40 protein-coding genes, 1 tRNA gene, 1 other RNA gene and 2 pseudogenes are annotated in these 54,469 nt (G+C 38.7%); 29 read left to right on the top strand and 15 right to left on the bottom strand.

Features of this window, described 5'->3' with window-relative positions; translation table 11 throughout:
* Positions 1–2,187: 2,187 nt before the first annotated feature.
* Positions 2,188–2,757, bottom strand: a complete 570-nt coding sequence (locus GGR08_RS02560) for a hypothetical protein (RefSeq protein WP_183193839.1) — start codon at positions 2,755–2,757, stop codon at positions 2,188–2,190.
* 499 nt (positions 2,758–3,256) lie between these two features.
* Between GGR08_RS02560 and GGR08_RS02555 the strand changes: the two genes are divergently transcribed.
* Together GGR08_RS02555 and GGR08_RS02550 are read left to right on the top strand one after the other, a co-directional pair.
* Positions 3,257–3,412: a hypothetical protein gene (locus GGR08_RS02555; RefSeq protein ID WP_183193838.1), complete on the top strand. Its 156-nt coding sequence runs from the start codon at positions 3,257–3,259 to the stop codon at positions 3,410–3,412.
* A gap of 422 nt (positions 3,413–3,834) precedes the next feature.
* Positions 3,835–4,041, top strand: a complete 207-nt coding sequence (locus GGR08_RS02550; RefSeq protein WP_183193837.1) for a hypothetical protein — start codon at positions 3,835–3,837, stop codon at positions 4,039–4,041.
* Between the two features lie 259 nt (positions 4,042–4,300).
* On the opposite strand, the gene GGR08_RS02545 is transcribed toward GGR08_RS02550, so the two are convergent.
* Together GGR08_RS02545 and GGR08_RS02540 are read right to left on the bottom strand one after the other, a co-directional pair.
* Complete coding sequence (locus GGR08_RS02545; RefSeq protein WP_183193836.1) at positions 4,301–6,223, bottom strand: toprim domain-containing protein; 1,923 nt, start codon at positions 6,221–6,223, stop codon at positions 4,301–4,303.
* A gap of 440 nt (positions 6,224–6,663) precedes the next feature.
* On the bottom strand, positions 6,664–7,746 hold the full coding sequence (locus GGR08_RS02540; RefSeq protein WP_183193835.1) for a YdaU family protein: 1,083 nt from the start codon (positions 7,744–7,746) through the stop codon (positions 6,664–6,666).
* 416 nt (positions 7,747–8,162) lie between these two features.
* Between GGR08_RS02540 and GGR08_RS02535 the strand changes: the two genes are divergently transcribed.
* The 6 genes from GGR08_RS02535 to GGR08_RS02515 all read left to right on the top strand — a co-directional run bounded on the left by GGR08_RS02535 (position 8,163) and on the right by GGR08_RS02515 (position 11,697).
* Positions 8,163–8,480 (top strand): helix-turn-helix domain-containing protein, encoded by a 318-nt coding sequence (locus GGR08_RS02535; RefSeq protein WP_183193834.1) that lies wholly within the window; start codon positions 8,163–8,165, stop codon positions 8,478–8,480.
* A 313-nt stretch (positions 8,481–8,793) separates the two neighbouring features.
* A complete protein-coding gene (locus tag GGR08_RS02530; RefSeq protein WP_183193833.1) occupies positions 8,794–9,183 on the top strand; it encodes a hypothetical protein in 390 nt (129 codons plus the stop codon).
* A 2-nt stretch (positions 9,184–9,185) separates the two neighbouring features.
* The gene (locus GGR08_RS02525; RefSeq protein WP_183193832.1) at positions 9,186–9,383 is read left to right on the top strand and encodes a hypothetical protein; all 198 of its coding nucleotides are present in this window, start codon (positions 9,186–9,188) and stop codon (positions 9,381–9,383) included.
* Positions 9,380–9,511 carry a hypothetical protein gene (locus GGR08_RS08515; protein ID WP_281377799.1) on the top strand — a complete coding sequence of 44 codons (132 nt, stop codon included), beginning with the start codon at positions 9,380–9,382 and terminating at the stop codon, positions 9,509–9,511. The genes GGR08_RS02525 and GGR08_RS08515 overlap by 4 nt, the downstream gene beginning before the upstream one ends.
* Before the next feature lie 377 nt (positions 9,512–9,888).
* Complete coding sequence (locus GGR08_RS02520; RefSeq protein ID WP_183193831.1) at positions 9,889–10,638, top strand: lambda exonuclease family protein; 750 nt, start codon at positions 9,889–9,891, stop codon at positions 10,636–10,638.
* 894 nt (positions 10,639–11,532) lie between these two features.
* Positions 11,533–11,697 carry a hypothetical protein gene (locus GGR08_RS02515; RefSeq protein ID WP_183193830.1) on the top strand — a complete coding sequence of 55 codons (165 nt, stop codon included), beginning with the start codon at positions 11,533–11,535 and terminating at the stop codon, positions 11,695–11,697.
* A gap of 475 nt (positions 11,698–12,172) precedes the next feature.
* On the opposite strand, the gene GGR08_RS02510 is transcribed toward GGR08_RS02515, so the two are convergent.
* Positions 12,173–12,247: transfer RNA gene (locus tag GGR08_RS02510), tRNA-Thr, on the bottom strand.
* A 173-nt stretch (positions 12,248–12,420) separates the two neighbouring features.
* Between GGR08_RS02510 and GGR08_RS02505 the strand changes: the two genes are divergently transcribed.
* Together GGR08_RS02505 and murA are read left to right on the top strand one after the other, a co-directional pair.
* Positions 12,421–12,573, top strand: a complete 153-nt coding sequence (locus tag GGR08_RS02505; RefSeq protein ID WP_183193829.1) for a hypothetical protein — start codon at positions 12,421–12,423, stop codon at positions 12,571–12,573.
* 154 nt (positions 12,574–12,727) lie between these two features.
* Complete coding sequence (murA, locus tag GGR08_RS02500) at positions 12,728–14,023, top strand: UDP-N-acetylglucosamine 1-carboxyvinyltransferase (protein ID WP_183193828.1); 1,296 nt, start codon at positions 12,728–12,730, stop codon at positions 14,021–14,023.
* A gap of 1,535 nt (positions 14,024–15,558) precedes the next feature.
* Here the strand turns inward: murA and GGR08_RS02495 are convergent.
* The 9 genes from GGR08_RS02495 to GGR08_RS08140 all read right to left on the bottom strand — a co-directional run bounded on the left by GGR08_RS02495 (position 15,559) and on the right by GGR08_RS08140 (position 22,984).
* The gene (locus GGR08_RS02495) at positions 15,559–16,380 is read right to left on the bottom strand and encodes a TIGR00282 family metallophosphoesterase (RefSeq protein ID WP_183193827.1); all 822 of its coding nucleotides are present in this window, start codon (positions 16,378–16,380) and stop codon (positions 15,559–15,561) included.
* An 18-nt stretch (positions 16,381–16,398) separates the two neighbouring features.
* Positions 16,399–16,998 (bottom strand): 5-formyltetrahydrofolate cyclo-ligase, encoded by a 600-nt coding sequence (locus GGR08_RS02490; protein WP_183193826.1) that lies wholly within the window; start codon positions 16,996–16,998, stop codon positions 16,399–16,401.
* 152 nt (positions 16,999–17,150) lie between these two features.
* Positions 17,151–17,311: non-coding RNA, 6S RNA (ssrS, locus tag GGR08_RS02485), on the bottom strand.
* A gap of 799 nt (positions 17,312–18,110) precedes the next feature.
* Positions 18,111–18,848: a tetratricopeptide repeat protein gene (locus tag GGR08_RS02480; protein WP_210273935.1), complete on the bottom strand. Its 738-nt coding sequence runs from the start codon at positions 18,846–18,848 to the stop codon at positions 18,111–18,113.
* A 139-nt stretch (positions 18,849–18,987) separates the two neighbouring features.
* The gene (gene ykgO, locus GGR08_RS02475) at positions 18,988–19,113 is read right to left on the bottom strand and encodes a type B 50S ribosomal protein L36 (RefSeq protein WP_183193880.1); all 126 of its coding nucleotides are present in this window, start codon (positions 19,111–19,113) and stop codon (positions 18,988–18,990) included.
* 572 nt (positions 19,114–19,685) lie between these two features.
* Positions 19,686–19,856: a hypothetical protein gene (locus tag GGR08_RS02470; RefSeq protein WP_183193825.1), complete on the bottom strand. Its 171-nt coding sequence runs from the start codon at positions 19,854–19,856 to the stop codon at positions 19,686–19,688.
* A complete protein-coding gene (locus GGR08_RS02465; RefSeq protein ID WP_183193824.1) occupies positions 19,849–20,229 on the bottom strand; it encodes a hypothetical protein in 381 nt (126 codons plus the stop codon). The genes GGR08_RS02470 and GGR08_RS02465 overlap by 8 nt, the downstream gene beginning before the upstream one ends.
* A 2,010-nt stretch (positions 20,230–22,239) precedes the next feature.
* Positions 22,240–22,821 carry a disulfide bond formation protein B gene (locus GGR08_RS02460; protein ID WP_183193823.1) on the bottom strand — a complete coding sequence of 194 codons (582 nt, stop codon included), beginning with the start codon at positions 22,819–22,821 and terminating at the stop codon, positions 22,240–22,242.
* A gap of 10 nt (positions 22,822–22,831) precedes the next feature.
* A complete protein-coding gene (locus tag GGR08_RS08140; RefSeq protein WP_246350088.1) occupies positions 22,832–22,984 on the bottom strand; it encodes a DUF5993 family protein in 153 nt (50 codons plus the stop codon).
* A 760-nt stretch (positions 22,985–23,744) separates the two neighbouring features.
* Between GGR08_RS08140 and purE the strand changes: the two genes are divergently transcribed.
* From purE to yacG, 5 genes are all read left to right on the top strand, one after another.
* Positions 23,745–24,242, top strand: coding sequence for a 5-(carboxyamino)imidazole ribonucleotide mutase (gene purE / locus GGR08_RS02455; protein WP_183193822.1), 498 nt, complete (start codon positions 23,745–23,747; stop codon positions 24,240–24,242).
* Position 24,243: 1 nt separating this feature from the next.
* Complete coding sequence (locus tag GGR08_RS02450) at positions 24,244–25,380, top strand: 5-(carboxyamino)imidazole ribonucleotide synthase (protein ID WP_183193821.1); 1,137 nt, start codon at positions 24,244–24,246, stop codon at positions 25,378–25,380.
* 661 nt (positions 25,381–26,041) lie between these two features.
* Complete coding sequence (infA, locus tag GGR08_RS02445; RefSeq protein WP_013545481.1) at positions 26,042–26,260, top strand: translation initiation factor IF-1; 219 nt, start codon at positions 26,042–26,044, stop codon at positions 26,258–26,260.
* 204 nt (positions 26,261–26,464) lie between these two features.
* Positions 26,465–27,157: a Maf family nucleotide pyrophosphatase gene (locus GGR08_RS02440; protein WP_183193820.1), complete on the top strand. Its 693-nt coding sequence runs from the start codon at positions 26,465–26,467 to the stop codon at positions 27,155–27,157.
* 62 nt (positions 27,158–27,219) lie between these two features.
* Positions 27,220–27,471, top strand: coding sequence for a DNA gyrase inhibitor YacG (gene yacG / locus GGR08_RS02435; protein WP_246350086.1), 252 nt, complete (start codon positions 27,220–27,222; stop codon positions 27,469–27,471).
* A gap of 401 nt (positions 27,472–27,872) precedes the next feature.
* Here the strand turns inward: yacG and GGR08_RS08645 are convergent.
* Both GGR08_RS08645 and GGR08_RS02430 read right to left on the bottom strand, forming a co-directional pair.
* Positions 27,873–28,286, bottom strand: a pseudogene (locus GGR08_RS08645) (helix-turn-helix domain-containing protein).
* Positions 28,287–28,954: 668 nt separating this feature from the next.
* Positions 28,955–29,986, bottom strand: a complete 1,032-nt coding sequence (locus GGR08_RS02430; protein ID WP_183193819.1) for a DUF3472 domain-containing protein — start codon at positions 29,984–29,986, stop codon at positions 28,955–28,957.
* Positions 29,987–30,472: 486 nt separating this feature from the next.
* Here GGR08_RS02430 and clpB point away from each other — a divergent pair, with 486 nt between their 5' ends.
* From clpB to GGR08_RS02355, 14 genes and pseudogenes are all read left to right on the top strand, one after another.
* Positions 30,473–33,052: an ATP-dependent chaperone ClpB gene (gene clpB, locus GGR08_RS02425; RefSeq protein ID WP_183193818.1), complete on the top strand. Its 2,580-nt coding sequence runs from the start codon at positions 30,473–30,475 to the stop codon at positions 33,050–33,052.
* Between the two features lie 3,005 nt (positions 33,053–36,057).
* Positions 36,058–36,219 (top strand): hypothetical protein, encoded by a 162-nt coding sequence (locus GGR08_RS02420; protein WP_183193817.1) that lies wholly within the window; start codon positions 36,058–36,060, stop codon positions 36,217–36,219.
* Between the two features lie 136 nt (positions 36,220–36,355).
* Positions 36,356–36,685: a hypothetical protein gene (locus GGR08_RS02415; protein WP_183193878.1), complete on the top strand. Its 330-nt coding sequence runs from the start codon at positions 36,356–36,358 to the stop codon at positions 36,683–36,685.
* Between the two features lie 612 nt (positions 36,686–37,297).
* Complete coding sequence (locus tag GGR08_RS02410; protein WP_183193816.1) at positions 37,298–38,659, top strand: PBSX family phage terminase large subunit; 1,362 nt, start codon at positions 37,298–37,300, stop codon at positions 38,657–38,659.
* Positions 38,659–40,482 carry a portal protein gene (locus GGR08_RS02405; protein WP_183193815.1) on the top strand — a complete coding sequence of 608 codons (1,824 nt, stop codon included), beginning with the start codon at positions 38,659–38,661 and terminating at the stop codon, positions 40,480–40,482. Before GGR08_RS02410 ends, GGR08_RS02405 begins: the two co-directional genes overlap by 1 nt.
* 287 nt (positions 40,483–40,769) lie before the next feature.
* A complete protein-coding gene (locus GGR08_RS02400) occupies positions 40,770–41,543 on the top strand; it encodes a hypothetical protein (RefSeq protein ID WP_183193814.1) in 774 nt (257 codons plus the stop codon).
* A 282-nt stretch (positions 41,544–41,825) separates the two neighbouring features.
* The gene (locus GGR08_RS02395; RefSeq protein WP_183193813.1) at positions 41,826–42,944 is read left to right on the top strand and encodes a N4-gp56 family major capsid protein; all 1,119 of its coding nucleotides are present in this window, start codon (positions 41,826–41,828) and stop codon (positions 42,942–42,944) included.
* 94 nt (positions 42,945–43,038) lie between these two features.
* Positions 43,039–43,734, top strand: coding sequence for a hypothetical protein (locus GGR08_RS02390; protein WP_183193812.1), 696 nt, complete (start codon positions 43,039–43,041; stop codon positions 43,732–43,734).
* 251 nt (positions 43,735–43,985) lie between these two features.
* Entirely contained in the window at positions 43,986–45,449 is a 1,464-nt protein-coding gene (locus GGR08_RS02385; RefSeq protein WP_183193811.1) for a hypothetical protein, read from the top strand.
* A 260-nt stretch (positions 45,450–45,709) separates the two neighbouring features.
* Positions 45,710–46,159, top strand: a complete 450-nt coding sequence (locus GGR08_RS02380; RefSeq protein WP_183193810.1) for a hypothetical protein — start codon at positions 45,710–45,712, stop codon at positions 46,157–46,159.
* On the top strand, positions 46,156–47,280 hold the full coding sequence (locus GGR08_RS02375) for a tail fiber domain-containing protein (protein ID WP_183193809.1): 1,125 nt from the start codon (positions 46,156–46,158) through the stop codon (positions 47,278–47,280). Before GGR08_RS02380 ends, GGR08_RS02375 begins: the two co-directional genes overlap by 4 nt.
* A 2,124-nt stretch (positions 47,281–49,404) precedes the next feature.
* On the top strand, positions 49,405–49,605 hold the full coding sequence (locus tag GGR08_RS02365; RefSeq protein ID WP_183193808.1) for a hypothetical protein: 201 nt from the start codon (positions 49,405–49,407) through the stop codon (positions 49,603–49,605).
* Between the two features lie 2,499 nt (positions 49,606–52,104).
* Positions 52,105–52,548, top strand: a complete 444-nt coding sequence (locus GGR08_RS02360) for a hypothetical protein (RefSeq protein ID WP_183193807.1) — start codon at positions 52,105–52,107, stop codon at positions 52,546–52,548.
* Between the two features lie 1,379 nt (positions 52,549–53,927).
* Positions 53,928–54,371 (top strand): annotated as a pseudogene (locus GGR08_RS02355) (DUF4167 domain-containing protein); the annotation flags it as partial.
* Between the last annotated feature and the right edge of the window lie 98 nt (positions 54,372–54,469).

The raw sequence follows: 54,469 nt of genomic DNA, 5'->3' as shown, positions 1-54,469 counted from the left end.
GAAGACTCCGTGAGGGGAAGGATGCACTCTTTGAGGGCTGAGTGCATCCTCGAGATTGGAGTCTTCCTTTGAGGGTGGGAAGACTCCGTGAGGGGAAGGATGCACTCTTTGAGGGCTGAGTGCATCCTCGAGATTGGAGTCTTCCTTTGAGGGTGGGAAGACTCCGTGAGGGGAAGGATGCACTCTTTGAGGGCTGAGTGCATCCTCGAGATTGGAGTCTTCCTTTGAGGGTGGGAAGACTCCGTGAGGGGATGGATGCACTCTTTGAGAATTGAGTGCATCCATAGGAGGACATATTCTATAAAAATAGACAAGAAATTTGTTTGTTTATCTTATCCCGATTGATTGTTGTATTTGCTATAAATTTTCATTATATTCTATGATAATTAAGATATTTTTGTGCTTTTTTATTGTTTTTTTCTTGACTTTTTTCGTTCATAGAAGCTTTTCAAGGTATTTTCCGACAGCTTGTCTTTTTATTTAGCCAATTGCAATTGGCTAAAAACTTCATTTATTTTAACTGATTCACCTTCTTTCAAAGAATAGTACTTTATAATTACAATAAAATAATTCGTATAAACTTTTGGATTCTTGAGCGATATTAGTAAAGGGGAAATATTAGAAAGCGGGAATGCTAGAAGGGTTGTTGCATATATTTTGGTTTTATCTCTTAAAGCAGGAAGATTAATGTATTTGGAAAGACTATGAGATGAAGTGCTATGGATAAAGCTTCTCTCTATTTTTATTTGGTTTGGTGGTTCAAGCGTCATAGCTGCATGGAAATTACGCATTGTTTGATTTTTTAGAGATCTTATACTTTAGATTTTTCTAGGGGGGCTTTTGTTTTTTAATGGGATTATGCCCTTAATGTAAAATCGTATGTTTCAAACAAGAATAGAGTTGTGTTGTACAATTATCTGCTTATTTTAAAGAAACATAATGTTATTTTTTCTCACAATGAGATGGGTGTGTGGGAAGGTGGAGAAAGCTCTGGTGAAAGGGATAATTCCTTCGATAAAATTTAACTAAGAAAGAAGTTTGTACATTATATTATTTCGCTTTGCATGGAATGATAATCTTTGGACTTAAGTGTGTTCATAAGAGGTATTTTTCTTCTTTATCTTTGAAGTGTTTTATTCCATCCGTCTCTTCCACTATGTGCAAGGGAATGGTTTTTCCTGATTTAACATAAAATAGATTTGACATGAGAGAAGCCTATGATATTCATGTCACTTATTTTTAAGATGAATAACGGTCGATGATAATTATAAATCAACTTGTTGGTCTTATACGAGAAGAAAACCATCAAATATCAGAAAGTTCTGTTATACCGTAAAAAGACTATCATTTGAGGTTTGGGAATGTGAAGGAGCCTCCTTGATATGTTTTGGTATTTTTAAAAGTGTGGTATCTCGTTAGAGTAGGGCTTGCTTATTGTATCTTAAATTTAAGTGAAGCTCAGAAACGGAAGGCTAAGAGAGAATCATATCCGAGCTGTTTGTGGATTATTGCGTTAAGAATCTTCATCCTTTCTTTGGGGATGGGATGCAGATCAATTTTACAAAAGAAAGCTCTCCTATGCTACTTTGGGAAGGTATTCTGGGAAATCTTAGGGAAGAATAGAACAAAGTTAAAAAGGGATTGATTGGGGACAATATAATTATAAAAAAGCCCTTCGTTATATTCAGAGGACTTCAAAAATATGAGGATTCTCAATATTGATTTTAACAATATCAAAAAAATACCGCTTCGCGCGTAACAGAAAATTGAAAAGATAGCAATATAAAAATGCGTTCTACAAAAATTTTATGAGCAGTGGATTAAAACTTAATGAATGTTTCTTTTCAATTGAGGATTTATTCGAAGTTTGATAGCATTGCATATATATTTCAAGATGTTATGATGCATGTAACCATTTTGAATAAAATGGACTCTTTAATAAAAAATGAACATATTTATATGAGTCTCTCATGATTATAGACTGGGGTGGGTTAAGGGGCTTTGTTTTTAAGGGTGATATGCCTATTGATCGGGTTTAGTAAGGTCTTGTTCTTTAAGGGATGTGCTGTGGGGGCTTGAGTTATTTGACGGGGATGCTGTCATTAGATTGTTGAGCAGTGTAGGATTTAAGAATTTTTTTTCCTAAGGGTGGACAAAAGAGCATGCTGCCTTGAAGGGTGTAGGGAATTATTCAGAATGGTTATGGTTTGCATAGCCCCAATGAAATGCTAACAAGTCTAAACAATCTCGTAAATGATCGGCAAGGGAGTTTTGTTTGCGTTTTGATGAACTTAATTCTTTGATCGTTTGTCCATAGCCTATAACCTGCTCAAGCAGTGAATAGCCAAGAATTCCAAGTTGAACTTTGATTTTTTTTAAATGATTGGATGCTTCGATTTGGCGTTCAAGAGGGGGGGTATAACCTTGGCTACAGGCAATCTTTTCACGGGTGTAGTCAAGACTCATATAGAGATCGGCTTGACTTTGACGCCAGTAAAAATAAAACCGTTCTGCTGCTCTATATTGTGTTTTACTGATATGTCCTTTTGCATATAAAAGTGCAATGGGATGGCTTTGTGCATTGACAATGGCTTTTATGGTACGTGGATTGCTGGAACTTTCTGGATGATGGGGCTGAAAATAAGGATTACTCGTTTCAAAGGGAATTTCTTGCGTTTTTAAATGACCAATGTGCTTTCCTTTAGCTTGATCATTAAGAGGATAGGTTTGCGTGTTTTTTTTCTCTTGATGGGTCATGGTCATCTCCTTAAAAATTTTAAATTTGCTTCTTTATACAAAGAAATGGAATTGTCCTGTGGTATGTTTGGTGCGAAAAAAGTTTTTATGTCTGCTTTATTTATGTGAGGGAGCGTTTTTTTAAGGGTGAGAGGCGTCCTTTCTGGTGGCGTTGTCTTGGTTTATGTGGCCCACTGGGTGGGTACAGAGTGAGTTTCTTATGTGGATTTACTTTTTGAAAGATTGGCAGTTTGCTGCATGCTGGGCGTGTTCTTTAATTCCATTGCTGGGCAAGGGGCGTGATGCTGCATGACTTGGTTTTTATTGCTGTGAAAATGAGGTGTTGCGGGATTCCGAGGAAGGTATTTTTTTAAAATGTAGCATTTAGGATTTTTTTTGCTAGGGTCGCTACGTTTGTTTATGTGAAAGTTGAACATTTGGATTTGATTTAGTTGTGGTTTTCCTAGGTGGGGGTATTTAAGGTCCTTTGGAGTCTTGAGCATTGGGTTTACTTCTATAGGTGCAAGGCAGCTTGGGTTTAGGTTTTCATCCTTTGAAAAGAATTGGCAGTTTGCTGCATGCTGGGCGTTGTCTTTGGTCCTTACTTATGAAGGAGGTTTTACTTGAAGGAGTGGGGCGTATGGGTGGTTCTATGGGGTGGTGTTTATTGAAGTAGTTCGTGGTTGTTGCGTTGTGTTGGTTCGGCGCATATGGGAGAGAGGCCTACAAGGTACCCTGGTTTTTGATCTCGAACGATGGCGTATTTGCATGCATTGTTGGATTTTTTTCTTCTTTTTGTTCAGGAGGATGTAAGATGTGTTCGCGTTATGTGCGGGTGGTTCTTAAAAAAATGGGCATTCTGCTGCATGATAAGGTGTGATCTTTAATTTTACTGGGGAGCCTTAATGTCACACGATTTGTTTTTTTGCTGTTATTGGTATTTTGTTGCTTTTTTACTGTAGCCTTCGCTTTTATTTATAGGGCTGCCAAGAATTGTAGGATGACAGGCTGAATGGTTTGGAGGAGGCTGGTTTAGAGCTTTGTTGTCGTTTGCCCCTGGTTTTGTTTATCTGAGAGTGGAAAGTAGGAGTGGTTTTTTTGCGTTGTTTTTCAAAGGGAACACTGTTTTCTTGCATGGTTGGAGTTGTCCTCGGTTATCCCAGTTGGCGTTTATCCCATTTGGGCGTGAAGGAAGCCCATTACCGGGCAAATATTTCTGAAAGTGGTTGTATTTTGTTGCATGAAGGGTCTGGTTCTATGACTGGTTTACTTATAGAAAAGGAGAAGGGAATAGTCGTATCATAGAGATATTTTTGAAGGGAGTGTGTTGACAGGTTTGTTGAAGGTGCTTTTGCGTTCGCTTATACGAGAGCAAAGCAAGTCATTCTTGCAAAAGTTATGGCATCTTTTGAATTTTAGGCTGCGTGGCTGCATTTTGGGCTTTATCCTTGTTTTTACGCGTATAGACGCCGAACATCTTAGGTTTTGAGCGCGCTTTGGTTCTCGAATGAGTGGGGGTGGTCTTCATTTTTGGATTTATCTCTCCTTTGATTAAATAGAATATTTAGCGAACGCGGGTGATGGGGAAGGTGTTCTTCAAAAGAGTGGTGTTTGGGATTGGGCGTTCTAGATAACGCCGTGGGGTTAAGGGGTGTTCAGAGGAACAACGATAGCGATAGGTTCGTGGGTCAAACCAAAGTCCTATTTTCCCTTCAAAGTCACCAGAACGTTGTTTGGCGATATTCAAAATAACGCCTGGGCGTTTGGCTAAATCTGCTTTTTCTTGCGCTAGAGAGGCGGTAAAAATTTTGTCTTCTAAGGGGCGATTGCGCCAAATGGTGATGATGTTAAAAGCATTGGCACCAATTTCTGAGGCGCCTTTAATATCTTCTGTACCAGGAATATCTTTCTCTAAACCACTTTTGCGCGCATGAGCAACAAGGTGAATGTGCACGCTGTTTAAAACAGCCCAATCAACCATTTTATAAACCGCTTGTTCTTGTTTCGCATAATCATCAGAGGCAATGCCTAACCGCATGAGACTGTCAATGATAAATTGATCGCAGCCATAGCGTGCACGGCAATAGTCAAAGACATCAAGCAAAGTGTCAACACTCGATTTTCCAACATGTTCATAAAGAATAAGGCCATCATCTAAAAAATGAAGAATCCGTTCAATCATCTCTTGTGTTGGTTGTTCTAAACCACCCGTTTGTTTGGTTAAACGGCGTAAGGATTGTTCTCCTTTCATCTCTAAAGAGGCTAAGCAAAGGCGACTCTTTTGGGCAATCCAATGGGGAATACAGTCTGATAATAATTGACTTTTCCCTGCACCACTGGCACCGCTCCAAAGTGTTAATTCTGCTGGGCGGAAATACAATTTTCCATTCAGTTTAGGATAGGGAACCGTATAGCCAACATGTTGTTCAGGTTCAGGCCAAAACAGTCCTATGACTTTGTCTTTATAATCGGAGGCGTGCCGTAAGCCTGCTGGTGCAAAGCTTTTTGCTGAAGAAAAGGCAGCTTTTATGGTGGTTATATCAAGGCCAGCCATTAAACAGGCATTGGCATCCTTAAGGGGTAAGCGTACACGGTAGCAGCGGTGACGACCAAGCCTGTTGGCAATCTCATGGGCCGCTTCTTCGCCAGGTTTGTCCATATCGGTCGCTAAAAAAATTGTTTCAAAGGCTTCCAAATGATCAAATTCATTTTCAATCCAGTTATGTTTTCCTCCACTTCCTCCCCCAAAGGGAACAGAGACTGCTGGATATCCATAGGCGGCTAAGGAAAGTGCATCAATTTCTCCTTCGGTGATGACAAGAGTACGGTTCGTTGAAGAAAAAATTGGGAACGGTGTGGGGTCTGTTGAGGACCCTTGTTGGGTGGTGCGTGGGGTGGTTGGGTCTGTGGGGAAAAGGGCTTGCCAACCAAACAAAATCGGTTCACATTGTGCGGCAGTAGGTTTGGTTTTTGCTCCCGCTTGCGCCAGCCGTTCTTTAACTAAAGCAAGGGTGCCATCGGGTTTATAAAAGGGGAAAATTATTTTTTTGCCGTCTTCTCCTATGCGATAAAGCTTTATAATTTCTAGAGGAATGTGGCGTTCTTTGTGGAGATAAGTTTTTACGAGATTCTGCGGGGAATGCCCTGTAGGAACCGGAGGACGGCGATAAGAACGATGAGGCGCCATAAAGGGTTTGGGGCGCGTTAGATTGAGAGTCGCTCGTGCTTCTTCTAAGGCTTGAGAAAGGCTAATCCCTTTGACTTCACACCATAGATCTAAAAGATCTCCTCCAATGCCTTCGGCAAAATCATACCAAAGGCCTGCTTTACTGCCGCTTAGGCAGATCGATAAACTTTGACCAGCATCACCGCGTGTGTTGCCTACAATCCAATTGTTCCCTTGTTTGTGTCCTTGAGGAAGAAGCATTTCTGCTATCGTTTCTACGCGTGAGATAAGTTTTTGTTTGATTTCAAAAATTGTACTCATGGTCATTCGTTCGATGAATAGATTATCGTTTTTTTAGGTGTGAGAGATGAGGACGCTGTTTTTGCTGTTCTCGTCGTTCGATCTTATGACAAAATCCTTGGGTTTATAGAGGCCTTCTTTGCACTGGACTTGCATTTCATTGAAAGTTTCTGTAGCTTGCGTTGGTATCTGCTTGCCAATGCTCAGGAAAGCGGTTTCTTTGGGGAAAGAAAATATTGGAAGAAGGAAAAGTAGATGAAAAGACACAGTATTGGAGTGGGGGAGAGCTTTTAGAATGTGAGCAGAGTGGTTGATGTTGATTCGTTTTACTGGGTGTCCTGCTTAGCCAATTGTTGTTTTGTCGCCTATTATTTTGTTTAGTGTTGTTTCTTTTGTAATTTTGGAACATTTTTTCTCCCCTTCTCCGCACTTACTTGAAAAATAGGCTGTTTTATGTGATGTCAAACATTGTCCGTATAGTTGATAAGGCTACGGTAAAGGGTATCATTGTTTTCAGAGAGGAAAGATGAAGAGCTCTCATGTTTTTTCTGTTCGAGCCGTTCGATCTCACGGCGAAACCAATTGCGCCATGTGGCTTGCCAATCTGCTTTGAGAGCTTCTTTGCCACTCTTAGCTTGCCAGTAGTCACGAAATTTCTTAGCTTGCCAAAGAGCTTGCTCTTCACTTAGGCCTTCTGAAATGGCTGCGCCGATGTCTGCTTGCCAATGTTCAGGAAGGCGGTGCCCTTTGATAGAGGCTGAAGCAGTGGTTTTTTTTGTGGAAAAAGGTGGAATGGAGTTGGGGAGAAGAGCGGTGGATGGGTGATGCGTGATGGATTTTGTTTTCTCCCCCTTAACAAGTTGCACAATAGGGGCGGAGGAAAACTCAGATTGGGGAGTGCTTAAGGGGTGAGAATAGTTGGCTGAGGAACACGTTGTTTCTGCTTGAGAGAGCAGAAGAGGGGAAGAAAAAACCGAGGAGCAGGATGTTGGGACGCTTTGTGTGAGGCTCTTTTCGCAAGAGCGTGAAGATTCTGGCTCAGAAAACAAAACTGTCTTTTCTGAAACACCGTAAGGTGTTTCCTTTTCTTCTCCCTTTTGAGCTTCTAAGCTTTGTGGAGCATCTTTTGTACGCTCGTTGAGCATTTGTTGAATGTCAGCATTGATTTTCTTGCGTTTTTTTGCTGAAGAGCGCCCAGCAAAAGATTTTTGCTCAAGCAATTTTTCTCGCTCTTGAAAAATATTTTCGCAACGCTTGTTCCATAATCCATTGGCTAAATTTAAAATTTTGCCCTCTTGAATGAGCATGGCTAAAACATTGACAAAAGTTCTCTTGTCACAACCGCAAAGACGCGCTAAACGTTCTTCCGATATTTCTAGAGGACGCCCACGGGCATACATTTCATTAAGAAGAATTGTATAGATTCCAATTTCGTGGGCACGCATGCCGCGAACACCGCCTAGAAAGTCGTTTTGATACCAACAAACATAGGGAAGCCGAGATGATTCATAGTCAGGTGTTTCTTGTTGATGAGCATATTTCATACTATAATCTACTTTCTTCTTCTTTTAGACATTGTTATTGATGATAAAAGCGCAAACAGAAATGTGGATTGGGTTATGCTTGACTCTGGTCTATGGCCATATCAGGAGATGAGCTAGGGCGATTATAAATGGTTGGCCGGGCTTGAAGGGTATGTAAACTAGCAATTTGATATTGCTTAGGAAAAAAATAACAGAGCACAACATATCCTCCATGTATCCGATTTTGCGTATCAGCTTTAAAAGATGGTCTTTGGAGCCTGTAGGTGGTTAAAGTGGTTTTATGAGCTAAAAATAAAAAAATCCCCCTCCAAAAAGTCAAATTTATCTCCTTAATTTTATCCTTTTTAGAGGATAATGCAAGTCCGTTTTATAAAAAGGACGTGTTTTTTTTAAAAGACGCGCTATATGGTGAAAGTATGAATATCGATGGTTGGCGTCAAAGATTAAAGATCGCTTTGGAAAAAAGTGGGCGATCAAAAAGATCTATCTCCCTTGCTGCCGGTAAAGGTGCCGGGTATCTTCATTCTATTCTTGCTGAAGGAAAAGATCCAACAATCGAGTCTCTCTCGCGAATTTGTCACGAGATTGATATCAGTATGAATTATATTCTTTACGGTGAAGGTGCTAGTCTTGAAGATAAAGAATTTATAGAGCTGATTTCGAAACTCTCTCCGGAAGAGAGACAGGCGATTTTGACTCTGTTGCGGCGACCCGTTGACGTAGCTTCAGAATAATTTCTTTCCGTGTTTTTGAATCAAGACGACTCCAATATTCGATTAACATTAGATCACTCATTTTATCTCTCCTGTGTATTTATAATTGCGATTGAGTTAGAACAAATAGAGAACAATAAAAGGACGTGAGGAGAACAAAGAACAATAGATTTTTATTTATATAGGTCATTTGAATCCCGTAAAGATTTAAAATATATCTTTTATGGAGGATAAAATGATTGACATCTCTCCTATAGAGGATATAAGACTAACGCTATATTTGGTCTTGTCAAGCCAAAGCTATGTTTTATCAACTGTCTAAAGGGGGAAAATCATGAAAAATATTCCATTCGTTAAAGAGGATGAAATTATCATCATTCTGTGTGAGGATGAAAATCCTGATACTTATGAAGGACCAATCGATGAAATCGAAGAAGTGCTCGAACTGATTGAAGAATGTGAAACTGCCTATAAAATCTTACGACTCGATCTTACGACAGCTCAAGCTGAAGATGTAACCGAACAAATCGCTGATTTTTACGTCGACAATTATGAAGTGAAGGAAGAAAATCCGCAATTGCAGCCATTCATTTTGAATAGTGAAGCTTATCATATTTGTTTAGATGAAAAAGTGGCTAGCGATTATGAAGATAATCTCTATGGATCCTATGAAAAACAGCATCGTTTACGCCCATGTGATGTCTTGACAGATTATTGGTGGTGAACATGCCAAGTTATCTCAAGACTTTTTATCGAGGGTTTTCACTTTATTATGCTGGAAATACGCGAAATTTAATCAGACTCGAACCACAAAAACACAATGCTGTTCTCTTCATATCACAAGAAGCTGCTGAGAATATGGCAAAAAATTTAGAGAAAGAATATCTCCGTGATGATTTTTCTGTCGTGCAGGAGCGGAATTGAAAAAGAGTCAGCAAGGAAAGGATAAGCGAGGACATGAGGAGAAAATGTGGCGTGTTGTGCTTTCCGTTGATAAGGAAGGCGCTTGCGGCTTCTATCAAAAAGGTGATTCAGGAAATTTGCCAGTATAGAAAAAGAGGTATGAAGAAAAAACATGTCTGAGAAATAAGCAAGGGCATTGTTGGGGGTAAGATAGGGAGGCTGTTTGAGAACAAAAGGATAAGGAAGTGGGAAGCTGAGGTGAAAATTAAACCAGGGTAAAGATTTTATGGTGGAAACGTTGGCGTATGTTTTTTAGCGGCTCTTGTGTTTAGCAGCGTGCTGTGGGGCATGAGAAACTGTGGGAGTATGTTTAGCACGCGTTTCCACCAATTCTTGTATTTTCAGGGGCACAATATTTTAGGGGGGGTGTTCTTAGTTCTGTGAGGGGGGAATCTCTTATAAAGTGAACTGTTTCAAAGAGAAGATGTTGCAAAAAAATACCTTAAAGATAAAGGAGAAAAAGACGATGCCAATCATTATCGATTGTATTCAGGGAACAGAAGAATGGCAGAAAGCGCGGAATGGTTTGATTACTGCTTCTTTGTTTGAGATGGTTATGGCGCAAAAAAAGCAAGGGCAAAAAACTTCACGATATTATAATGTGATGATGAAACTAGCGGGAGAAAGAATTACTGGAAAAACCATTGACGAAGGGACAACACTTTCTATGCGACGCGGGACAGAGCTAGAACCAAGCGCACGACAGTTTTATGGGAAACTGACACAGACAGAACCTGAATGTATTGGCTTTGTTTTAGCAGATGATCGCAAGAAGGGATTTTCCCCCGATGCTTTTATTGGAAAAAATGGACTATTAGAAATTAAAACAAAAAAACCTGAAATTTTGATTCCTCATTTTACTCAAAAGGGCTTTCCAACAGAACATAAAGCACAATGTCAAGGCGGATTATGGATCTCTCAACGCGAATGGGTGGACTTAATGCTCTATTGGCCTGATATGCCACCTTTGATTAAACGTGCTTATCGTGATGAAACATATATTTGCAAGCTTGAAAATGAAATTAATCGTTTTAATGAGGCTTTGGAGAAAATGGTACAGCAAATTAAGAGTGTTGCGACAGGTTTTAGTATAAGAACACAAATGGCGTTGAAGGAGGAGAAAAACAAAAATCTTCGCATGAATGCAAGGCTTGGGCTAGAGAGGAAAAACAGAATGGGGGTGAGACGTGGAAGAAGAGGATCAGTCCAGCACTGAAGAGGTGTAAATCTCTAAAAGGCAAGTTCAGGGGGAAAAGAAGTGCTTCTTAGAAACCACTGCATGAATAATTCCATTCTATTAATTGTATTTTTATTCAGACGAGCTTACTTTAGTTCTTCCTTTGAAGCACAATCAATAATAGAAAAACCTTAATAGGAAATTCTCTCATTGGACAAGCTGGAATAGAAAATTTTTCAAGGCCTAATCATTTTTCTCGTTCTTCTGCCAAGATCTTCTTTATTTATTTTCTGTCTTATATATTTTTTGCAAGACAATGGATAGGAGAAGTGCTTCCAACCAAAAAATCATCATTCTTTGCGGGATGAGCAACTATAAAGCGCACTTGTTTCGATCACTGAAAAATAGAGCTTTTAAACACGAGATGTCTATTGTCTTGTGTCGCTAAATAGCTTGAACCAATCCTTTTTGAGTAAATCACACCGTGTTGTTTCTGTGTAAAAATATGGTGAAAATCGTATTGGTATGAAAAATGTGAGAGCGATAGCCCTGTCTTTCAATGAAAGTGTGGGGTAGATTTAACTCTGAAGATGCGGGAGATTATCTGGAGGGTGATTTTTATGACAGCAGAAAATAGAGCGTAGGCTTATTCATTCAAAAAAGCTGGATACTATTAAGCACAACGATAGGTGGGCTATGCTGAACAAAAAAATATGTATGAAAGAAGAGGGAAAAGCTGCCCAGAATGTTAGGCATAAAATTGGGAATGAGGAATCGGCTTTAAAAAAACAGACTGTGGATTGTTGAGCAGTGTGGGTTTGTTTTATCGCTGTTTGCTTTTGCTTGTGCAAGGGACAAGGGAGGGTGAGCATGCAGTTGCGTTGATAGCAGCGGTGGAAATTGCTCTTTTTAAATCAATGACGAATAAGACAAATGAAGAGTGTTTCAGAACTTAGACCGATTTTTCCAAGGAATGTTTGTGTTGTGGGAATGTTGGTGTTATGGGCGATTTACAGGGGAAGAGAAGCTGGAAAGATAAGATTATTTGCTGAGATGGCGATTTTGAAAGGTTATCAAGGGGGAAATCAATTGATTTGAAATGGTGTTTGATTCTTTAGATTTAAAAAAGGACTTAATCGCATGAAAATTGTCGCAGCTTCTGTTCTATTGAAACAGCCAAAAGCATTTTCTTACGGAGGATAGGTGGGTTAAGCCTGTAAAAAAACAGTCAAAATGCCCATCATGATCATGAACCCTTTCAAAGGTCAAGGGCTGTACAATATTAAGATTTGGCAAAGGGAAAGATAGGGAATCTTACGAAAGAGGGCATGAAGGAAAGAAAAAAAGATGCACAGGGAAACGCTGCTTTGTTGTCGTGTTCATTTTAAAAGCCGTTCACAAAGCGTTTTGCAGATGAAGTGCGTCATTGAGATTATTGATTTTGAAGCTCGTAAAGCGCATGGTTAAAAGAGGATGAATTCGATGAAGCCAAAAATAGAGGCTGAGAGAGAGAAGATCAATCCTTATAAGGATAAACTTATGGGAAAAAAAGAGAGGCGAAAGAAGAAGAAAATGGTGCTGCGAGAGAGGATCGAACTCTCGACCTCTCCCTTACCAAGGGAGTGCTCTACCACTGAGCTACCGCAGCTGTTTTCAATCTTTGCGCTGTCTTGTGCCATATTGTCAGAAAATAGGCAAGAGAGCATTTGTATATTCTTGCAAGAAAACGTATCTTATGCCATGACATATATTTCTTATCTATTTAATATTTAAGGTCATAAGTTGCTTGAAGAAGCTCAACATTGTTCAAAAGGTTGTGCAATGACACAAATGCATCAAAAACAAAAGCAAAGCAAAATTAGTCATCAAGATGAAAAAGAAAAACAACGTCAAAAAAGATTGGCTCAACAATTGCGCCAAAACTTAAAACGTCGAAAAGAGCAAAGTCGAAAAAGAGCGCAAGTAGAGCTTTAAAAGAAAAAATATTTTTTAGAGCAGCTTTGCAACCAAACTTCTCAATAATTTGTTCTCATACTTAAAATGCGTTCTAAAACGTTCAATAAAGCATAACTTCCCGAAGGTGTAAAACCTTTGGAGGGGGAGATGCAGAGGAAAAGAGGGAAACACTATGGATTCTATTCAAATTGTTGGTGGGGAAAAACTTAAGGGAACAATTCCTATCTCAGGGGCAAAAAATGCTGCATTGCCTCTTATGATTGCGGCGCTGCTTACAGAAGAAACCCTCACTTTAGAAAATGTTCCCCATCTTGCCGATGTTGAATTGCTCATTCGTATTCTGAATAATCATGGTGTTGGATATGCCGTCGATGGACAGGCGTTAAGTAGTGATTGTGTAAATTCAAGAACCATCCATTTTACTGCGCAAAAAATAGCCACAACACGGGCGCCATACGAATTGGTGAAAAAAATGCGCGCGAGCTTTTGGGTTCTGGGACCTCTGCTTGCACGATGTGGAGAGGCCTATGTTTCACTCCCTGGAGGATGTGCTATCGGAACAAGACCCGTCAATTTTATCCTCGAAGGACTCAAAACTTTAGGAGCACGGATTGCTATCGAAAATGGATATGTTCATGCAAAAGTCTCAAAGGAATTAAAAGGTGCACACTACCGCTTCCCTAAAGTCACTGTTGGAGGAACACATGTGATGCTTATGACGGCAACAAGGGCCAAAGGAACAACCGTTCTTGAGAATGCTGCTTGTGAACCAGAAGTGACAAACCTTATTCGAACTCTGAATGCCATGGGGGCTCAAATAGTGGGGGAAGGAACAACAACGCTCACGATTGAAGGCGTTAAAAAACTCAATGGTGCTAGAATACGAGTCATTGCTGATCGAATTGAAGCCGGAACATATGCAATGGCCGTTGCGATGGCGGGCGGAGATGTCTTGCTTAAAAATGCAAATCCTAATCATCTTACACAAGTACTTAAAGTGCTCCAAAAAACAGGACTTGAAATTCAAATAGAACCTCAAGGAATTCACGTTAAGCGAAATCCACGGCAAACAAAAATTATGCCCTTTGATATTAAAACAGGACCTTATCCTGCTTTTCCAACCGATCTCCAAGCACAGTTCATGGCGCTTATGACACGCGCTGAAGGAATCGCGCATATTACAGAGACGATTTTCGAAAATCGGTTTATGCATGTTCAGGAGCTTAATCGTTTAGGAGCGCAGATAAAACTCGATGGGCAGATGGCAACCGTTTATGGAACAGAACATTTGCAAGGGGCTCCCGTTATGGCGACTGATTTGCGTGCTTCTGTTTCCCTTGTGATTGCAGCATTGGCGGCTCAGGGGGAAACGATCGTCAATCGTGTTTATCATCTTGATCGTGGATTTGAGAGATTGGAAGAAAAGTTAGCGCAATGTGGGGCGAAAATTCAACGGTTAACGGTGTGAATCTGTTATGCGTCTGTTGAAGGTTGTGTGGTGTTGTTGAAAGGATGCTTTAAAGCATGGTTTGAGTGTGCTTTAGGGGGAATTTTAGGAGGTGCAATTTAAGGAAAGTTTTGTTGGTGTTGTGTGAGGCGTAGGCAGTGACGGTTTCTTGATCGTGGATTTGAGAGATTGGAAGAAAAATTAGCGCAATATGGGGCGAAAATTCAACGGTTAACGGTGTGAATCTGTTATGCGTCTGTTGAAGGTTGTGTGGTGTTGTTGAAAGGATGCTTTAAAGCATGGTTTGAGTGTGCTTTAGGGGGAATTTTAGGAGGTGCAATTTAAGGAAAGTTTTGTTGGTGTTGTGTGAGGCGTAGGCAGTGACGGTTTCTTGATCGTGGATTTGAGAGATTGGAAGAAAAATTAGCGCAATATGGGGCGAAAATTTAATATCACAGTTTCATTTTCTTCAAGTTTAGCTTTTAAGGGCCCTCTTTGGGGTGTTCTCAAGGAAAAGGTTTGTTTATCTACTCAATAAATACAAGGCTTTTCTTATGGGTTTGGAGAGTGAGCATAAAAGTTTGAGAAACCTCTCATAAAAAAACAAACAAAGACAAATTTCAATTTTATGGCTAAGATCCTTCAGTGAATTTATGAAAAAGCCTTGTAAATTTGCTTAATAAGCTTTGAGAGTTTGGGCGTAGACGCAACAATCAAGGAGAATTAAAACCCAAATCCTCGATATATGAAATTAACTTACTTTGGAGATAGCCCAGAATTCCGTGAATTTTTGCGATGTCTAAGGGCAATGAGCATTTTTAAGGTTAGTGCTTGCAAGAGCCGGGAATATTCATGCGAGCACCATTGCACCACTCAGTCGGGGAAATCTGAAAATGAAAGCCAAAAATCTATGTTTTAACGATAGCGCGATCAGTAAAAATTCGCAGCAGAAGAGAAATATTAAAAATGTCTCAAACAGTTAGCACATCCCAAAGCAGGGTCCCGCCAACAAATTCAAAAGTATGAAAAAGGATTCAAGCTTATTAGGAGCCCAGGATATTTACAGGAAATTGTCGATAGCCTCAATGTTCCTATTTCCTTTTCTTCCTGATCTCTCAAAAAAAGAAAATGCCTCATACTATGGTGATGAAATCATGAGCAAAGAAAATCCTTTTGAAAAGTTTTAGCGAACTCAAACCGAAAAAAGAAAGCAGCCTTAAGGTTGATTTTTCATGAGCGTAAAGAGTTTAAAGAGACTTTTTGCTTAAGAATAAATTATAGACAGGCCTTTTTAGGAAAATGATTGTTGATCTTTCCCCTGCAGAAATATTCTAATGGAACTTGCTTCTCTTCATTCTTTCCATCATAAAAATTTTATTCTTTATCCTTTTTACAAGGAATGATTTATTTGTGTTCGGAAAGTTGGTGTATTCGAAAATTGGAGCGACGTTGTTAGGAGGAAAAATTTAGAGCGGAGCTTGAAAAATCACCTGGCCAGAAAGAGTTCTCAATAGGGAACATTGGAGAGCGACGATCAAAAGAAGGCTGAAAGAAAATTACCAAAAATCTGGAACTTCAGTTTTTAAATGAGGACCAATCCGTACTGCCGAGACTTTTTCTGCTAAACCCGTGCGATCTGAAATTTCAACCGCAAAACCACAAAGGGTGGCGAGACCTCGTGCCGGTTCAAAACGATTTTGTTTCTGCTTGTAAAGAAAACGATATAACGGTTCTTCTTTATCCATGCCAAGAGATGAATTGTAATCTCCACACATGCCTGCATCCGATAAATAAGCGCTCCCACCTTCTAAGATTTGGGCATCTGCAGTGGGAATATGCGTATGGGTGCCAACGATAACACTTACACGACCATCAAGAAAATGGCCAAAACATTGTTTCTCGCTCGTCGTTTCTGCGTGAAAGTCAAAAATAATCGCATCAGCTTGCTCCATTAAGGAACAGGCTAAAAGAATATTTTCCGCTGTTTCAAAAGGATCGGTAACTTGGTATGGCATAAAAACACTGCCCAAAAGATTCGCAACAAGAACACGCGCTCCATTTTTTGCCGTAAAAACACCAGCACTTCTGCCAGGAGTGCCTTTCAAGAAATTGGCGGGACGTAAAAAACGGTCACTTTCGTGCGCATATTGTAAAGCTTCTTTATGAGAAAAAGCATGATTGCCCGTGGTAACAACGTCAGCACCAACCATCAAAAGATCTTGATACGTCTCTTGTGTGAGACCAAAACCACCAGAGGCATTTTCACCATTCACAACAACAAAATCAAGCTTCCATTTCTCAATCAGTTGAGGAAGATGTTCAAAAACAGCTTTACAGCCCGTGTCACCAACAATGTCACCTAAAAATAAAAAACGCATAGGCGTTTTAATCACATTTTAACATTTTAAGAAACCTTTTTCTGTAAAAATTCCCTGCATTTCTAAATCATACTCTGTCGGAGGAATAGAAGAAACTTCCTGACACGAAAAGCCTAGGCCCCATAATGTTATTTCATGTCCTTGTTTTTTAAGAGTTTCAACAGCACGGTCATAATAGCCTCCTCCATAGCCAAGACGGTGACATTGAAGATCAAATGCAGAAAGAGGAACAATAATCATATTCGGAACAACAGCAGCATTGTCTGCACTTGGACCAAAGGTGCCAAAACGCATGGGCTCTAGAATCGTGTTGGGTAAAAATGTACGAAAAATCATCGTAGTGGAATCAAGCACCGCTGGTAAGGCTAAACAGCCACCGCGTAACGCTATAACATTAAGTAAAGGACGTGGGTCAATTTCTGATTTAATGGGCCAATAGCCTGCTAAAATAAGACGTGAAAAATCGGTCCCTTTTTTTTCAAGATACTCAATAAAGTGACAACAGGCACGCTGTGAAAAAAGTGCACGTTCTTGTGTTGAAAGAGCATCACGGCGCGATAATCCGCTTTTGCGCTGTTGTCTGCGAAGCGATAAAGATGTCTTATGGGTAATATTCATTCTTTATTTTTGTAAGTGCTGCAAGGATGATAAAATTAAAGCCTATCATAATTCTTATCCTAGAAACAGAGCAGTGTCTTTGGCTTTATGCAAAAGGAAGTGATCAATTCTTTATCTGGAAAAATGTTTTATGAAAAAAGTCATAGCAAAAGAGGTGATCCACAACAGCCGATGGAAAAAGTTGATCCCGGGAACCTACATAAATAGGTGGGCGCCATATGAAAAAGCCCACGGGCTTCATCAGGGACAGCTCCCTTGGAGATCACTAAGGTCTCAGGTATGCGTTATTTCCTGTCGAGAAGCGCAGAACACCCCCTTCAATATAAAATAATTTCAGATTTTCTGCTAGAGATAAAATAACTTTATTCTTCATAAGATTTATTGAAAATGGTGTTACAGTCTTGCTGCTGGTTACTGGAAATGGCTGTATGATGGGGAAAATGCTCATTCAAAGTAAAAAGGTAAAGAAAGACAGCTGGGAGCCTTGAGAAATGCAGAATGGTTTATTGGAAATGTTTGATTTTTATGTCTTAGGAGAAGGTCGGAAGAAAGTTTGAAGGAAGAATATTTCTTCGTCAAAAATGTTTGTTTCATTGATGTTGTGTTTTTGAAGTTTTTGCTTTGTGGATAATATTTTAATGTCGTTTTTTAGTTTTGAGAGATGGAGAGAGAAAGCCGATACGGTAACTGCTGCTCTATAGTTTGAAGCGAATAAAAAGACAACCAGACGATGATAGTTTATCAAGGGCGCGAAGCGATATTTTAAGCTTTTTCAAAAAAAAAATTTTAAATTCGTGTCTTACAGTTTTTTTTAAAAAACCATAATAAGAGGTGCTAAAAAGGAAGAAATAGCATGGAGAGAGGCTTATGAGAAGAAATTCTGTAGAGAAGATCGGAAAAGGTGTTTAGACGTTGTCTTAAAGACAAAAAGACACCAAGTTCAAAAAAGACTATAGCGTTGCATGATTCGCAGTAGTTGCATGTATTATGTTCAAGAGCAAGTTTGAGATCAAGCGTGGCAAGTTTGAAATCGTTGCGTGGGATATAATCTAAACGCATCTTCCCTAAACTTAAACTCTGCGTAAAGCGGCTCGTTCATAGATGATACGCCTTCAAAGTGCTTGCGGTGACTGCTCATCTAACAAAGCTTCAATCCGCTTTTGAAGTTTCTGCATTTGTGGATAGTAATCGAGAGCCCTTTCATAAGCTTTGAGAGCAAGTTTTGGATGCTCTGTTGCTTCCATGATAACACCAAGTTCAAAAAAGGCTATATAGTTGCGCGGTTCGAGTTCAAGAGCATGTTTGAGATCAAGCATGGCAAGTTTGAAATCATTCAGTTGAATGTGTATCCAAGCGCGTCTTATCCAAGCTTCAGCGTGAGTAGGTAAAAGCGCAAGAACATTGTCAAGATAATCAAGCGCAAGTCCATAATTATCGCTGTTAATAGCATTTTCAGCCCATGACATTAAAAGATCAATCGTTTCACTCCCCGATTGGCTCCATAAATGTTGAAGTTGTGCACTGATCTTTTTCGCTTTAGAAACATTAGCACAAAACTTCAATTCTTTTAATAACCGTGAAATTTCGGCTTCTTTGCGTTGCTTAATTCTGTCTACGTGAGAAAGTTGCCCTGTGTTAAAATCTTCAAGAATGATCGCCGACGAATCAGAAAGCGTCGGGGAAGGAGATGAAGAATTGGGAATAAGATCATTTAACGGTAAAAGCGATTGTGGAGAAGGGCGGTCTCTGGGAAGAGAAGGAGGATTTTTCCCATATCCAGAGGAAACGAAACAAAAAACACCAATAAAAAAAAGAAAAAAAATATACCGGAGAAGATAGAAAAAATGCAATTGAAAAAAACCACAAAAACAAGCCCTTAAAAGATAAATCGAAAAACATTATCAAAGAACGGACTTGGAACTAAAAAACTCTACAAAAAATCCACGCTCCCTACCATTAAAATAGGCATAAAAACATTAACGCTGAAAATTAGCCCTGGCGTGCTCTAAAACGCGGGTTCGTTTTATTGAGGATATAAACGCGACCCTTACGACGCACCAAACGGTTATTACGATGGCGTCCCTTTAGTGCTTTAAGTGAATTTTTAATTTTCATCATCTTCACCGTTAATAATTTACTTAATACAATATCACAAATACGAAAAAACAGCGCAATAATGTTGGGTATACCAACACAGCTCTCTGATAGCACCATCGTTTCACACCACCAAGCGATACACTTTTCTGATTACAAAAAGAAAAACGTATCCCTAAGGCATGCACCAACACATTTCATTAGCACAACGAATAAGTGGAAACTGCAAAAAACAAAAGCCAATCTAACAAGGAATCTTATTCTTGTCAAGCGTCTATCTTTGAAAAAGGGGGACTTGATGGTGGCTTTGAAGGTAAAAATATTTGAAAAAAAAGCACAAGAAGTAAAAACAAGCTCTGTCAGGAGAATGCTTGAAGGGCAAAAAAGCCGTTGGAATTGTTTCTGGTATTTGATAGACGATAGATAGATATAAAACAGCACACTTAAAGTCCTAAAAGGACCCCTACGACAGATCCCACACCCTAAATAGCTGAAGGTGTAATCACATTAAAGTGATTTCCGAAATAAATACATCTAGATATGAAAATAAAATTATAACGGTTTAGTACCATGTTTTTATGATTCTTTATTATTTATGAATCCCTTATATTACATTCTTCAATCGCTAAATCCCGCCCTGTAAGTGCTTTACGGTATAGTTTTCGATACTTAATGACAGAATAAAAAAGCCAAATAGATAATGTTATAATTGCACAACCGCCAATGATCCCTAAAATGTGCCCTAATAGTACAGCTTCAATCATCTTTTCTCCTTATTGTCTTTTGATTAATAACCACTTCATCTAGTTGTTTCATTATTTTTTTTAGTTTCTTCCTTCCTATGATGTATAGTCCTAAAGAGATGGGCATCGAGCCGTACAGAATGAGTCCACATAGCAACCCTATTACAGCCATAGCATCCATTTGAGCTTTATCTGCAGTGCCCGCTATTGAGAGGAAAATGTATAGACAGATGCTTATAAAGAGAATGAATATAAATTCTTTCAACGAAATAACACCAGTTTTAACTGCTTCCTTAATTTCTTTTTGGATATCAAGGACTAAATCCCATCGATGGTATGTATCATTTTGTTCTTTTTGTGATGCGTTTGATAGGTTCGGTTTTCGCGTTGTCATATCAATATTACTTTGTCTCTTGATTTTAATAAAACCAATAGCCTCATTTCCCAGGCTATTTTTATGAAATAAAAAGAATTTCCTGTACGTGTTACGCAGTAGACTACAAATAATTTGCTATCTTGGTGAAGTCACTCTGTCTATCGCTTATCGTTCCTCCGTTATTTATTCAACATGGATACGATTTATTAGACAGATACAATTTCTCTTTGCACAGTATAGGCGATTCGTTTCATAAGTACAATTATGTTTTACGATGAAACTGTAGGCGAAGAGATAAGTAATATATTCATATGAATTGTTCAAGTTAGCTTAATTTACTTAAAAGAAGCCTTATTGTTGACAGATTGACACAAAAATCTTCATCTTTGACAGCTATGAGATGCTCAGATTTGACTAACACTAGTTTATAGGGGAGAAAACGAAGGTGATAAACATAATGGAGGTGATGGATATCGTCGATTTTAAAGTGAGTGATATTTTAAACGGCTGTTGTTTTAGAGCTTACGCTAAATGCACGGTCCTTTTCAGTGTATATTTACAGCTGTTGTTTTAGGCTTTAGCGCGAAATAAAGTAGAGAGAGATGCTTAAAACCCTAGAAATATAAGATAAATACAGCGCTTTGTGAGGAGAAAAGGATGTTTCTATAAAGGGATAAGTTTGGTTCTGTAATTGTGTCTTATATCTTTGACGTGGAGATCAGGAATGAAGAGAGGCACTCAATCCTTTGGTAAAAAATGAGCATAAAAAGGGAGATGAGAGACAAAAAGAGTGCATTGTTAACGTGTTATCTATGGGTGTAACAGGCAAGTCTATTGCCTAAAGGTTAGAAGTAAAAGGAAAGTGAAGCGGATATAGGATGGGGGAGAATGATGTGGTAGGAAGAGGCGATGATAGGAGGAATTAGTCTTTAAGGGGTAAGTGCATCCTTTAGAGTGGGAGGCTTCTTGAGGGTGTGAAAGGTTCCGTTGAGGGAAAAGTTGAGGGCTGGTGGATGCTGTTGAGCCCTAGAGGGATGTCTTAAAAAAAGAAGCGCTTTTTAAAAGAATTCTTCTCTCCCTGTGATATTTTCCAATGACAGAGATATTTATTTGTGAGCATAAAAAGATATTTAACTGCTTCACTTTCAGAAAGTTTGAAATGAGAGAGCTTATTCGATTTTTCATCCAACAAACCCAACGATAAAATAACCTTATAAAACAAGATTTTTTCATTGGGAGAAGACTCACCAATATGCTTGCTTTTATTTTTAAACAAAAGCCATACACTGAAATGTAACGGAAATATCTAAAGAGTCGATGAAAAAGATACGCCTTTAAACAAAAAACCAACGGGCAATGACCTAGATAACTCCAGAAACTCCCCCAATTCAACCTTTTAAAGCATCAAATCTTTAGAAGGATCATAACAAATATTCCAACTTTCTTCTAACACACAGTTTAAGAAAAATCAAAAATATAAAATCTTTTACGGTTAATTATTCTAAAAAGTGAAGTTTTTTACTCTACGCTTTGTATCTAATCTGGCTCCTCGACAGTGCTCATCGCCACTTCTTTCTTATCACTTAAATGGTATAGCTTTAGAAAACGTTCCAAGCAAATCTTAGCTAAAAAATATCAATTGTATATCGGCAAAGTTGCGTAACTCTTGATCTTGAGATATGTCATACGCGGCATTTTTCTCTTTTCTTGCACTCTTTTATCCACCTACTCATCTCCTTTGTTATGTTCTAGTAAGTGGTTTTGCTTGCTTCACCACAAACAGATGTTGGAATGAGAAAATCCTTCGTTACCCGTAACGCTCGTTCAATCTGTAAAGGCTTAGCTTATTTTTATAAGCCAGTATTTTCCCATCGGTATCAGCTTCTGCATAAAAGATCATTTTAGATTATCAAAAATTTTATGACACATCGCCTCAAATAAAAAAGAAGCGGATTTTTAAAATCTCCGCCTCTTTAATAATAACAATTCACTCACAGTAAAATTATGCTGAAAGCTTCTCTCAAAACTTCAAGACTCTGAAGAAAACCAATTTGATAACAATTCATACTTTACAGGATCATCAGCACATTGTCCGCCACCGCATTCCAGTATGGTAGAAATCAAATTTGCTGCAATTAAAAAAACAAATAAGAAACTTGCCGTTTTACTCAAGATTGGAAAAGGAGAAAATTCTTTAAATTTGTGTGCTAATTCGCCTAGAATCATGACAAATGAAACAGCAAAAATGCAAAGAACAGAAATAATGAAAGCCCAAGTATAAAAATGCAAACCAAAGAACGTTGAACCATATCCCAGATCATCTGGTGTGATATGCAAAAACACCTGCCTAGCAGCAACAGCACTGGTGACCATACAACCGAGAATAACCATGCCATAATGGGTGTTTTTCACTTTATAGTGAATATTGAGCAAGAACCCACATCCTGCTAGCATCAATCCCACACGTTGCAATAAACAAAGGGGACAAGGTAATTCAAACTTTACTAATTGATAATAAAAAGCTACCACCAAGACAATGGATAATCCGATGAGCCCTAGCGTATTCATAAATACAATGAAATGAGGATTTTTTTGTTCAACGTGTTCCATAGCTATTCTCTCAAAAAGATAAATTTAAAGTAGAAGTTGCGTGATGATTAAAAGTGAGAAGAATGACAATCAACAAGATTGCCCACAAAACATAACTGATATTCTTTTTGCCATACACAGTGGTTATTGCAGTGCCTAAAGCAATTAAAAATGGAAAAAACATGGCTTTTAACCTTTCTTAACATACCGGATGTTTAACTCTTATTACCAATTCTTAAACATATTACAAAATTGGGCAAAAAAGAGACCACGGATTTATTATTCACAATTCATCATGCTCTTTAATACTGTCACTCTATTTACGCGGTTACTCTGCATTTGTAGGAAGAAACGATGAAACATCAGACCGCCTACAGACACACATCTCAACAAAAAGCCCAAAAGCGTTAATTTGAGTCCGATTTTTAATTATAAGCAACGATAAAGAGCATATTTCCCCCCTAATTTTAAAGAATCACCTAAACAGGAAAACAAATAGCAACGGACATTTTTTCCCAAAAAATATCCTCATTTACAACGTATTATTGCCATAAAATATCCCCGCCATAAAAATCTCTTTTTATGTAAACAACATTTTAGCTTGCCACGCATTTTATATGGTACAGTGTTTATTTTAGCAAATAAAAAATGAATTATTTTCTGAAAACCTTACAATCAATGGCTTTCCCACAGAATATTTTTTCTCTTTCTTAAGCAAAGGGCCTCGAGCAGCTTAACAGCCGCGTTGAGCAACATTCCTTTTAGACCTGCTTCATAAGATTTAAAACTTTGTTTTTTCACCTTTTGTATTACTCCTTTCAAATTTTTACCTTTTAATCTTATTTGAAAAGCATTATTTTTCTGTCATGAATTAGCTATGCAAAGAGCCTATAGAGCATAGTAATTGAGCAAGAATTGCATTGAAGATTTGAGAAGGATGGTCAATGACGACAAAATCATGTGATGTCGCGATTTTGATGGGAAGCCAATCGGATTGGCAAACGATGTGCCATAGTGCCGATATTTTGACAAATCTTGATATTTCTCATAGTTCGCATATTGTTTCAGCACACCGAACCCCTGAACGTCTTTACCAATTTGCAAAAGAAGCAAAAACAGCAGGCTTCAAAGTTTTAATTGCTGGTGCAGGGGGAGCAGCCCACCTTCCTGGCATGCTAGCAGCTCTTACGCCCCTACCTGTTTTTGGTGTTCCAATGCACTCACGATCTCTTTCAGGGCAAGATTCTTTGCTTTCAATCGTACAAATGCCAGCAGGAATACCCGTTGGCACATTAGCCATTGGCAAAGCGGGGGCAATTAATGCAGCACTTTTAGCTGCAGCAGTTATGGCTGTTTATGATCATGATCTTGCACAACGATTACAAGATTGGCGTCAGAAACAAACAGCTAATGTTGCGCAAATTCCTAGCACAGAGGTTTAAAATGGTATCGTTCTCCCAAACCACAGCTTCACACAGCCCCAATCCTTCCTCCAATATATTCCTTCCAGGCAGCGTCATTGGTTTAATCGGTGGTGGGCAATTAGCTCGCATGTTAGCTATGGCGGCAGCAGAATTAGGATTTCAAACCATTATTTTTTGCCCTGAAGCAGATTGTCCAGCCGCCCAAACTGCAAACCGCCATATCGTTTCTTCCTATGAGGATACATCAGCCTTAGATCATTTTATTTCTCAGTGTGATGTTGTCAGCTATGAATTTGAAAATCTTTCACTTCAGACAGTTCAATATGTAGAGAAGAGCAAGCCTGTTTACCCGTCTTCCAAAGCTTTAGAGATCACGCAAGATCGGCTTTTTGAAAAACAATTTTTGCATAGTCAAGGCATTGCTACAGCAGCATGGCATGCTGTTGACAACTCTTCTTCTCTTCTTTCTGGTCTTGATGCATTAGGTGGACGTGGTCTTTTAAAAACACGTCGTTTTGGTTATGACGGGAAAAACCAGATTAAGCTTGATCATCCAGACGAACAAACCCTTGATGAAGCCTTAAGCACTTTTCAGGAACAGCCTTCGATTTTGGAAGAAATAGTTCCTTTTTTATCGGAAATTTCAGTTCTTTCGGCACGGACCCAACAAGGAGATTATATTTTTTATGATTGCCCGGAAAACCAACACAAAAACGGTATTCTTCATAAATCCTTTGTTCCATCCCATATTCCTCTTGATATTCAAAAAGCAGCCAAAGCAATCAGCGTTACAGTAATGAACGCCCTCAATTATGTTGGTGTTCTTTGCATTGAATTTTTTGTTTTAACGGATGGTCGTCTTTTAGTAAATGAATTAGCGCCGCGTGTCCATAATTCTGGTCATTGGACACAAAAGGCGTGCATAACTTCACAATTTGAACAGCATATCCGTGCCATTTGCGGCCTTCCTTTGGGCAGTACATATCGCCATAGCGATTGTCAAATGATAAATCTCCTTGGAAATAATCTCAGCACTTTAAAATATTTTCTCACGCAAAAGCATACATCGATCCATTTATATGGCAAAAGCACGATACACCCGCACCGTAAAATGGGGCATGTCATCCAATTAACGGGACTAACCAGCAAATCTTAACTCCCCTATAAAAACGCTTTTTCACCCGTTTTCCCTCAATGAATTTAAAATACAACACTTTGATATATAAGGCTAATTTTTAGCATTATGTCTTTTCAATTAGTCCCCTGAATAACGGAAAGTTTTTTTATTTCAAAGCTTTCCAGGTTGGATCAACTAAAACCATATCTCTTGCGCGTCCTAAGCAGGATGCGTATATGGATAAAAATGATAGAGAAAAGAGCTAAAAATGGCTCTGATGCAGCGTTTTAAGTGCCAAAGGAGCTGTCGTAATATTGGGGAAAATGTGTGATGGTGTTGGCTTGATATTTCATAAACATAAAGATGGCGATACGCCACGGTTTTATCGTTCTCCCATTCATGGGGATCGGTGTAAAATGGGTTTGGGGACCAGATGTTTCTTTAAAAAAAACCGGTGAATAGACAAGCTAATTACAAGAGAAGCCTAAAATTGAAGCAAATTGGCGGGTAAGATTTTAAAGGCATAAAGCCTCGTGTCTCAATGTGCGGGTGAAATTCTTTGAGAACGTGAGAGAGTAAACTTGAAAAACCTTCCTCTTTTTGTTGAATTTTTATTCACAAACTTAAGAAAATAAGGTATGAACGCTGAAAAATAATGCACAGCTGAATAATAAATGCACTGTAAAGGAAATGATTGTTTATGTCAAAAGAAGAAGTTTTAGAATTTTCTGGTATCGTTACTGAACTTTTACCCAATGCGATGTTTCGTGTAAAACTGGAAAATGATCATGAAATTATTGCCCATACCGCTGGAAGAATGCGAAAAAACCGTATTCGGGTATTAGTAGGAGATAAAATCATGGTGGAAATGACACCTTATGATTTGTCAAAAGGGCGCATTACATATCGCTATAAGTAGTCTGCTCGGTGGTTTGCGCTTTTTTGTAAAAGTCATAAGATTATTGCTATGATTTTAACATCTCTTTCGATTGTTTTTTTATGCGTGAAAAAAGGAATGTTTAAATGATCTTGAAAAGGTCATAAAATCAATATGAAAAAGGATTAAGGAGATCAATGGCGCTTAAAATGGGGTAAGAAAAAAGCCGAGTGTGAAGGGGTGGAAATGAAAAGTATAAAAGGGTGGGGGAAAAAATGTTTGGTCAAAACTCTTGAAGAAGAAATTCATTTGGTGCTTGCTTCTGCTTCTCCGCGGCGTTTGGCGCTCTTAGCGCAAATAGGGATTGATCCTCAGCAGGTTTGTGCAAGCAGTATTGATGAAACCCCAAAATTAAAAGAGCATCCTGCAAACCTTGCAAAACGTTTGGCAAAAGAAAAAGCACTGAAAGCGCAAAAAACTTTACATTGGTACAAGCAGAATAACCAAGAAAAATTGGCCGCGCAGAAAATGATCATTTTGGCTGCTGATACGGTGGTGGCTGTGGGGCGCACCATTCTGCCAAAACCAGAGGGAGAGGATGAAGCTTATGAATGTTTACAATTCCTTTCTGGAAGAGCTCATCAGGTCTATGGCGCCATTTGTGCCTTGAATGAACAGGGAAAAATCACCGTGAAATTAGTTGAAAGTCGTGTCCGTTTTAGGCGCTTAAGCCCTCCTATAATGAAGGCTTATCTTGCTTCACGAGAATGGATAGGAAAAGCTGGCGGATATGCTATTCAAGGAAAAGCAGGGGCTTTTGTGGTCTATATCACTGGATCTTATTCTAATGTTGTGGGATTGCCTTTGGCTGAGACAGTCGATCTTTTGACCGCTTATCAATATCCACTTTTCTCCTATTGGGTGGAAGAAACGTATTAGAGAGATTTATCGCCGGCTAAGATCAGTGCGGGGTAAAAAGCAATAAAAATAAAAAAGAAAATATGAAAAAAGGAACAGAAGAAAAATTAATGAAGAAACTGATGAAAACGGCCCGCCAAAAACAAAAAGAGCTAAATTGGCAAAAAGAAACTTTTCATCGTTCACCGTATCCTTGTCCTATTTGTGGTCAAATGTCACAAAAATCTTCTTATCCTTTTTGTTCCACACGATGCCGAGCCATTGATTTAAACCGTTGGCTTTCAGGGGGGTATAGTTTGCCATCTGCGCTACAAGAAAGCGAGGAAGAAGAGTAAAGGACACAAATGCCTTTTTACGGAGAGAAGGCTGAGAGAGATACTTTGCGGACTGGATTCGAAGGGGTGCACAGGGGGATCCCTGTAGAATGTCGTCAAAAGCTGGATGAGCAGTTTTGTTATCGTCTTATGTCGTAAAATACTGCCCTTTTAGGGAGAGTGATACAGGCTTATAAATTTATAAGATGCCTTTTTAGGAAATGTGTGGAATATTTAGGGTATGGTGGTCTATTTGTCTGTCTGGTGAAGCATTATTCTCTGAGGAGTGTGAGGTTTATACTTTAAAGATGTTGCATGATGTTGGATATCGTAGCAAGAGTGTTGCTTAGAGCTAAAGGTATTGGTTAGCGTTCAGGAGGTTGTCTAGCGGAGTAAATACTGCTGATTGCTGTGCTTTATTCTTAATCAGAAATTAGCCTCAAGAGTGCCTTTTGTTTTTTTGTTTGCACTCTTTAAAGTTTTTCAAAAGGGTGTGTTCTTTTTCTCAGGCGTTTTTTTGCTCACGGTAGGAGAGATTTTTTTCTGTGAAAAGATCTTCTTTTGAAACAAGATTGGTCTAAAAAACTTATAGGGACTTCTATTTTTAGGTGATTTTGAGCAAATATCCAGCGCTTACACGGTTTAAGTTTTTTTCGTATTTTTGAATTTGTTGAAAACTGACGCTTCGATATTTCTATTTCTCTGATTTTTGGGGGAAGGCTTCATTGAAATCCATCTATGACGATTTTATTGCTTATCGAGATGTCGATAGAATGTTGATTTTTGGTTGCACTTTTTGCACTTTGTCCCCCCTCCAGTTGCGAGTGCCTTTGCATTGGTATTCTGAGAGCTTGAAAAGACCGAACCCTAGTGAGCTTTCTGCTTTTAGTGTTAAGAAGCACTTGAGCATGGCAAAATCTCCAAGAATTCTGGGATGCCTATAGAGTGGGTTCGTTTTTACGCTAGGGTTTGGGGCATGAGCCCCTATTGATCGCTGGGTAGACGATCAAAAACATTTGCTAGTCCGTAAAATAATTTCATAAGATCGGCAAGAATATTAAAACAGTATTTTCTTATCTTTGCAGAAATCAGGCATAAAATTGAGGAAGAGGAAACCCGCGAAATAGGTGTTTTGTAGGTTTGAAAGAATGTATTGAAAAAGGGGGAAGTGCTATGGAGGAGATGACGTGCGTTGGTCTGTAAAGGGGGAGGTGAAATTGTGAGAGGTATAGAGGTTATAGGGTGAAGAAGTGTTGTGAAGGGAGATAAAGAGGAAGATGAGGAGTCGATTAAAGGATGATGGGTTTTAAAGAGGGGATGAGAGTGAGGAAAATGCGCTGGAAAGCATGGTGATGAGGAAAGCTAAAAGAGATAGGGAATGAGAGAAGAGTTCGAAAAAAACAATGGAAAAGGGAAAAAACTATGATTGGAAAATGAGAAAATTCTCTTTACTCCCTTTACTTGCAAAGGGAGTGAGAGATTTTGTTTTCATTAGAAGAAAAAGTTAGTTTGTTTTCATAATTTTCCAGATTTTTCCATCAGACATATACATAATCTTTTGTCCTGTCTTTAACTTTTGTGTGGTGTGATTGGTGTGGAGTGTAGAACTGGAAGTTGCTTGATGATCTATAAAGATTGATTTCCATTTAAATGAAGTTGGAGATGGCAAAAAGATATTAGGCGCCCAAGAACGATCTTTTGATCGAATAACAACAAGCTCCTTTTTTTTCAAAACGTCAAAAATTGTTTGGGCAGATAAATCTTTCCCATTGGAAATAGAGATTTCCGGTCCAGCAGAAGGTGAGGCCAAACCTCCAAGATCGCTTATACTATTCATGCAAAAACTGAATGTACATGCTGTTTGGATGATGTAAGGATCTGTACATTTTCCTTGAGTAGAGGCACTCAGATTCGCTTCGTATTCAATGTTTTTTTGTACAGCTCTAGGACTAAAAAAGGTTGAACTTTGCGGACTTAAGACATAACAAGAGGAAAGATGCCGCTTCCAACGAGAATGATCTTCAACAAAACCATACGATTTATGAAGTTTGCCAAATTTACTTGGTACTTCTATAGTACCAACAGTTGTTTTTTCACCCGATATAAGATTGGTTACTGATCCCGTAACTAAATTTCCATTTTTAGAAACATCTAGTTTATATCGGATCCCAATTTTCCACGGAAAATCAATTTCACATCGTACTCCTGAACCTTCTTGAGTAAAATGCTTACATTTGCCACTCTTCCAGCTTGTTGCATTCCTAATAGAAAAGTGAATAGTGTGGCGGTCTCTATTAAATAAACCAATATAGCCGCTTCTCCCATTTTCGAATTGAAAGTGGTTGCCCCAAAAATAGATGGAATCAGGGCCACCATCATGCGTTATTTGTTGAGTGAAAGAAAATTTATCAAATAATATGTTTTCTGGCCATCTGTGCTCCATGATGATAACTTTGCCGGCAAAAACTGCATAGCTTGGTTTGCTCATAAGAAAAAATAAAAGAATGAATAATAGCTTTTTTATAATCGGATACATACTCAACTCCTTTTATCTTCAGATAAGTCAATGTAAGACCATCAATGTTAAAATATATTCAAGGTTTTGTTAACTAAAAAAGGAAAAATACTTTTGATTTGTATGTTAAACTATAGATTGTAAAGACATCTTCATTTAAATAAAAAAGGTGTATTTGCAGACACCTTTCTGCTGTTCAAATTTTAAGTTTTAATGGCCGAATTGGGGGGAGCGGGGTGTTAAAATGGGGGAGGGATGATGATAGGGGGAGGGAAAGTTGCACTTTTGTTGAAAAATGATGGCGTGTTTTCCTTTCCCCTTGTTATAGGTCTTATAAAAACCCATATTCTTTTTAGCACGACTGTTTTTCTTTATGCTGCCTTGTTTGCGGTGTTTTGTGGAAGCTGAAAAATCCTTTCAGGATGTCTCTTTCGTGAATCACTCGTGAGTTTTCGTGAATCACTGGGAAGCTAAAATGTGGCGGCAGCTTGCGATTAAGGAAAAAAAATGAACTTAGAAAAATATAGCGAACGACTGAAAGGTTTTTTACAATCAGCGCAAAATAATGCTCTTGCTTCTGATCATCAGCAATTTATGCCAGAGCATTTGTTAAAAGTCTTATTAGACGATGATCAAGGATTAGCAGCATCCCTAATCCAAAACGCTGGTGGTGATCTCTCTCTTACGCGAAAGGCGCTTGACGAAGCTCTTGATGCTTTACCTAAGGTACAAGGGGGAAATGGACAGCTCTATCTCTCTCAACCGTTGGCAAAAATCTTTAATATAGCAGAGGATCTCGCAAAAAAAGCAGGGGATCAGTTTGTAACTGTAGAGCGGATGTTGCAAGCGCTTATTATGGAAAAATCCGCAAAAACAGTTGAGATTTTAACAAGTGGAGGGCTGACTCCGCAAACACTTAATCAGGCGGTTAATGCGTTGCGGAAAGGGAAAATAGCCTCAAGTCCCCATGCCGAAGGCCAATATGATGCTTTGAAAAAATATGCGCGTGATCTCACAAAAGATGCACGGGAGGGAAAACTTGATCCTGTCATCGGGCGGGAAGAAGAAATTCGCCGAACCGTTCAGGTACTCTCACGGAGAACTAAAAATAATCCTGTGCTGATTGGGGAGCCCGGTGTCGGAAAAACTGCAATTGTGGAAGGGTTAGCTCTGCGGATTATCAATGGGGATGTGCCCGAAACTTTGCGCGATAAACAACTCTATGCACTGGATATGGGCGCACTTATCGCAGGCGCAAAATATCGCGGGGAATTCGAAGAACGACTTAAAGCAGTGCTGGCAGAAGTGCAAACCGAAAATGGGCAAATTATTCTCTTTATTGATGAATTGCACAATCTCGTGGGGGCTGGAAAAGCCGATGGTCCTATGGATGCTTCAAATTTGTTAAAACCTGCTCTTGCACGTGGAGAACTCCATTGTGTGGGGGCAACAACCCTTGATGAATATCGAAAATATGTCGAAAAAGATGCTGCTCTTGCGCGCCGCTTTCAACCTGTCTTTGTGTCAGAGCCTTCTTTGGAAGATACAATCTCTATCCTGCGCGGTATTAAAGAAAAATACGAACAACATCACAAAGTACGTTTGGCAGATAGTGCTTTGATTACAGCCGCAAAGCTTTCTAATCGTTATATTACTGATCGATTCTTGCCTGATAAAGCGATTGATCTTATCGATGAAGCGGCTGCACGGTTGCGCATGCAAGTCGATTCAAAACCTGAAGAGCTCGATGTCCTTGATCGGCGAATCTTACAGTTGAAAATCGAACGGGAGGCTTTGAAAACAGATGTCGAGCCAACAGCACAAGAACGTTTGAAAAATGTGCAGGAAGAACTCAAAATATTGGAACAACAGTCCGCTGAGATGACAACAGCTTGGCAGGCTGAAAAGCAAAAATTAGGGCATGCAGCCGATTTGAAAAAACAACTTGAAGAGGCACGAAATGCTTTGGCTATTGCACAACGTGATGGACAATTCCAACGCGCTGGAGAGCTGGCTTATAGTGTCATTCCTGAACTCGAAAAACAATTGAAATTGGCAGAAAATGATGATCAACAAAACCGTCTCGTGGAAGAAACCGTGAATGCTGAGCATGTGGCGCGGATCGTCTCGCGTTGGACCGGTATTCCAGTGGATCGGATGCTCGAAGCAGAACGTGAGGTGCTCTTGCGGATGGAAGATGAAATTGCAACCCGTGTCGTGGGGCAGGGAGAAGCTGTTCAAGCCGTGGCTCGTGCCGTACGGCGTGCACGGGCCGGATTGCAAGATCCAAACCGGCCGCTTGGATCTTTCATGTTCTTGGGACCTACCGGGGTGGGAAAAACCGAATTAACCAAAGCGCTGGCTGCTTTTCTCTTCCAAGATTCGAATGCCATGTTGCGTATCGATATGTCCGAATATATGGAAAAACATGCTGGTGCGCGCTTGATCGGAGCTCCGCCAGGATATGTCGGTTATGAAGAAGGTGGTGTGCTAACAGAGGCTGTACGAAGAAGACCTTATCAGGTCATTTTATTCGATGAAATTGAAAAAGCGCATCCTGATATCTTTAATCTCTTGTTGCAAGTGTTGGATGAAGGTCGCTTGACGGATAGTCAGGGCAGAACTGTCGATTTTCGTAATACGTTGTTGATTATGACCTCAAATCTTGGGGCTGAGTTCTTAACTGCTTTACCCGAAGGACAAATGGTTGAACAGGCAAAAAGTGAAGTCATGAATGTTGTAAAAAACGCTTTCCGTCCTGAGTTTTTAAATCGTATCGATGAGATTATCCTTTTCCAGCGGCTGCAACGCAAAGATATGGAGGCTATCGTTGATATTCAGATACAATATTTGCAAAATTTACTCAATGAACGCAATATAACTTTGCATGTCAAACAAGAAGTACGACAATTCCTTGCTGATAAAGGCTATGATCCCCTTTATGGTGCACGTCCGCTTAAACGTATCATCCAAAAAGAAATTCAAGATCCTCTCGCAGAAAAAATCTTGTTTGGAGAAATTCAAGATGAGATGGCGGTGACCGTTACAAAGCAAGGGGATCGGTTGGCATTTTTACCTGAAACATAGGGAAAAATTCATAAGAAGACGGTGGTGATAATCTTGTGATGCAATAAAATGCTGTCGTTTGAGAAAATCTTATCGGTTGAAAGGTGTGGTCTACTCGATCTGCAATGGTGGCTTTGGTCGGGGAGATTTGTTATAATATATTGAAGCCTTAACACAGCAGGGGTTGGTTATGAGGGGGAAATTTCTTTTGATTATATTCTGTAAATATGTAAAAACGTAAAAACGTTAATCCGTAAAAAGGAGTGGAAGATTTATAAATTTATGTTTTGTGCCTGTTTTTATCAGAGTGTGGCATGGGGAAGGGTTGAAGAGGTGAAGAGTCTATGAATGGAGGGGAAAGAAGTGTGTTGGCTGAATGAAGAGGGTGTGGGGAATGGAGGATGAAGAGCATGAGTGTGGACAGGTTTGAAGGGACAAGAGTGTTCAAGAGGCAGTGGTGCAAAGGGATGAAAGATGGCGTGAAGAGGCTGGGATTGCTCGTTGCGCCTGATGAAACAGTTTCGTCTGAGGGGTGGTTATCTGAAGTTTGTTACTGAGTGTGAGGAAAGAAGTTAACTTGTAAAGTGTTGTTTACAGGGCAGAGCGGGGTGAAAATTTGATCCTGTAAAGAGGAATTTTTTTTAAAAAATGGAAGTGGGATGATAGAGGGGGACTTGGAGAAATTTTTGCTCTTTTAGGTGTTATGGTCTGAAGTTGATTGTTGTCTAGCGGAGTAAATACTGCTGATTGCTGTGCTTTTTCGTGAGGTGGGGAAAACAGACAGAGCGTTTTTTTATAAGTGCGTGAAGAAGAACATCATGATGTTTTATGTAGGGCTCTGATGTTTTATTTTGTGTATGCTGGCCGCTTAAAAAACTGAAGACTGATAAAAATTAAATAAAAATATTAAAAGAAAATATAAAAACTTGACAAGGTAAATCTAAAAAGGTAATATAATGCTAGAATGCCGTTTATGCGCTTTAAAATAGATTGAAATCCAGATATAAGATAATTGGCAAATAACCAGCAGAAGATGATTTGTGCAAAAATGTGGAGGTGGTCGCTCTAGTGCTTCCGTTTGAGTTATTGAAATCTTGCATGTGTTAAAGCGTTCTCAGCATACATTATTTGCTCATGATGCATTAAAGTTCTTTCATCAAAATTTTAGAAGCTTGGCAATGGTGGAGGGGCAATTATAGCAATTATAGAAATATAAGAAAGAGCTTTGAGAAAAATTGTAAAAAATGCTCGTCAAAAGAAAAAACGGTCATAAGAATTTTCACTAAAAAGTTTTATTTGTGAAGTTAATCTCGCACAGAAAGCTGGACATTTGAACATTGAGATAAATGAGATGTGGCAGATGTTTCTAAGAATAATATAAAGAGTCCATAAATTGTAATGGATGTTTCCTTTAAAAATCAAGTAATTTCAAGTAATCTTTGGCCTGTTCTTAACTGGTAAGCAATAAGTTTGTATGCTGTTTTAAGAAAAAAATCGAAAAACGCTAAAAAGTTATTGCTCGAGAATAATGTGCTTTGAAAAAGTGGCGTCTTTATCAGAGGAGGAAGGAATTCTTTGAATAAGGCGTTTTGCTTGAGGAGGAAAATAAAGGGTGCATTGAAAGTGTAGAGGGGATAGCATGAATATTTGATTTTGTAGCATAGGACTGATCTTCATAGAACGCCTGGGCTTATTATCCTGTTGCTGCAAAATAGTGTTGTTTTCGCGGGGTGTTAGATATGTTAAACTTCATGAGTATATGAACTATTTTAAAAGTATGCGCTGAATATTTAGAGCAAGATTTTGGCTGTAGAGACTTTCTTTTAAGTGAATTACAGCAGATAGAAGACAAAAGGAATTTGTTCTGTAAAAATCTGAATTGTTCGCAGATCTGTATGGGGTTAGAACCTTAGCCTTTTAGAGGAGGAGAAGATCTCAATATTTTACTTTGTAGAGAGCGATTTAGAAATTTTATGATGTTTATATAAAAGTTTAAAACGCTTGTCTACAATCAGTTTTGAGTCCAATAAACCCATTTTGTAAAGTTATGGTTTTCCTATGGAAATATTAAAATAAAAGTTCTTTAAAAGTCGTAAACAGTCGGTGCAAAAAAGTTTATAGCAACAGCGGTGGGATACGCACCCTAGGGGGTATAGGGGGAGCTGAGTATTTTTATAACCTTTTGGGTAGTTTTTAGGAAATGGATATAGGTAAGTTTGCGTGTTTTGTTTTAGAAAATAAAAGCCTTAATCGTGGAAGGTTGATGCTATGGTAAAAGAGCGGAGAAAAATCTTCTTTTATTCATAGAGCCTTTTGCTGAGGAATAAAGATTTTATTCAAAATATCTTTATCCTAGTGTCTTTATCTTGGTTTGTTGTGATGCATTATTTAGAGCGATGAAACGCGTGGAAAAAAATATGGATGTTTTTATAAAATTATGTGGGGAATTAGTTTAGGGAGGGATTTTCTGTTGTAGCTTGATGAAATATCATCTTTTGAGGTGTGGGCAGAAGAGATTTCTCAAGTACAATTTGCTTGATAAAAAATGGGGTTGTTGGCAGACCAGTGTTTATGACATGGTGCAGTGGTTTGGAAGTTTCGTTTGGATGATTTCTGTAAATATGTAAAAGCGTAAAAATGTAAATCCGCAAAATAATGCAGAGGATTTATGCTTCGGGCGGGCTTTTGTCTTGGTATGGAATGTGGTGAGAGGACTGAGAAAGGCAAGTCGGTGAATGGTGGCGAAAGCTGCAATGAAAAGAGATGTTAGGGGTGTGAGATGCAGAAAAAAGTGTCGATGGAATGGAGAATGGCGAGAAAGAGTCTGAACAGGTTATAGAAAACGATGTGGGTAAAAGCTTGTGGCGCGAAAAAAAGTGTGAAGGATAACCTGAGGAAATAGAGCTTGCGTGGAAGTTTCGCTGAAATGGTATCTTTTGAGTTGTGGTAAGAGGTGAAGGGATAAAAAGCAGGATTGATCGATACTGAATTTTATGCTTTGAAGGGCGGAGAGGTCAAGAATATTCATGGCGTGCGTTCTGTCGAGCCTTATGAAAGGCCGTCTTTTGAGACACGGTGATCTGAAATTAGCAAGAGGATCAGAAAGAAATAAAATTGTTGCAGACAATTATTTATCGATCGATTTGGGGGAAGAAATTTTGTCTTTTATCAGAAACTTTGTCTTTTAAGATGTGAGAAGATAAGCGGTGGGAAGAGGCGGCTATCTTTAAGATTGTTGATTGCTTTCAAAATTTTGTGGCTGATTTATATGCCATTTTTTGTATTTGACGCATTGGTTTCTCTTTGTTGGAAGGAACATTGATGATGGCTAAGGAACATGGTCTTCCCTTACGTCGAAGAGGGCGAAAAAAAACGACTTTGAATAAAACAACAAAGCAATTTAATGAAGCTCTTCTGACAGCCGCTGAACAAGCTGGATATCACTATGGTGAGGATGGGTTGGTGTCTTATCTTCAATATCATGCTTTGAATAATCCAGTCTCTTTTTTTTCGTTGTTGGCAAAAATTTTGCCTCTTCAGGTGTTGGGAGAAACAGGAGGGGATGTCAAAACAATTTCACGTATCGAGATTGTACCAGTGAAGCCAAAAAATACTAAACCAGAAAAGCATGATCCTTCGGTAACTGAGGCTTGAAGCCGCAATATTGGAAAATAGGGGATGAGGCAAAGATAGCCGGCTGAAGCAGAGGTTGGTTAAGAGATATTGTCTTTGAAAAAAAATGCTTTGTTTGCCAGCATTTCATCGGAGAGCTTAAGAGTGAAGCTGTTAGCAGGTGGTGGTGCTTTTGTAAAGGTTAGAGGCATGATAATTGAAGTGGTTGTGCTTTGGTAAAGGATGCATGAGGGTGGATTGGAAGAAGAGACTGCGAGGGAGAGTGGCTGAGAAGCAGAGTCGTTGGGAAGTGGTTTATGGGGGATATCCAGAGACACACACTAATTTAAAGGGTGATGCCTGAAAAGCGTGAAATTTAAAAAGTGTGGTGCTTGTTGCAGGTGTGCTTTGGGGAGGGGATGATAGGCCTGGTGTTTGGGGGAAAGTCAGGGGGTGGGTGGGGGAGATGTTGGGCCCGTAGAGGCAGGGTAAGGGGTGGCTCGCAAACAAGTGAAATTCAGTCAGCATGAAAATGATGAAAAGAAGATACAGCTGTACTTTTGAAAAATTATGAAGGCGTTTTTAAAAAACCGCTCTAGAATCAGCACAAATGTAAAGCTGGAGAAAATTATTTCTAAAGTACAAAAATTTATAATGGCAACTGTTCAGAAAATTTTTCAAAAAATGGCGCAGAAAACTGCTCAAGTGGCTCTTATTCCAAAGCTTATTCCTGTTTTTACTGGAAAAGCCGATGTGCGAGCCGCTTGGGGAGGGCGGGGTTCTGGAAAAACACGTTCTTTTGCTTTGATGTCTGCTGTGGTTGGATATCGGCATGGAATGGCTGGAGAACGCGGTATTATCCTTTGTGCACGGCAATTTCAAAATTCGCTCAATGACAGTTCTTTAGAAGAAATTAAACGTGCTATTGAATCTTATCCTTTCTTACAAGACTATTACGAAATCGGCGATAAGTATATTAAATCAAAAGATGGAAGAATCGTCTATGTGTTTGCAGGACTTGATCGAAATATCGCAAGTATTAAGTCAATGGGGCGCGTTTTCCTTTGCTGGGTTGATGAGGCTGAGCCCGTGACTGAAATCGCTTGGCAAACACTCATTCCAACTTTGCGCGAAGAAGGAAAAAATTGGAATGCAGAATTATGGGTCACATGGAATCCGTGTCAGGAAAATGCACCTGTAGAAAAACGTTTCCGAAATGTCGATAACCCTTATATCAAAGGAGCAGAAATCAATTGGCGCGATAATCCCCAATTTCCTCAAAAACTCAATCGTGATCGAATAAATGATTTGCAGCAAAGACCAGAACAGTATAGGCATATTTGGGAAGGAGAATATCTTCAAGCTGTGCAAGGAGCTTATTATCAAAAATATCTTCTCCAAGCTGAGATGGAAGGGCGGATTACCACTGTTCCACGGGACCCTTTGATCCAAACTAGAATCTTTTGGGATATCGGGGGAACAGGAGCAAAGGCAGATGCAACCGCTTTGTGGGTCGCCCAATTTGTTGGACGAGAAATCCGAGTCCTTGATTATTATGAAGCACAGGGACAGCCTCTCTCAGAACATGTCGGGTGGGCCTTTCAAAGGGGGTATGAAAAAGCTCTCATGGTCTTGCCCCATGATGGTGCAACAAAAGATCGTGTCTATAATGTGAGTTTTGAAAGTGCGCTGCAACACGCTGGGTTTCACACAAAAGTGATTCCTAATCAAGGACCAGGAGCTGTTAAAATGCGGATCGAAGCCGTAAGGCGTTTGTTTCCTGCTATATGGTTTAATCGTGAAACAACATGCGCTGGAAGAAAAGCGCTCGCTTGGTATCATGAAAAACGCGACGAACAGCGTAATATCGGACTAGGTGCTGAACATGATTGGGCTAGCCATGGAGCTGATAGCTTCGGACTCATGTGTGTGGCTTATGAACAGCCAATTATCCAACCACGAAAAAATACCTATCGCTCGTTTCTCCAGTCTCAAACTTCATGGATGGCTTTTTAATGAATATTTCTACAAATGCTTCTTTTGATCAAATGGAAATGCTTGAAAATCAAGCTCTCTTTACAAAACTCGTGGGATGGTATCAGGATGATATTATTCATGTCGAAAAATGGCGAAAAAATGCCCAAGAAGATTACGATTTTTATAATGGGCGTCAATGGAATGAACAAGATCTTGCTGTTTTGCAAGAACAAAACAGACCAGTGATAACTTTTAACCGTATTGCCCCTTTGATTAATGCCGTGATTGGCGCTGAGCGCAATAATAAAAGACAAGTCCAATTTATCCCACGGCAAGAAGGGGCTGCCTTTGCTAATCAGATTCTAACAGGAGCCGCTGAGTGGTTCCGCGATGAAGCCGATGGGGAATACGAAGATTCAGATGCCTTTCAAGATGCAATTATTTGCGGAATGGGGTGGACAGATACACGCCTTGATTATGAACAAGATCCACTAGGAAAACCCGTTATTGCGCGCTTGGATCCTATGAAAATGGTGTGGGATGCGAGTGCTGTTAAGCCTAATCTCATTGATGCTCAACGCGTATGGTATATTGATGAAAAACCTCTTGCCGTGGCTCAGGAAATGTTCCCAAATGTGCATTGGAGCGATCTTAATGCCGATTGGGTTAAACATCAAAGTTGGTTACACCCAACCAGCAATGAAATGACACAAAGTTATCAGGAAGAAGGAAAAGATGCGGCTATCTATCAACGCTATAAAATGGTGACATTGGCAGAATGTCGTTGGTTTGAACGCGAGGTGGTTTATAAAGTTCTCGATCCTCAAAGTGGAAAATTTATCGATTATTCGGAAAAGGATTTCCAAAAATTAAGCAAAACTTTTCCTGAGGTTCAAGCAACAAGATTAACCAGAAAAATTGTCAAACGGGCATTTTTGGGCAGAAAGTTACTCGAAGCGCCTGATAAACCCTTGGTACCACCCAATCAATTGGGATGGGAGTGTATTACAGGTACTTTTGATAAGTTAAACCGACAATTTTACGGCCTTGTGAGACCAACAAAGGATCCGCAACGGTGGGCAAATAAATATTTTAGTCAAGTAATGTATTTGCTCAATAGCCAATCAAAAGGCGGAATTATGGCAGAACGCGATGCTTTTGATAATGATCAACAAGCTATGGAGAGTTGGGCTAGAGCCGATAGCATTACTTGGTTGAAAAGTGGTGCTGTAGCAGGTGGAAAAATCCAGCCTAAACCCGTGGCTCAATTTCCGCAAGGGTTTTTCCAATTGTTTAATGAAGCAAAGAATGCACTCGAACAGGTGACCGGGTTGTCTGCTGAATTTATTGGTACGCGTGCTGTCAATCAACCTGGCATTCTTGAACAACAGCGAAGACAATCGTCTCTTAATCTTTTGGCTTCTTTTTTTGATGGTTTGCGTCGATATCGGCAACGACAGGGAAAAATTATTCTCTATCTTATTCAAAATTATTTATCTGATGGGCGCTTGGTTCGTATTGCCGGGGATGAAAATGCCCAGTATGTTCCGCTGACACGTGAAATGGTGACAAGTTTGGAATATGATATTGTCGTTGATGATGCACCAACAAGTCTTAATGAAAAAGAGCGTACATTTGCACTTATCATGCAATTGCTTCCTTTGATGCAAAATTTTGCAACGCCAGAAATTATGCTCGATCTCTTACGCTATTCGCCTTTACCAGCCTCACTCATTCATAAAATTGCTATAAAGACGCAAAACTCTCTTCAAGAGGAGAAAAATGCTGCAGCGCAGATGGGGGAGAATATGGGAGAAGAACAAATAATGCAGATGTGGCAGACAATAAAGCCTCAACAGTAAGAGACTTTATAATGCGTTATCTCTCGTGAATTTCATCGACCAGAAATTGTTTATCGAAACAATTCCTACCGTGCTACTGTGTAATGTCGTTTCTATTTTCGAAAAGAACTGTTTTATGAGACAGGGAAATTGCGGAAAACCTAGAGAGGGTCTTGCTTTTATGGAGGGTGGGGTATGGTGGGGAATGTTGGAGCCAAATGATGAAAGAGCAGTGAGGAAATAAATGCTCACAGGCTGATTTATCTGAAAAATTAATTTTGATTGTTCGAAAAGAGAAGGCTAACGGAATGAATCAAGAACACTTAACGCCGGCAGAACAAAGCCAATTGAAACAGGATTTTCTTTCTGCAACACAAGAGGGAGAATACGGTGAAATTGGAAGAGGAGAGAAAACAAAAACTCCTGAAGAAAATTTCCAAGGGCAAATGTATCAACAACAGCCAGATTTGCAAAAAGAAATTCAAGGGGGAGAGGATGGCCCGCCAGATCCACAAAAAGATTTTATGGGCTATATGCAATGGTTGGGAAAAACACTCCAAAAACAAGGACTTTTGCAGGAAAAGCAACAAATTAGACAGGATGTTCCTGAAGAAGACCAGTTGTATACATTCTACCAACAGTCGGTTGCCAATGTTAAACAAAAGCATCATGATTTTGATCAAGCGGCTGATTTTATTTATGAAATGCGGGCTAAACAGTTGGCAGCTTGTGCTTCACTCTATCCTGAGATGGCAGATCCTCAAAATATTGATGCGATAATTGGTAATGAGCTGAAACAGATCTTGCGCGATTGTGCGAAAAAAAATCAAAATCCGGCTGAAGTGATTTATTCTATTGCACAAAAAATTGGCTACACAAATGTCTCCAATACCATAGGTGAAAATTTCCAGGAAAGACACAATTCTGCACGGACACTTGCTGCTTATAACGGTTTGACGCCAAAGGGGCCAATTTCTTTAGATATGCTCGATAAAATGTCAGAAGCAGAATTTAGTGCTTGGGTTGCTGATCCTAAAAATAAAGCGGCTTTTAATCGTTTGATGGGTGGGAGAGAATTTTAAAATATGAAGTCCGATGGTGTTTTTGCAGGAACATGAGGGCCTTTTGGTGCACAGAGTCGAGGGGTGTTTTTGCCGAAACGTAGGAGGGAAAAGGTGGAGTGGGAAGAGGAAATTTTTTAAGGATGGAGGCGGTGAGGAGAACTCTTATAAATAGGAGGCAAGAAGCTAACAGAAATTAGACAAAACACGTAAAACCTATTCACCATCTGAAATGAAATGTGGTGCTTTAACAGCCGGCGCTTTGCCGGTTTTTTTATGTCAATAAAACTTTTAGAGGATAAAATGACCGTAACGAATATCGGACTCAATGACCCAATGGCAGTGCGCACATGGTCTAAATTATTAAATCAAGAAGTCTCAAAAGCAATACCAATTGCTCCGTTGATTGGAAATGATTCTAACAGTATCATACAGTTAAAAGATGAAACCAATAAGGAAAGTGGCGATGCTATTAGCTTTGGCTTGCGTGTGCAATTGCTCGGTGAGGGGGTGAGTGAAGGGCAGACAGTGGAAGGAAATGAAGAAGCTTTACAGTTTCTCAATGATCGTTTGGCAATTAATGAATTGGTTCATGCTGTGCGGGTCAAAAACGAGGGCACAATTGATCAACAGCGAATTCTCCACGATTTGCGCACTGAGGCAAAAAATGGTCTGGTTGATTGGTATGTAGATCGTTTGAGTTTGATGTTCTTCATTCAAGTTTGCGGATTTACCGCAAAAACCATGCACTTTGAAGGCCGCGAGATATCACTTAAACCCGTTCATTATGGGTTTAATATGCCAACCCCACCAACCAGTCACCGCATTGTGCGTCCGAACAATAAAACAAAAGATGAAGATTTAAAAGAAGGCGATATTTTTAATCTTAAACTTATCGATAAAGCTGTTGAACGGGCTAAGTTGGCAAATCCTAAAATTCGTCCCGTGCGGATTGATGGAGAAAATGTCTATGTCCTTTATCTCCATCCAATCCAAGTGACACAATTGCGAACCAATACAGATGCTGGACAATGGCTCGACATTACCAAGGCAACCTATAGTGGAAGTCGTCTCAAAAATCCGCTCTATGATGGATCTCTTGGTATGTATAATGGTGTTGTTTTACGCGAAGCTGAACATATTACTGAAGGTGTTGAATCTGCAACAACGAACAAAGCTCTCCCAAATGTGCGGCGGGCTGTTCTTCTTGGCGCGCAAAGTGCTGTGATTGCTTTTGGTAAAGATCGAGGCGCAACACGATATAAATTGGTGGAAGAACTTTTCGATTATGAAAGAGAATTCGGAGTCGCAGCAAAAACCATTATTGGGGTGAAAAAAACTTGCTTTACCTTGCCAGGCAGTGCACAAGGAGCGCAGGATTTTGGCACTATCGTAATCCCAACTTACGCAGTGGCTGCTTAAAGCAATTGTAAAACCTGACTACCTTCCCCCAATAAGAGAATTCTGTTGGGGGAAAAAATAAAATGCTTCAGCCAGAAAAGGACCAGGATACCTTATGACCGCTTTATCAAGTGATCCCAAAAATCCAAAACCTATACATGCGGACCATTCTAGAACTTTTGCTAATATGGTCGCGCTTATTCAAGATGAAATTGATGATACAACAGATGAATATTCCCTGCAAATTCAAAATTCAATTTTTACTGCTGTGCAGTTGTGTGTCCGAGAACCCTTGTTCTTTAATGAAGAAAGCGTAAGAGAGTTCAAAACACAAACCGGTAAAGTATGGTATGGGCAAAACGAGGGCGTTTTTATTGAATCAGAAAAAATTTTGAAGGAGGTCTTTTTAATAAAAAAGAATGCAACAAAAATAAAGTTGTTCTTTAGGCCCTTTGACGCGTTGTTTCAACAATATGGTCCGCAGCCTGTGCCAGCAACGCCATTATTTTATACTTGGCTTGATCAAGAAATAGGACTCTTCCCACCACCAGGATATGTCCAAACTGTCCAGTTCTTTTGTGATTTTACTCATCTGGCAGAAGAGCAGCTGAAAACAGATAATAGTCCTTGGTTGACACATGCTTTTGATCTTATTAAAGCACGGGCAAAATATGAACTTTATAAAAATATCCTTAAAGATCCTGAATATACCGCCGTGTCTTTCCGAGATTTTCAAGAGCAGCTTCAGGCTTTGCGTCTTGAAACATCGCGCCGAAAAAATTCTTCAAAAATTTGTCCAATGAGCTTTTAAAAAACTTTTTGTACATCGTTTATGACTGGCTTGTCCCTTATGGCAGGAGTAGCCTTAAAAGTTGAGGGAATGGTAAAGAGCTGTTGAGGTGTAGGCGATGTTAATATTTTGGAATTAATCAATCTTGAGTTTGTGTATTTATTGGGCTTTATACCTTTAAAATTGCATTCTAGGGGCTTTGATGGTTTTAATTAATAAGCCTTGGTGTTTTGAATAGCGCTGGGCTCTTCAGATATTTTATGGGGATCTTGATGGCTTTTTTCCCAATCGCTGATTATCGACCCGATGTGGCAGATATCAATGGAATTTTTACCGATGAACTTGTTAATGTACTCCCGGCTGATGGCTCCTATATTCCTATGCCAAGCTTTGAACCTTTGTCAGAGCCATGTCCCGCGCCAGTTTTAGGCGCTTTTGCGGTTAAAACAAAAAATGGCGTTTCTATTATTGCTGGGACAGGAGAAAAAATCTATTTGCTGGATAATACAACAATGAAGTGGCAAGATATTAGCCAACAAGGAAAGACGTATCTTGCTAATATCGATGCACCGTGGTCTTTTGCTTTGTTTGGTGATTTAATCATTGCTGTGAATGCAAATGATAGACCACAAGTGATCGATATTAATCATGATAAAACATTTAGAAATTTAGGAGGTAATCCACCACAAGCAGGGCTCGTGCGTGTCTGGGGAGATTTCGTTTGTTTGTTGAAATTGACTGAGAACCCAAGACGGGTTCATTGGTCTGGGTTGAATGATGCAGAATTTTGGACCGTGGGAAAAAAAAGTTGTGATTATCAAGATTTTCCTGATGGTGGATGCGTTCAAGGCGCGACCGAAACAACAAATCCAATTATCTTTTTGAACTCGGCAATCTATGCTGGTTCTTTTATTCCTGGCTCTAAAATTATTTTTAGTTTCCAAAAAATCCACGATAAACGAGGCGCAAAAAGTGCTGAATCAGTTGTTTGTCGAGGAGACTTAGCATTCTTTGCTGATGAGGGCGGATTTTATCAAATCACGAATGAGGGACAGATTATACCCATTGGGTTCGAAAAAGTGGATCGGACCATGTTCGCAAAATTAAGACAGCATAACCTGCATAATCTGTCTGCTGCTATCGATGGGGTGTATAATCGTGTCTATTGGATGCTCGATTCTGATGAGGACCTTCATGAACGTATCTTGCTCATTTATGATTGGGGGTTGCAAAAATGGACAAAAGCGCTCGTGAATGTCAAAATGGTATTGCCTATTTTCTTAGTAGGTACAACTCTAGAATCTCTTGATTTGATTACGGAAAATCTTGATGATTTGTCCTTTTCTCTCGATAGTAAAATTTGGAAAAAAGAAGCGCCTATGCTGGGCGCTTTTGATCAACAGGGAAGACTCGGTTCCTTTTCTGGATATCCTATGGCTTGTGTGGTGACATCACAGGAAATGGGACAGACCAATGGCATGATAACACGGGTGAAAAATATTATGCCTCAAGTGAATAGTGGAAAGTTTTATTTGTCTGTGGGAGTGCGCTTTCGACAAGACCTTGAAGAGGAAACTGTTTGGTTGCCAGAAAAACAGCCTTCTTATAATACTGGGCAAATCCATTATCGCGCAAGAGCACGCTTTTATCGCTTTAAGTTGCGTATTCCTGAGGGGATAAATTGGTCGCATGTCACAGGATTTGATGTGGAATTGACGCCTGCCGGCATGCGGTAAGTAGGTTTTCCTAGTGTAGAAAACAATGCAATGGGCTCTGCTTCTGATAAAGGAAAAATAGTAGGCACTACGGTTTCTATAAAGCAGGAAAGAGGTGTTTTCGATTTCTCAATTTCTCATTACAAAGATATGATGACTCTTCTTTTCTTTGGCGGGCATCAATTCCTCTTTTGAAAAGTTGTGCGCTAAGAACGGAACGCGTAAATAGGTATGGGGGATGGAATGTTCAAAGAGATAAAGCTAGAAAATCTAAAATTATAATGCAAGATAGTCAAGATTTGTATTCTGTTCATCTGACGGAACAATGGTCGTGGGAAAAAATAGCTCCTTATCAAGAAGCTCTCAATGCTGCATTGAAAAAATATGTTCAGCGCTTTCCTGATGATGTTTGTCTGGAAAAAATTGCTGAAGAAATCATTGCGGGACAAACACAATTGTGGTTGGTCTTAAAAAATAAAATCCAATTTAGTGCTTTTGCAATGACTAAAGTTGAAATAACCCATACAGGGAAAAAATATGTTGTTCTTTCAGATTTTGCTGGAGAGGGAGGACTGAAATTGGTCAAATTGATTGATAAGGTCGAAAAATGGGCACGGACAATCAATGCTGAAGAAATACACATGTTTGGAAGAATTGGATGGGCGAAAAAACTCGCTCATCACGGATATTCTCGTAATCTTATTCAATATAGAAAGGTTCTGGTTCCATGAGTAGAAAAACAAAACCTCAAGTGCAGACAACAACACAAACAAATACACCACCCGCTTGGGCAGCTGATATTCTTAAACAAGCTAGTGCTGATGCGCTTGAACTTTATAAGCAAGGAATTGGTGGAAACGTTTATCAGGGAGAGAGAATCGCTGGTCTTAGCGATATGACAAAAAATGCTCTGACCGGTTTACAACAAACAGCAGGGCTCTATAACAATCCAGTGGTAACCCAGTGGTTCAATACTCCAACGAATAGTGCTACAAATCTTTCCAGTATGGCTCAGGGAAATTGGGTTGGAAGCAATAGTAAATTTAATACTGCATTGCAAAATGCCCTAAATAAAACGTCTGATGCAATTAATCAAGCGATGTCTGGAGCAGGACGTTATGGTTCTGGTGCCCATACCGGAGTGCTAGCCGATGAGCTTGGGGCGTTGGCAACAAATGCTGCCGCACAGCAATATAATCAAGATATTAACAATATGATGAATGCAAACCGAATGATTGATCGCTCCCAGCAGGATCAGGTTAATGCGGCAAATGCATATTATCAAGGGCAAAGTAACGCTCAAAGCAACGCTTTGAAAGGGGGGATGATTCAAGATTTGAACCGTCAAAATGCCTTAGATGCTGAGCGCCAAAAATGGTTGGAAGAAGATAATCAAGCATGGAACCAATTGGAACGCTTGTTACAGATAGGAACACAGGCCGCTGGAAATTATGGAACAACTTCAGGAAAAACCACAACAATGCCTTCTGTGACAAAAGATCCGTTGCGTGATGCGCAGCAAGTGCTTGGATTGGTCGGTGGAATTTTAGGGCTTTGTGATGTAAGAGCAAAAGAAAATATTATCTCAGTGGGTGAAAAAAAGGGATATCCACTTTATACCTTTAATTATAAAGGAAATCCACAACGGTATCGAGGTGTTCTGGCCCAGGAAGTGTTGCGTGTGAAACCTGAAGCTGTTTTTGTAAATGCAAAAACAAAATTACTGCATGTTGATTATGATAAAATAGGCCTGAAAATGGAAAAAATACCAGCATTTAAAAGTAAAATTATAACTTTCTTTTCTTCGTTCTTTGGTCGTTTTTCTTTTTTGCAAAAAGGCTGTCTTCTATGAGTTCTATTGATAATTGGTCAATCATTGCAGTAGAAAATGCTTGTGGTGATGAAGATAAACTGGAGAAAAAGACAACCGCCAAATGCCATTGATTTTCATACCCACGCAATAATGCAATGCATCAGAAGATATCTGTGGAATTGTATCACAGTTTACTGTTGGTGTGAAGAACAAGAGAACGTCTATTTGTTTAGCGACAAAGTCTTTTTAAAGACTTATAGGGTGTATTATCGTGTACTTTAAAGCTTAGGACGTCAATAGAGGAATAACAAAAGTTTTTTGAATCAATAGTTTCTACGATCAACTGATAGGATAACTCTAGAGGATATTGCGCCTTTAAGGGGAGAGAAATTCAAAAGGGTGGTCTTTATAAGATCGTTTATACTTGTGATGTAAAATACTGATAGCTGGTTTTTAACCAATCCTCCTATAAAACTTCCTGAAATTTTTCTCTTTCCGCTTGTGTCTGAATCTTTTCTGCTGGCGTTATTGGGACTTTTGTTACGGAATAAATCCCGTTTGATGGCTGCTATGGGATGGTAAAGAATATTCAGGAAAAAAATGTGTAAATCTCTTTGCTGTTCTGGGGCAAACATGGGAAAACAACATTTAAGGTTCCCACTTTGCATGGAATATTTTACAGAGGAACGATGGTGAAAAAATTGATAAGAGGCGTTGCTTGGGAAGTCGACAAGGAAAGTCTTTTAAGCTCTATATCTATGAAAGAAACATAGATTCTATAAGTCAATATCAGCATAGCGAGCCAATGTTTGAACACGATCTGTTACAGTATGGTTGAGGGAGGAATATCGAAATTATGCAGCTGTGATGCTTAAAAACGTTCGTCGACAAAGGCGGAAAGAAAGCATGAACATAATATCGCCAAAAAACAGTGCGTGATGAAACGTGTTCGTCAATGGGGCAGAGGTTTATACTGTCAAAGTTTGAGTATGAACGCTTTGAGATACAGAGATAAAAATGATTGAAAAATATTCGATCTCGTCCTGCTATGAGAAAAAAGCTTTATCAAAGATATCATGCAGAAAATTTGAAAAAAGGCATTTGTGCTTCAAAAAATGAATCCTTAACCCTCTTTATTATTTTACTTTTTGTGCAGATTTTGCTGGATGCGTAAAGTAAGCTTGCGTATTTTTCTTTAGAGGATACAAACAGTGATCGTTGAAGATAGATGGTAAAAGGGAAAAACACCTTCCTTTATCCCTATAGTTTTTGTTGGGGAATGAAAATTTTATCTAAAATATTTCTATTTTATTGGTTCGTGATGTCTTAGTTAGAATGTTAATGTACGATGGTGAAAAACATAACCATTTTATCTTATTCTGCCGTAAAATATCATCGTTGAAACACTGTCATTGAGGGCAAAAGATATAAGGCACATAAGGCAGGTAATATAGGATTTCCTAAGATTAAAAACAGGAGAAAATATTCAGAATAAGACTTGTTCATTGAGTCCATAGAGTTTTCATGCAAGTGAGACACGGGAAATGATGAGCAGGTGGAAGGCATTGAGAGCCGTTGGCTTGTTCGCAAACCGATGTGGCTTTATAAGGTAAGGTAAAATGGTGAGCGATAGGGCTTGGTGCTCTTTCTTTGCTGTCTTTATCCATGGTGGTTGTGTTGTGTCACAAAATATCATTGCTTGAAGTGAGATTGATAAAGCTCATGTAAAATTTTGTGCGTGTTGTGTTTTGAGTATGTGGTGAATGTCGTGAATATTGAGGATTTGCTTGTAGAACCTCATGAAATACCCTCCCTGCTGTGTGGTATCTAGAATATATGAAGGTGAAAACTAAGGAGAACTCGATAGATAAAGAGCCAGATTGTTTACAGATTATTGTTTATAGATTGGTATTGTTTGAAGATTAATAGAGCTGAAAGCTCTTGTCCTTTTAGGGACAGGTCCACAAAGCAAGAAAGATGCGCATGTATGATTCTTTGGTTGCTGGTAGTAAAATCATCATTTTAGGTGGAAAACAAAGTATAGTTTTAAAAAGTATCTTGTAAAAATTTTTAATGAGGCCTTTGGCGGGTTTAGGCGGTATGAAAAAGCCGTGCAAAGAAAAAATATTCAATGGATGTTTAGCTTATCAAAAAGGGGGTATAATGGCATTTTTCCCATTTTCTATTGCTGATATTGATGATCCTGAATGTATTCGTGTGGTTCTTTATTCCACCGGAAGAATGGGACATGCTCCTTTAAATGCATTGTTGAAGAAAGTGTATGAAGATATTACAAAACTCTCAGAGCGTATGGATGCTTTAGAAAAAAAGTTAAATATTCAAGATCTTTCTAATGTTGAATAGAAATAAAATGCAAAAAAAAGAAAGACAGTATTCATTGGATTGTTGGCGGTAAAATAATCATACTAAACATTAAAATGGGGGCAGAAAGCAAAAAAGAATCAGCTTTAGATGGCGTGGATTTGTTTCAAAATTTACAACACAAAAAATCGTAAAATAGACAGAAATACTAATTAAAACATTATAATTCAGTCTTTTAAAAGTATTTCTTCTTGTTTTAAGAAAAGAAAATCAAAAAGAATGACTAAGAATAAAAAGACAGGCGTTGAAGTTATATATCAGATAAACTTTGCTTATTTATAGCTTTAGTGAGGCGTGGAATGGTTATGCGTTTGAGATATTTTAAAAAAGGTAAGAAATGATCAAAAGAGAGCCATCTTCAAAAAGATGAAGAGTGTTTGCAAGAAAATTTATTATGCGGTATGGGGAAAATTAGGGCACATATCGAAGTCTATAGGAAAGTTTTTAAACTCCACAGAGAAAGAAACATTGCTTAAGCAGAAACCCATGGCAAAAGAAGGAGGCAAAAGATAAAAGATCTTGCAATAGTTTGAAAAAGCTTATAGGTGAAGCGCTCTGGGATTTTAAATCTAGAAATAATTTGCCGTCTTTACACCTAATTTAAGAGAAAAATAGCAGTTTTTTGCCATTTTAGTTTGTAAAGAATTTCATAAAAGGAAACCTGTAAGTGTCAAAATAGATTAACGGTGGCAAAAATGGGTGTAGTTGAGCTCTTTAACTTATAAAAAAGAAAAATATTGTATCCTTGAAGTTGGTTTGAGAGCGAAAGTTGTCATTGTTGTCTAGAAGACAAGGTGGTACAAGCGCTTGTTTCGTGGGCTTAGCTTATGAGATCGTAAAACACTTTTATTTGAAGTGTGGTGATCTAAGGAATGTAAGCTTCTTGGATACAAGTGTTTTTTAAGGTGTGTTGAATATTTAGAAAGGTTTGTTTATTGAGCCTTATGTTTAAGTGAATCACATGCATGGGAGGCTAAATGGGCATCGTGAGATCTGCATTATCGATAGATCAGATGGGGGATCAAGAATCTTCATTTTTTGAAGTGGTAGACGCAAGTTAAGAAAAACGAGCTTTTACAAGCGTAAAAAATAGATTTTTGACAGCGATGGCTTTAAACTACACATTTGTTTATGGGTTGCTTTTGTGATAAAGGTGCAGAACCTTTTGATTTTAAAAAGTGTGCTATTACAAGCTGGACTATCACACACTTTGCTAGCCCCCAATGTTGCGACAGCTCTTGCCATTTAAGATGGTTCATAAGAGCATTTTAGCCCTTTCTTGTTCAGTTTTTACCCACATCCAGCACCGCTTGTGGCATGCAAGCAAGTGATTTTGATTGATGCAACATACACAGATTTGACATGAGAGAACCCTATGATATTCTGGGGTTTGATTCAATTTGAATAATGATAGATTATCTATATAAATCAATGTATTTTTTCATACAGCTCCCTTAAAATAAAGACGCTATTATCGATATGCTTAAAGTCAATAAGTAAAGAAACAAATTTTTTGCATTCAAGTAAATGAGATAAAAAAGCGCTTTTATAATTTATTGTTTATATTCTTTTTGGATAAATTTCATAAATATAATTAAATCTCTTGCAATATTATACATTTTGTGTACAAATATTTATTGTTATTTTATTTTGTATTTTATTTAATTGTAGCTTTATTCAAAAGCCGCGCTATTTAAAGGCGCGGCTTTTTTACTGTCTATTAGCAGGTGTGCTTTATACGCTAGAGATCTATCATTCAGGTGGCTTTGGATATTTTTTTTCTTATGCTCATAAATTATATTTTGTGATTTTGTTTTATCGTGTGACCTCTAAATTTATGCATTTTTAGCCTAATAGAGGGTGAAAGAAAAAATTCAAATGTGTCTTTAAATAGTGTTTGTTGAGTTCGATCAGAAAATATATTCTTTAGTTTTCGTGTGTAATTATAGATCAATCATTGCTTATCTTGTTGTTGTGATCGCTTTTTATGGGGATGGAGCTATAAGATGTGTAAGTTTTATACATGAAGTATTTGTGCGTGGCGAATAGGAGAAGCGTTTTCCTGTAGGAGCTTCATGTAAACGCATAAGCGTTTTTTTATTTGTTATGGGCTGAATGCGTTTGTAGGTGAGATTTATAGATAAAAGCTGCAGGAAATATCGCTTTTGAGGGAATGCTGAGAGAGATTACAAGCATGGGAAGCCAAAGGAGAAAACTTAAGAGAATTTCTGCATGAGGAAAGCGTTATCATTTAAAAAACAGTATGGATGAAGAATTTTTGCCTTTTAAGATGATAGAAGAAAATTATAAGCACTCTCTTTTCATAAAGAAGATGAGAAAAGTCTTTCACAAGAATTTTATACGATAAAAAAGAAGTCTTTTGATGCTAAGAGTATTGATAGTTTGTTGTTGTAAATTGTATTGTATACACGGATACTTCAATGAAAAGCTTCTCCTGGAATGTTAAAGGATACAGTCTTTATGGAAAAAAGAATCTGGTCAAGGCAAAAGGCTTATTTCAAAAGATTATATCGTAAGATTGCTTTTGTTTGTCTAATACTTTTTTGTATCGTAATTTTGTGTTTTGTTGCGGTAAAAGTGATAGATTATTTTTTTTTTCCTGAAAAAATAACACAACAAGCGCCTGTTGAATTTGCTATTCCTGTTTTCGATCTGCGCGTGTATTGCAAGGAAATTTCTGCTTCCGTGGTGCCGGATATGAAAAAAGAAGTTTATCAACACTGCTTTAATTTAGAAAGTGAGGCCTATTTTGCTATTCGTGAAATGTGGGATAGACTTTCCGATTCTGCAAAAAAACGATGTTTGACGATGGTGCGACCGGGGGATGGAAATTATTTTCTCTTGCGGGACTGTTTCCTCAATGAACAAGAAAATAAAAAAGGAAAAATCCGCAATTACTTTTAAGTATTTTTAAGTTTTCCACGCAAAGTTAAAGGATGCAAGATTTAAAAATACAAAAACTTCCCGACGGTTAGTTGTTTCTAGACCAATAAAAAAGTGATTTATTGAGCTTGTTAGAGCGCATTTTTATTGAAGGTGTAACACCATAAGGTATAGAAGCCTGCCTAAAATATCTAAGAGTTTGTACAGAGTAAAAATTCAGGAAGACTTGATTTGTTAAGCTTTTCATTTCAATGAATCACATTCCTGGAAAGTTAAGTAGAACGCGTTTGAAAAGAATACGAATTGTTTCCCAAAACAGTAGTGGGCTAAAATCCTCCGTCCTTTAAGGGTAAAAGTCAATAGATATGGACAGCAATTAAGTAAAAAAGGGATATTTATTTGAAAAATTATAAATAGGCAAGGCTGCTCTACGTTTAAACCGCTAGGATGAGGTCGTTAGGCTGGGTTTACAAATGAACTTGTTTTATAATCTCGGTTTTCTTGTCAGAAAGTATAAGAAAGAAAATGTCTTCTGCCTTTCTTATTTATAAATTCAACAAGACAACTTTTTGAGAAGAATTTGATGTTTAGGGAAAGGTGACATATTGCTCGTTATTTTCTTAAATAGTTGAAATTTTTGTATTTAAATCTTTAGCTTTTAAGTTCAATTTATTCGCAATGATGGATGCTAATTTACTTAAAAACTCCACGGGATTCAAACAATAATTGGTCATATCGTTAGCTTAATTTTAGGAAAAAAGATTTGTTTCTTGGTCATTATAGGACTTGAATAGTCCTTCATAATAATCTATCTATAAAATCTAGCAGGTTTTGCAAAGCGGTCGTGGATTATCGCTTGCAAGGGGTTGCTTTAGTGGTAAAGAGAGGCTATATATCATAAAAGAAAGAGGTTCATGCGGTGCTCGTTGAGATCAGGTGCTCATTGAAATTATAAGTGCTTATGAGTTAAGGGCATGAGGGAGTGAACTGTCGGCGTTTTGAAAGCGGTGGTCCTAGTAAAAAAGAGAAACTTTTATGTTTTCTGGCGGTTTTTTCTTTGTCAGGTATGTTATAGATGTGTTCTCCTTTTTGTTTTCCACAAGATAATTATTTTTTAGTGAAATATGGTTTGTTTAAAAAAAATACTTGGCATTTTACGTGAACATCACTAGGTTTCTGCTAGTTGACAGAAAAATAGGGGATTTTTGATTTGCGATTTCCTTGCTGTTTTGTGATTTTCAAGAAAATATATGTTTTTATCAATATTCAGTAGGGTTCATTTGAGTGAAGTAAACGCGGGATAGCTTGAGAACCGTAGGTTAAACGTTAAGCAGCATGATCAAAAAGTGATGCAGGGAAGAAGAGTCAATTAAGACATATACTTCAAAAAAGGGATAAAGATGAGGCCACAACAAAATAGACGGGTACGCGGTCGTAATAATAACAGTAATGGTAATAATAATCGTCGCAATCCTAATCCGTTGTCTCGCAATTATGAAAGTAGCGGTCCGGATGTTAAAATTCGTGGGAATGCTCAGCAAATTGCCGATAAATACATAAGTCTTGCGCGTGATGCACAGGGGGCGGGTGATCGCGTTATGTCAGAAAATTATCTACAACATGCTGAACATTATTTGCGTATTATTTTAGCTGCAGCGGGGCAAATGTCTCAATCTGTTCGACGCGATGAAAATAACGAGCAAGATGAATGCCATGAAATGAATCCTGAAGGTGAAAAAAAAGATGTTGTCGATAGTAATACAGATGGATTACAGATGCCGTTGCAGAAAAATGGTAATGGTCAATATGATAAAACGCAAAATGGGGATGAGCATGAAAATGCTTTTTATTTTAGCTGCAGCGGGGCAAATGTCTCAATCTGTTCGACGCGATGAAAATAACGAGCAAGATGAATGCCATGAAATGAATCCTGAAGGTGAAA

The sequence above is a fragment of the Bartonella fuyuanensis genome (genome assembly GCF_014197255.1).
GTDB classification, from domain to species: Bacteria; Pseudomonadota; Alphaproteobacteria; order Rhizobiales; family Rhizobiaceae; genus Bartonella; species Bartonella fuyuanensis.
This window is presented reverse-complemented; position numbering and strand designations above follow the sequence as displayed.

Coding starts and splice junctions, on each gene's coding strand:
- GGR08_RS02460 (WP_183193823.1), bottom strand. CDS start 22,821: ATGGAACACGTTGAACAAAAAAATCCTCATTTCATTGTATTTATGAAT.
- GGR08_RS02395 (WP_183193813.1), top strand. CDS start 41,826: ATGACCGTAACGAATATCGGACTCAATGACCCAATGGCAGTGCGCACA.
- GGR08_RS02375 (WP_183193809.1), top strand. CDS start 46,156: ATGAGTAGAAAAACAAAACCTCAAGTGCAGACAACAACACAAACAAAT.
- GGR08_RS02385 (WP_183193811.1), top strand. CDS start 43,986: ATGGCTTTTTTCCCAATCGCTGATTATCGACCCGATGTGGCAGATATC.
- infA (WP_013545481.1), top strand. CDS start 26,042: ATGTCAAAAGAAGAAGTTTTAGAATTTTCTGGTATCGTTACTGAACTT.
- GGR08_RS02420 (WP_183193817.1), top strand. CDS start 36,058: ATGGCGTGCGTTCTGTCGAGCCTTATGAAAGGCCGTCTTTTGAGACAC.
- GGR08_RS02450 (WP_183193821.1), top strand. CDS start 24,244: ATGGTATCGTTCTCCCAAACCACAGCTTCACACAGCCCCAATCCTTCC.
- GGR08_RS02365 (WP_183193808.1), top strand. CDS start 49,405: ATGGCATTTTTCCCATTTTCTATTGCTGATATTGATGATCCTGAATGT.
- GGR08_RS02490 (WP_183193826.1), bottom strand. CDS start 16,998: ATGAATATTACCCATAAGACATCTTTATCGCTTCGCAGACAACAGCGC.
- GGR08_RS02380 (WP_183193810.1), top strand. CDS start 45,710: ATGCAAGATAGTCAAGATTTGTATTCTGTTCATCTGACGGAACAATGG.
- GGR08_RS02410 (WP_183193816.1), top strand. CDS start 37,298: ATGGCAACTGTTCAGAAAATTTTTCAAAAAATGGCGCAGAAAACTGCT.
- GGR08_RS02405 (WP_183193815.1), top strand. CDS start 38,659: ATGAATATTTCTACAAATGCTTCTTTTGATCAAATGGAAATGCTTGAA.
- yacG (WP_246350086.1), top strand. CDS start 27,220: ATGAAAAAAGGAACAGAAGAAAAATTAATGAAGAAACTGATGAAAACG.
- GGR08_RS02535 (WP_183193834.1), top strand. CDS start 8,163: ATGAATATCGATGGTTGGCGTCAAAGATTAAAGATCGCTTTGGAAAAA.
- GGR08_RS02440 (WP_183193820.1), top strand. CDS start 26,465: ATGAAAAGTATAAAAGGGTGGGGGAAAAAATGTTTGGTCAAAACTCTT.
- GGR08_RS02505 (WP_183193829.1), top strand. CDS start 12,421: ATGACACAAATGCATCAAAAACAAAAGCAAAGCAAAATTAGTCATCAA.
- ykgO (WP_183193880.1), bottom strand. CDS start 19,113: ATGAAAATTAAAAATTCACTTAAAGCACTAAAGGGACGCCATCGTAAT.
- GGR08_RS02400 (WP_183193814.1), top strand. CDS start 40,770: ATGAATCAAGAACACTTAACGCCGGCAGAACAAAGCCAATTGAAACAG.
- GGR08_RS02515 (WP_183193830.1), top strand. CDS start 11,533: ATGAAGAGTGTTTCAGAACTTAGACCGATTTTTCCAAGGAATGTTTGT.
- GGR08_RS02495 (WP_183193827.1), bottom strand. CDS start 16,380: ATGCGTTTTTTATTTTTAGGTGACATTGTTGGTGACACGGGCTGTAAA.
- clpB (WP_183193818.1), top strand. CDS start 30,473: ATGAACTTAGAAAAATATAGCGAACGACTGAAAGGTTTTTTACAATCA.
- GGR08_RS02525 (WP_183193832.1), top strand. CDS start 9,186: ATGCCAAGTTATCTCAAGACTTTTTATCGAGGGTTTTCACTTTATTAT.
- GGR08_RS02540 (WP_183193835.1), bottom strand. CDS start 7,746: ATGAAATATGCTCATCAACAAGAAACACCTGACTATGAATCATCTCGG.
- GGR08_RS02390 (WP_183193812.1), top strand. CDS start 43,039: ATGACCGCTTTATCAAGTGATCCCAAAAATCCAAAACCTATACATGCG.
- GGR08_RS02465 (WP_183193824.1), bottom strand. CDS start 20,229: ATGACAACGCGAAAACCGAACCTATCAAACGCATCACAAAAAGAACAA.
- GGR08_RS02530 (WP_183193833.1), top strand. CDS start 8,794: ATGAAAAATATTCCATTCGTTAAAGAGGATGAAATTATCATCATTCTG.
- murA (WP_183193828.1), top strand. CDS start 12,728: ATGGATTCTATTCAAATTGTTGGTGGGGAAAAACTTAAGGGAACAATT.
- GGR08_RS02360 (WP_183193807.1), top strand. CDS start 52,105: ATGGAAAAAAGAATCTGGTCAAGGCAAAAGGCTTATTTCAAAAGATTA.
- GGR08_RS02560 (WP_183193839.1), bottom strand. CDS start 2,757: ATGACCCATCAAGAGAAAAAAAACACGCAAACCTATCCTCTTAATGAT.
- GGR08_RS02470 (WP_183193825.1), bottom strand. CDS start 19,856: ATGATTGAAGCTGTACTATTAGGGCACATTTTAGGGATCATTGGCGGT.
- GGR08_RS02430 (WP_183193819.1), bottom strand. CDS start 29,986: ATGTATCCGATTATAAAAAAGCTATTATTCATTCTTTTATTTTTTCTT.
- GGR08_RS08140 (WP_246350088.1), bottom strand. CDS start 22,984: ATGTTTTTTCCATTTTTAATTGCTTTAGGCACTGCAATAACCACTGTG.
- purE (WP_183193822.1), top strand. CDS start 23,745: ATGACGACAAAATCATGTGATGTCGCGATTTTGATGGGAAGCCAATCG.
- GGR08_RS02520 (WP_183193831.1), top strand. CDS start 9,889: ATGCCAATCATTATCGATTGTATTCAGGGAACAGAAGAATGGCAGAAA.
- GGR08_RS02415 (WP_183193878.1), top strand. CDS start 36,356: ATGGCTAAGGAACATGGTCTTCCCTTACGTCGAAGAGGGCGAAAAAAA.
- GGR08_RS02545 (WP_183193836.1), bottom strand. CDS start 6,223: ATGAGTACAATTTTTGAAATCAAACAAAAACTTATCTCACGCGTAGAA.